General features: G+C 44.0%; 52 protein-coding genes (1 of these 52 only partly in view). 17 read left to right on the forward strand and 35 right to left on the reverse strand.

The genetic code is table 11. The features are described 5' to 3' along the window. Window positions 1-235: 235 nt before the first annotated feature. From pgl to ACFGVS_RS19375, 9 genes are all read right to left on the reverse strand, one after another. The gene (gene pgl, locus ACFGVS_RS19335; RefSeq protein ID WP_090651502.1) at window positions 236-967 is read right to left on the reverse strand and encodes a 6-phosphogluconolactonase; all 732 of its coding nucleotides are present in this window, start codon (window positions 965-967) and stop codon (window positions 236-238) included. Between the two features lie 113 nt (window positions 968-1,080). Further along, window positions 1,081-2,598 (reverse strand): glucose-6-phosphate dehydrogenase, encoded by a 1,518-nt coding sequence (zwf, locus tag ACFGVS_RS19340; protein ID WP_439695211.1) that lies wholly within the window; start codon window positions 2,596-2,598, stop codon window positions 1,081-1,083. Between the two features lie 26 nt (window positions 2,599-2,624). Further along, complete coding sequence (gene gndA, locus ACFGVS_RS19345) at window positions 2,625-4,049, reverse strand: NADP-dependent phosphogluconate dehydrogenase (RefSeq protein ID WP_439695212.1); 1,425 nt, start codon at window positions 4,047-4,049, stop codon at window positions 2,625-2,627. Window position 4,050: 1 nt separating this feature from the next. After that, the gene (locus tag ACFGVS_RS19350; RefSeq protein WP_274210721.1) at window positions 4,051-4,674 is read right to left on the reverse strand and encodes an HAD family hydrolase; all 624 of its coding nucleotides are present in this window, start codon (window positions 4,672-4,674) and stop codon (window positions 4,051-4,053) included. A gap of 8 nt (window positions 4,675-4,682) precedes the next feature. Then, window positions 4,683-5,780 (reverse strand): transaldolase, encoded by a 1,098-nt coding sequence (gene tal, locus ACFGVS_RS19355; protein WP_439695213.1) that lies wholly within the window; start codon window positions 5,778-5,780, stop codon window positions 4,683-4,685. 179 nt (window positions 5,781-5,959) lie between these two features. Beyond that, window positions 5,960-6,667 carry a ribose 5-phosphate isomerase A gene (gene rpiA / locus ACFGVS_RS19360; RefSeq protein WP_274210723.1) on the reverse strand — a complete coding sequence of 236 codons (708 nt, stop codon included), beginning with the start codon at window positions 6,665-6,667 and terminating at the stop codon, window positions 5,960-5,962. Between the two features lie 110 nt (window positions 6,668-6,777). After that, window positions 6,778-8,781, reverse strand: coding sequence for a transketolase (gene tkt / locus ACFGVS_RS19365; protein ID WP_274210724.1), 2,004 nt, complete (start codon window positions 8,779-8,781; stop codon window positions 6,778-6,780). A 21-nt stretch (window positions 8,782-8,802) separates the two neighbouring features. Then, a complete protein-coding gene (locus tag ACFGVS_RS19370) occupies window positions 8,803-9,558 on the reverse strand; it encodes an ROK family protein (protein ID WP_439695214.1) in 756 nt (251 codons plus the stop codon). Window positions 9,559-9,990: 432 nt separating this feature from the next. Next, window positions 9,991-12,372, reverse strand: coding sequence for an alpha-L-rhamnosidase-related protein (locus ACFGVS_RS19375; RefSeq protein ID WP_439695215.1), 2,382 nt, complete (start codon window positions 12,370-12,372; stop codon window positions 9,991-9,993). Window positions 12,373-12,499: 127 nt separating this feature from the next. Here ACFGVS_RS19375 and ACFGVS_RS19380 point away from each other — a divergent pair, with 127 nt between their 5' ends. After that, a complete protein-coding gene (locus ACFGVS_RS19380; protein ID WP_439695216.1) occupies window positions 12,500-12,661 on the forward strand; it encodes a hypothetical protein in 162 nt (53 codons plus the stop codon). 86 nt (window positions 12,662-12,747) lie between these two features. Here the strand turns inward: ACFGVS_RS19380 and ACFGVS_RS19385 are convergent, their stop codons facing one another. The 5 genes from ACFGVS_RS19385 to mfd form a co-directional block, all read right to left on the reverse strand. Beyond that, window positions 12,748-14,754, reverse strand: coding sequence for an alpha-L-arabinofuranosidase C-terminal domain-containing protein (locus tag ACFGVS_RS19385; RefSeq protein ID WP_439695217.1), 2,007 nt, complete (start codon window positions 14,752-14,754; stop codon window positions 12,748-12,750). A 229-nt stretch (window positions 14,755-14,983) separates the two neighbouring features. Beyond that, on the reverse strand, window positions 14,984-15,439 hold the full coding sequence (locus ACFGVS_RS19390) for a GNAT family N-acetyltransferase (RefSeq protein ID WP_090651492.1): 456 nt from the start codon (window positions 15,437-15,439) through the stop codon (window positions 14,984-14,986). 313 nt (window positions 15,440-15,752) lie between these two features. Beyond that, window positions 15,753-16,325, reverse strand: a complete 573-nt coding sequence (locus ACFGVS_RS19395) for a cupin domain-containing protein (RefSeq protein ID WP_439695218.1) — start codon at window positions 16,323-16,325, stop codon at window positions 15,753-15,755. 98 nt (window positions 16,326-16,423) lie between these two features. Further along, on the reverse strand, window positions 16,424-17,398 hold the full coding sequence (locus ACFGVS_RS19400; protein WP_439695219.1) for a YeiH family protein: 975 nt from the start codon (window positions 17,396-17,398) through the stop codon (window positions 16,424-16,426). A 192-nt stretch (window positions 17,399-17,590) separates the two neighbouring features. Then, window positions 17,591-20,944 (reverse strand): transcription-repair coupling factor, encoded by a 3,354-nt coding sequence (gene mfd, locus ACFGVS_RS19405; protein ID WP_439695220.1) that lies wholly within the window; start codon window positions 20,942-20,944, stop codon window positions 17,591-17,593. A 161-nt stretch (window positions 20,945-21,105) separates the two neighbouring features. Between mfd and ACFGVS_RS19410 the strand changes: the two genes are divergently transcribed. From ACFGVS_RS19410 to ACFGVS_RS19420, 3 genes are all read left to right on the forward strand, one after another. Beyond that, window positions 21,106-21,519, forward strand: a complete 414-nt coding sequence (locus ACFGVS_RS19410; protein ID WP_090651488.1) for a DUF4199 domain-containing protein — start codon at window positions 21,106-21,108, stop codon at window positions 21,517-21,519. Continuing rightward, on the forward strand, window positions 21,512-21,814 hold the full coding sequence (locus tag ACFGVS_RS19415; RefSeq protein WP_439695221.1) for a DUF2752 domain-containing protein: 303 nt from the start codon (window positions 21,512-21,514) through the stop codon (window positions 21,812-21,814). Before ACFGVS_RS19410 ends, ACFGVS_RS19415 begins: the two co-directional genes overlap by 8 nt. 193 nt (window positions 21,815-22,007) lie before the next feature. Continuing rightward, complete coding sequence (locus ACFGVS_RS19420; RefSeq protein WP_274210733.1) at window positions 22,008-22,370, forward strand: TM2 domain-containing protein; 363 nt, start codon at window positions 22,008-22,010, stop codon at window positions 22,368-22,370. Window positions 22,371-22,561: 191 nt separating this feature from the next. Here the strand turns inward: ACFGVS_RS19420 and rmuC are convergent, their stop codons facing one another. The 7 genes from rmuC to ACFGVS_RS19455 all read right to left on the reverse strand — a co-directional run bounded on the left by rmuC (window position 22,562) and on the right by ACFGVS_RS19455 (window position 27,460). Beyond that, on the reverse strand, window positions 22,562-23,935 hold the full coding sequence (gene rmuC / locus ACFGVS_RS19425; protein WP_090651487.1) for a DNA recombination protein RmuC: 1,374 nt from the start codon (window positions 23,933-23,935) through the stop codon (window positions 22,562-22,564). Window positions 23,936-24,164: 229 nt separating this feature from the next. Beyond that, window positions 24,165-24,794, reverse strand: a complete 630-nt coding sequence (locus ACFGVS_RS19430) for a DNA-3-methyladenine glycosylase family protein (RefSeq protein WP_274210735.1) — start codon at window positions 24,792-24,794, stop codon at window positions 24,165-24,167. A 4-nt stretch (window positions 24,795-24,798) separates the two neighbouring features. Next, the gene (locus ACFGVS_RS19435) at window positions 24,799-25,308 is read right to left on the reverse strand and encodes a molybdopterin-binding protein (RefSeq protein WP_439695222.1); all 510 of its coding nucleotides are present in this window, start codon (window positions 25,306-25,308) and stop codon (window positions 24,799-24,801) included. Between the two features lie 293 nt (window positions 25,309-25,601). Beyond that, entirely contained in the window at window positions 25,602-26,183 is a 582-nt protein-coding gene (locus tag ACFGVS_RS19440; protein ID WP_439695223.1) for a peroxiredoxin-like family protein, read from the reverse strand. 85 nt (window positions 26,184-26,268) lie between these two features. After that, the gene (locus tag ACFGVS_RS19445) at window positions 26,269-26,514 is read right to left on the reverse strand and encodes a hypothetical protein (protein WP_143065338.1); all 246 of its coding nucleotides are present in this window, start codon (window positions 26,512-26,514) and stop codon (window positions 26,269-26,271) included. 82 nt (window positions 26,515-26,596) lie between these two features. Beyond that, entirely contained in the window at window positions 26,597-26,875 is a 279-nt protein-coding gene (locus tag ACFGVS_RS19450) for a hypothetical protein (RefSeq protein WP_439695224.1), read from the reverse strand. Window positions 26,876-26,887: 12 nt separating this feature from the next. Next, window positions 26,888-27,460 carry a sigma-70 family RNA polymerase sigma factor gene (locus tag ACFGVS_RS19455; RefSeq protein ID WP_439695225.1) on the reverse strand — a complete coding sequence of 191 codons (573 nt, stop codon included), beginning with the start codon at window positions 27,458-27,460 and terminating at the stop codon, window positions 26,888-26,890. A gap of 255 nt (window positions 27,461-27,715) precedes the next feature. Here ACFGVS_RS19455 and ACFGVS_RS19460 point away from each other — a divergent pair, with 255 nt between their 5' ends. The 4 genes from ACFGVS_RS19460 (at window position 27,716) to ACFGVS_RS19475 (ending at window position 31,661) form a co-directional block, all read left to right on the forward strand. Continuing rightward, window positions 27,716-28,510, forward strand: coding sequence for a DUF1223 domain-containing protein (locus ACFGVS_RS19460; protein WP_439695226.1), 795 nt, complete (start codon window positions 27,716-27,718; stop codon window positions 28,508-28,510). An 82-nt stretch (window positions 28,511-28,592) separates the two neighbouring features. Then, window positions 28,593-29,306, forward strand: coding sequence for a cytochrome b/b6 domain-containing protein (locus ACFGVS_RS19465; protein WP_439695227.1), 714 nt, complete (start codon window positions 28,593-28,595; stop codon window positions 29,304-29,306). Next, the gene (locus ACFGVS_RS19470; protein ID WP_439695228.1) at window positions 29,287-30,081 is read left to right on the forward strand and encodes a molybdopterin-dependent oxidoreductase; all 795 of its coding nucleotides are present in this window, start codon (window positions 29,287-29,289) and stop codon (window positions 30,079-30,081) included. Before ACFGVS_RS19465 ends, ACFGVS_RS19470 begins: the two co-directional genes overlap by 20 nt. Before the next feature lie 233 nt (window positions 30,082-30,314). Then, window positions 30,315-31,661, forward strand: a complete 1,347-nt coding sequence (locus ACFGVS_RS19475) for an MFS transporter (RefSeq protein WP_439695229.1) — start codon at window positions 30,315-30,317, stop codon at window positions 31,659-31,661. A 168-nt stretch (window positions 31,662-31,829) separates the two neighbouring features. Here the strand turns inward: ACFGVS_RS19475 and ACFGVS_RS19480 are convergent, their stop codons facing one another. The 6 genes from ACFGVS_RS19480 to ACFGVS_RS19505 form a co-directional block, all read right to left on the reverse strand. Then, window positions 31,830-33,068 carry a class I SAM-dependent methyltransferase gene (locus ACFGVS_RS19480; protein ID WP_439695230.1) on the reverse strand — a complete coding sequence of 413 codons (1,239 nt, stop codon included), beginning with the start codon at window positions 33,066-33,068 and terminating at the stop codon, window positions 31,830-31,832. A gap of 210 nt (window positions 33,069-33,278) precedes the next feature. Then, complete coding sequence (locus tag ACFGVS_RS19485) at window positions 33,279-34,139, reverse strand: DUF1365 domain-containing protein (RefSeq protein WP_439695231.1); 861 nt, start codon at window positions 34,137-34,139, stop codon at window positions 33,279-33,281. Window positions 34,140-34,186: 47 nt separating this feature from the next. Continuing rightward, entirely contained in the window at window positions 34,187-34,843 is a 657-nt protein-coding gene (locus tag ACFGVS_RS19490) for a hypothetical protein (protein WP_439695232.1), read from the reverse strand. Between the two features lie 70 nt (window positions 34,844-34,913). Then, window positions 34,914-36,206, reverse strand: coding sequence for an NAD(P)/FAD-dependent oxidoreductase (locus ACFGVS_RS19495; protein ID WP_439695233.1), 1,293 nt, complete (start codon window positions 36,204-36,206; stop codon window positions 34,914-34,916). 1 nt (window position 36,207) lies between these two features. After that, the gene (locus ACFGVS_RS19500; protein WP_439695234.1) at window positions 36,208-37,341 is read right to left on the reverse strand and encodes an alpha/beta hydrolase fold domain-containing protein; all 1,134 of its coding nucleotides are present in this window, start codon (window positions 37,339-37,341) and stop codon (window positions 36,208-36,210) included. Further along, window positions 37,338-38,372, reverse strand: coding sequence for an SAM-dependent methyltransferase (locus tag ACFGVS_RS19505; RefSeq protein ID WP_439695235.1), 1,035 nt, complete (start codon window positions 38,370-38,372; stop codon window positions 37,338-37,340). The genes ACFGVS_RS19500 and ACFGVS_RS19505 overlap by 4 nt, the downstream gene beginning before the upstream one ends. 564 nt (window positions 38,373-38,936) lie before the next feature. Between ACFGVS_RS19505 and ACFGVS_RS19510 the strand changes: the two genes are divergently transcribed. From ACFGVS_RS19510 to ACFGVS_RS19520, 3 genes are all read left to right on the forward strand, one after another. After that, complete coding sequence (locus ACFGVS_RS19510; protein ID WP_439695236.1) at window positions 38,937-39,614, forward strand: hypothetical protein; 678 nt, start codon at window positions 38,937-38,939, stop codon at window positions 39,612-39,614. A gap of 339 nt (window positions 39,615-39,953) precedes the next feature. After that, the gene (locus ACFGVS_RS19515) at window positions 39,954-41,162 is read left to right on the forward strand and encodes a BamA/TamA family outer membrane protein (protein WP_439695237.1); all 1,209 of its coding nucleotides are present in this window, start codon (window positions 39,954-39,956) and stop codon (window positions 41,160-41,162) included. Between the two features lie 95 nt (window positions 41,163-41,257). Then, on the forward strand, window positions 41,258-41,947 hold the full coding sequence (locus ACFGVS_RS19520) for a PAS domain-containing protein (protein WP_439695238.1): 690 nt from the start codon (window positions 41,258-41,260) through the stop codon (window positions 41,945-41,947). 56 nt (window positions 41,948-42,003) lie between these two features. Here the strand turns inward: ACFGVS_RS19520 and ACFGVS_RS19525 are convergent, their stop codons facing one another. Next, window positions 42,004-42,411 carry an SPW repeat domain-containing protein gene (locus tag ACFGVS_RS19525; RefSeq protein ID WP_090638272.1) on the reverse strand — a complete coding sequence of 136 codons (408 nt, stop codon included), beginning with the start codon at window positions 42,409-42,411 and terminating at the stop codon, window positions 42,004-42,006. Between the two features lie 313 nt (window positions 42,412-42,724). Between ACFGVS_RS19525 and ACFGVS_RS19530 the strand changes: the two genes are divergently transcribed. Continuing rightward, window positions 42,725-42,856: a hypothetical protein gene (locus ACFGVS_RS19530; RefSeq protein ID WP_439695239.1), complete on the forward strand. Its 132-nt coding sequence runs from the start codon at window positions 42,725-42,727 to the stop codon at window positions 42,854-42,856. Between the two features lie 192 nt (window positions 42,857-43,048). Here ACFGVS_RS19530 and ACFGVS_RS19535 read toward each other — a convergent pair whose 3' ends face one another. Together ACFGVS_RS19535 and amaB are read right to left on the reverse strand one after the other, a co-directional pair. Next, a complete protein-coding gene (locus ACFGVS_RS19535) occupies window positions 43,049-44,695 on the reverse strand; it encodes a S8 family serine peptidase (RefSeq protein ID WP_439695240.1) in 1,647 nt (548 codons plus the stop codon). A 26-nt stretch (window positions 44,696-44,721) separates the two neighbouring features. Next, window positions 44,722-46,263, reverse strand: a complete 1,542-nt coding sequence (gene amaB, locus ACFGVS_RS19540; protein ID WP_439699253.1) for an L-piperidine-6-carboxylate dehydrogenase — start codon at window positions 46,261-46,263, stop codon at window positions 44,722-44,724. Window positions 46,264-46,496: 233 nt separating this feature from the next. Here amaB and ACFGVS_RS19545 point away from each other — a divergent pair, with 233 nt between their 5' ends. From ACFGVS_RS19545 to ACFGVS_RS19565, 5 genes are all read left to right on the forward strand, one after another. Next, window positions 46,497-47,900: a tetratricopeptide repeat protein gene (locus ACFGVS_RS19545; protein WP_090638257.1), complete on the forward strand. Its 1,404-nt coding sequence runs from the start codon at window positions 46,497-46,499 to the stop codon at window positions 47,898-47,900. A 234-nt stretch (window positions 47,901-48,134) separates the two neighbouring features. Beyond that, a complete protein-coding gene (gene bshA / locus ACFGVS_RS19550; protein ID WP_274210749.1) occupies window positions 48,135-49,277 on the forward strand; it encodes an N-acetyl-alpha-D-glucosaminyl L-malate synthase BshA in 1,143 nt (380 codons plus the stop codon). 266 nt (window positions 49,278-49,543) lie between these two features. After that, on the forward strand, window positions 49,544-49,978 hold the full coding sequence (gene rpiB / locus ACFGVS_RS19555; protein WP_439695241.1) for a ribose 5-phosphate isomerase B: 435 nt from the start codon (window positions 49,544-49,546) through the stop codon (window positions 49,976-49,978). 208 nt (window positions 49,979-50,186) lie between these two features. Beyond that, the gene (locus ACFGVS_RS19560) at window positions 50,187-51,734 is read left to right on the forward strand and encodes a M28 family peptidase (protein ID WP_439695242.1); all 1,548 of its coding nucleotides are present in this window, start codon (window positions 50,187-50,189) and stop codon (window positions 51,732-51,734) included. Window positions 51,735-51,917: 183 nt separating this feature from the next. After that, window positions 51,918-53,303, forward strand: a complete 1,386-nt coding sequence (locus ACFGVS_RS19565; protein WP_439695243.1) for a LutB/LldF family L-lactate oxidation iron-sulfur protein — start codon at window positions 51,918-51,920, stop codon at window positions 53,301-53,303. 26 nt (window positions 53,304-53,329) lie between these two features. On the opposite strand, the gene ACFGVS_RS19570 is transcribed toward ACFGVS_RS19565, so the two are convergent. From ACFGVS_RS19570 to thrA, 5 genes are all read right to left on the reverse strand, one after another. Then, on the reverse strand, window positions 53,330-53,935 hold the full coding sequence (locus ACFGVS_RS19570) for an HAD family hydrolase (RefSeq protein WP_439695244.1): 606 nt from the start codon (window positions 53,933-53,935) through the stop codon (window positions 53,330-53,332). After that, window positions 53,932-54,288 carry a hypothetical protein gene (locus tag ACFGVS_RS19575; protein ID WP_090638224.1) on the reverse strand — a complete coding sequence of 119 codons (357 nt, stop codon included), beginning with the start codon at window positions 54,286-54,288 and terminating at the stop codon, window positions 53,932-53,934. Before ACFGVS_RS19575 ends, ACFGVS_RS19570 begins: the two co-directional genes overlap by 4 nt. 100 nt (window positions 54,289-54,388) lie before the next feature. Next, on the reverse strand, window positions 54,389-55,699 hold the full coding sequence (gene thrC, locus ACFGVS_RS19580) for a threonine synthase (protein ID WP_439695245.1): 1,311 nt from the start codon (window positions 55,697-55,699) through the stop codon (window positions 54,389-54,391). A gap of 132 nt (window positions 55,700-55,831) precedes the next feature. Beyond that, on the reverse strand, window positions 55,832-56,785 hold the full coding sequence (locus ACFGVS_RS19585; RefSeq protein ID WP_439699254.1) for a homoserine kinase: 954 nt from the start codon (window positions 56,783-56,785) through the stop codon (window positions 55,832-55,834). A 125-nt stretch (window positions 56,786-56,910) separates the two neighbouring features. Then, a protein-coding gene (gene thrA / locus ACFGVS_RS19590) for a bifunctional aspartate kinase/homoserine dehydrogenase I (RefSeq protein ID WP_439695246.1) crosses the window boundary here: on the reverse strand, window positions 56,911-57,671 show its 3' end. 1,690 nt of this gene lie beyond the right edge of the window; only the last 761 of its 2,451 coding nucleotides appear in the window; its start codon lies off the right edge, out of view; it ends in the stop codon at window positions 56,911-56,913.

A 57,671-nucleotide genomic window follows, 5' to 3' on the forward strand; every position in this document is an offset into this window, starting at 1 on the left:
TTCTTAATTATTAAGGCATTTTATTCGTAATTTTTAATAAAACAATAAATAAAAACGAATTTCAGGCTCTTATTTATTTGATTTGTGTTTTTATTTGACACTTTGCGTATACACTAAGATCGCACACCATTCCCCGGCCTAAAACATTCGTTTCGCCGCAAATATCAAAGCAAAAATAAAGGCCGGTAGATGGTTAATCTATCGGCCTTTTTAATTCTGATCGAAAAAATTCTATTTACTCCAGTTCCTGCAGGTTTGCGGCGGCGGGTTCATCTAAGAACCACTCCGTTTCGCCAACTATCGAATCTATCAGCTGGGCCGGGTATTCTTCAATATCTTCGTCATCTTCCAATACATGGTGTACGGCAATTGCTTTGCCCTCGCCATAAACCAGGAACGCTATGTAACGCGCATCATTAATCAACGGAGCATTCAGCGTGATGCGCCAAACCTGCTGGTCTTCCAGCCATACTTCTTTTACACCAGGTGTAGTATCGTGCAATACCGGGGTATGCGGAAATAGCGATGCAGTATGCGAGTTATCGCCTAAGCCTAAAAGCACCAGGTCGAAGCTCAGCTCGTCTTCATCAAAAAATGTTGCTATCATGTCCCAATACCTTGCAGCGGCGTCGGCGGGTTCAAATGTGGTATCAACCGCAAATATGTTGGCCGGGCTTATCAGCAAAGGATCAAACAGGGCAGTTTTGGCCATCAGGTAGTTACTATCCTTATGGGTTTGGGGCACATTGCGCTCATCACCAAAAAAGAAATAAACTTTTGCCCAGTCAACCTGGTCGGCATAACTGGTTGAAGCAAGCAGCTCATATAATTTTTTAGGCGAGCTGCCTCCCGAAAGCGCTACGGTAAATTTACCCCTCGCGGAGATGGATGCATCGGCTATTTTAACAAAATAATCTGCCAGCGCCATCAGCACTTCATCAGCTGTATTAAAGATATTTAAATTCATATGCTAAGTCTTTAGCCGGAAGTCTAAAGTCCGAAGTCCGAAGTCGCAAGCCCGAGATAAAAGATCTACTTGACTTATGACTTTAGACTTCCGGCTAAAGACTTCAGACTTAATTAATTTTTCTTCCCATTTACCGGTAAAGTGAACCAATTAAAGCCATCGCGTGCAATTAATGCTTCGGCGGCTTCGGGCCCCCATGAGTCGGCAGAATAGTTAGGGAAGTTCAGGCTCTTTTTATGTTGCCAGGTGCTTAGTATCGGCATAACCAGTGCCCATGCCTCTTCTACCTGGTCGCCACGCATAAACAGGGTTTGATCGCCCATCATGGTATCCAGTATCAGGGTTTCATAAGCTTCGGGTGCCTGGTTGGTATAGGTGCCTTTATAATCAAACACCATATCAACCACATTCAACACCATGTCAATTCCCGGGCGCTTGGCCTGTACCTGCAACCGGATACTCATCTCGGGCTGAATGCTGATGATGAGTCTGTTTTGCTGCCAGCTTTCGGCTGCTTCGGTAGGGAATATTAAATGCGGAACATCTTTAAACTGGATAGTAATAACCGATGATGACTGGTGCATTCTTTTACCTGTACGCAAATAGAATGGAACCCCCTGCCAGCGCCAGTTGTCTATAAAGAATTTGATAGCTGCAAAAGTTTCTGTGTTTGATTCGGGGTTAACCTTAGGTTCCTCGCGGTAGCCGGCTACTTCTTTACCTTTCATCCATCCGCTGCCGTATTGGCCCCTAACGGCCGAATTACGTACATCCTCGGGCGTAAACTTACGCATGGCCTTTAATACATCAACCTTGCGGTCGCGTACCTCATCGGCGCTAAAGCTTACAGGGGGTTCCATGGCTATGTGGCAAAGCAATTGCAGCAGGTGGTTTTGAATCATGTCTCTCATGGCACCAGAACCATCGTAGTAATCGCCGCGCTCTTCAACACCCAGTTGCTCGGTAACCGAAATCTGTACGTGCTCAATATAATTACGGTTCCACAGCGGTTCCATAATGGAGTTGGCAAAGCGGAACGCCATGATATTCTGAACGGTTTCTTTACCCAGGTAGTGGTCAATACGATAGATCTGGCACTCGTCAAAAATGCTCTTCAATAACGCATTCAGCTCTTTGGCTGTTTCCAAATCGTGGCCAAATGGTTTCTCGATAATGATACGCACCCGTTTTTTATCTTCGGCCAATTTGGCTTTTGATATGTTGGATGCAATGATTGGGAAAAAGTTTGGCGCTACTGCCAGGTAAAACAATACGTTAGCTTTTGCTTTCCATTCGGCATTGTGTTTTTCAATGCGTTTGCCAAATTCTTTATAGGTTTCAAAGTCGGTTGCATCAGATACCTGGTAATAAATGTTTTTTACAAACTCGGCCCATTTTGCTTCGTCGGCTTTGCCGCTGCGCGAAAACTGGTTGATATCGTTATGCAGGTTTTCCCTGAACTGTTCGTCGGTTAATTTTGTACGACCGGTACCAATAATTGAAAATTGCTTCGGCATCCACCCATCTAAAAACAGGTTATAGAGTGCCGGGGCAATTTTGCGGGAATTTAAATCGCCCGTGCCACCAAAAATGATGAATATGGTAGGGTCTGATTTTACGCTTGCGCTCATTGTGATCAGCTTTTAATAGTTTATGTTTAGTCTTCGGCTTTAGTCCACTGTGTATGGAAGGTTCCTTCTTTGCCTATCAACTCGTAGGTATGCGCTCCAAAATAATCGCGCTGTGCCTGGGTAAGGTTCGATGGCATTTTTTCGCTGCGGAAAGCATCAAAATAGCTTAAAGCTGATGCATATCCCGGTGCGGCAACTCCAGCGGCAATAGTACCGGCAAGAATTTTACGGATGCCTGGCAGTGTTGCAGTAACCAGTTTTTGAATATCGCTATCCAATAACAGGTGTGGCAATTGTGCATCTTTACTGTAAGCGTTAAAAATATCATTTAAAAATTCTGAACGGATAATACAACCGCCTCTCCAAATCTTGGCAATCTCGCCAAGGTGAAGATCGTACTTATACTCTTCAGATGCTTTTGATAACAGGTGCATGCCCTGCGCGTAAGTAATGATAGATGTGAAGTAAAAAGCCTGCTCCAATGCAACCAGCAGCTCGCCTTTATCTCCTGCCAATTCAACTTCAGATCCGTAAAGGGTTGAGGCTTTTTCGCGCAGTTGTTTGTATTTAGATAAATCGCGCATAGATACCGAAGTATCGATGGTTGGGATAGGGGTAACCAAATCCATAGCCACTTGCGATGTCCATTTACCGGTCCCTTTGGCTTTTGCCTCATCTTTAATATCATCCAGTAACAGGTGATCTGTTCCCGGAACTTTATAGGCAAAAATATCCTTGGTAATATCTAACAGGAATGATTGTAAGCGGCCGGCATTCCATTCGGCAAATATTTTTTGGATCGAATCATTATCCAGCTTTAAGCCTTTTCTTAATATCTCATATGTTTCGGCAATTACCTGCATAATACCGTACTCGATACCATTATGCACCATTTTAACAAAGTGGCCGGATGCACCGGGACCAATGTAGGTTACGCATGGTGCGCCATCAACCTTAGCGGCAATGGCTTCAAATATCGGTTTCATTACCGCGTATGCATCTTTATCGCCACCCGGCATCATGCTTGGGCCACGGCGGGCGCCTTCTTCGCCGCCAGATACACCCATACCAAAAAAGTGCAGGCCAATAGCTTCCAGTTGCTCAACACGGCGGTTGGTATCGGTAAAGTGCGAGTTACCGCCATCAATTAAAATATCGCCTTTCTCCAATAGCGGAGTAAGTTCCTCAATTACGGCGTCTACAATTTTGCCGGCGGGTACCAGCATCATAATGGCACGTGGTGTGGTAAGGCTTTGAATAAATTCTTTTACATCGCCAAAGCCTTTTGCGGCCCTATCGCCGGCCTCATCATTTAATGATGATACCTTTGCGGCGTCCTTATCATGCCCGGCTACTGCAAAGCCATGATCGGCCATGTTAAGTAGTAAGCTGCGGCCCATAACGCCTAAGCCTATCATGCCAAAAGCATATTTATCTGTTGTTGCGCTCATGTTATTTGAGGTTTTCTTTTTTAAGGTCTTCTAATATTTTTTTGGTGGTCTCGAAACTGGTATGCTGAAACGAGCGGATGCCCAATTTTTGGGCTGTGGTAACAAACATCATCCTGTCGTCAAAGTATACACATTGCTGCGGCGATGCCTGGGCAATACCCATGGCCAGCTGCCATATGCCCGGATCGGGCTTGCGCATTTTTACCTCGCACGATGATACAAACGCATCGAATGCATCATGTAGTTTAAACTTACGCACGCGGTAATCATTTAACTCTTTACCCTCGTTATTAAGGGATATAATACGGAAACCGCAATCTTTTTTCCACTCTTTAAGCCAGGCCAGCATACCCGGCAGCTCATAGGAGGTAGAATAAATAAAATCCTTAAAATCTTCCCTTACGAAATCGCGGGGATGGTTAAATATTACCGTATCCAGGTACTCATCTAAAGTGATGCTGCCAATTTCATATACATTGAATATAAAATTGTGCAGGGCGTTTACTTCGGCATAATCAAGGTTAAACCTTTTAGCGGCTTCCTCGCGTGCCTCATGCCCCCATCCGTTCGACAATAAAATACCTCCTACGTCGAAAAAAAGGATCTTTACGTTTGCGGTTTCCATAAAGCCGTTTAGGCTACTTTACTTTTTTGATCTTCGATAGCTTTTAACAGTTTCTCGAATGGTTTATTGAATTTTTCGATGCCTTCGTCTTCCAATTGCTGGGTGATGGCGTCAAGATCGATACCTAAATCTTTCAATTTGGCCAAAGTGGCGGTTGCCTCATCTAAACCAGCTTCAAGCGTGTTGGCGGCAATACCATGATCGCGGAAAGCTTCAACAGTTTCTAAAGGAACAGTATCGACAGTATCAGGGCCAATTAAAGCCTCAACGTATTTGGTATCTTTAAAAGCAGGGTTTTTGCTGCCTGTGCTTGCCCAAAGTAAACGCTGTGGCTGTGCGCCTTGTGCGGCCAGTTTTTGCCATCTTTCGGTGCTGAACACCCTTTTGTAAATTTCGTATGCTTTTTTAGCCGATGCGATAGCAACTTCACCTTGCAGGTCTTTAGCGCCTTTTGCTTCCAACAGCGGATCAACAATAACATCAATGCGGCTTAAAAAGAAGCTGGCAACTGATGATATGTGCGCAATTTTATGGCCGGCAGCTAAATGCTCCTCTAAACCAGAAATATAAGCCTCGGTTACTTCTTCGTAACGCTCCAAGCCAAAAAGCAGGGTAACGTTAATGTTGATACCTTTTGCAATAGATTGCTGAATAGCCGCCAAACCCGGTTTAGTACCAGGGATTTTGATCATTACGTTTTCGCGGTCAACTTTATTCCAAAGTTCTTCGGCCTGTTTTGCTGTACCTTCGGTATCTAAAGCTAAAAACGGAGAAACTTCCAGGCTAACATATCCGTCAACTTTGTTCGATTCGTCATACACGCCTTTAAACAGGGCAGTAGCTTGCTGAATATCGCTTATGGCCAAACCAAAAAATATCTCTTCGTTATCTTCGGTGTTTGCCGAAAGCTCCCTGATATCATTATCATAATCAGAACTGCCGGTTATTGCTTTTTCAAAAATAGCCGGGTTTGAGGTAACGCCTCTTACGCCATCTTCGTCAATTAATTTTTGCAGTTTTCCGGATGCGATGATTTCGCGATCGATGAAATCAAGCCAGATACTCTGTCCGAAATCATGTATCTGTTTTACATTGTTGGTTGCCATATTGGTCGGTTTTTAATATTATATTTTTATTGGATTGAATTTTGAATTTGCGAATGCCTATGAACTTAATAGATATTTCCTGCAAATGTATTCGTTTGATCCGTTTTGTAAAGTTCTTTGTTAATATTCTATTTATTGTAAGCTAAATATCATCATTCGGTTACACCAGCGTAACAATGTTAATTATTGGATGCTACCAAAATTTCCAGGTTGTACCCCATAAATAATCCGCTCTCGATAACGCCGGTAATCCCTTTTATATCCTTTTCGAGGCTTAACGGTACTTCATCAAAGCGGCAATCCAAAACCATGTTATTGTTTTCGGATATAATTGGACCATCCTTACCTTTAGCCGGCCTGATCACTATGCTGTTGGCTCCCAGTTTTTCCAGTTCCGCTTCCACATGCAGCAAAGCCTGCGGAAATACCTCGATAGGGATAGGGAAGTTGGTACCAATCTTATCCACTATTTTGGAGTCATCTACAATAATATAGTTAACGGCACTGGATGCTATCAGCAGTTTCTCTTTAAACATCGCCCCGCCGCGGCCTTTAATCAGGCTGTTGTTCGGGTCAACCTCATCAGCGCCGTCAAACAGCCAGTCGGGTTTGTGCTCAAACAAAGTAGTAAGCGGGATACCCAATTTGGTACAAAACATCGAGATCTCCAGCGATGTAGGGATAGCTAAAACGTTTAACTTCTCGGCCTTGATCCTATCTGCAATAGCCAACAAAGCCATGTACACCGTAGAACCCGAACCAACGCCCAGTACATCGCCATCCTTTACCTTAGCGGCAATTTGTTGCGCTACCTTTTGCTTGCCCGCGGCATTAATGATCTCTGACGACCACGCAAGGTTTTTAATTAAACTACTATCCCAATTCATTTTTGAGTATCAAGTATTTAGTATCAAGTATCAAGACCGCTTCAGGTAGAAACGACAGTTAGTATCAAGCGGCAAAAAAAATCTTGATACTTGATACTAACTACTTGCTACTATAACAAAGCTTTCGCTCTCTTAATCACGTTATCAACTGTAAAGCCAAAATGCTTGTACAGGTCATCGGCCGGGGCCGATTCGCCAAAGGTGGTCATGCCCAGCATATCGCCTTCGTCGGTGGTATATTTGTGCCAGCCCATTGGCGATGCCATTTCAACAGCCAAACGTTTGCGGTACGCTTTAGGGAATACCAACTCTTTGTAAGCTGCATCCTGTTTTTCAAATAATTCCCATGATGGCATACTTACCACGCGGGTTGATATGCCTTCTGCTTCCAGTTTTACCTGCGCATCCATAATCAAGGCAACTTCCGATCCTGTTGCAATTAATATCAGGTCGGGATTTTTGCTGGCTTCGGATAGGATGTAAGCGCCTTTTTCCAGGTTTTCTGCCTTACCGTATTTATCCTGATCGAGGATAGGTAAGCCCTGGCGGGTAAATACCAATATAGTAGGGCCATCTTTTTTCTGGATAGCTACACGCCATGCATGCGCGCTTTCGTTGGCATCGGCCGGGCGGATGGTGGTTACGTTGGGAATAGAGCGCAGGGAGGCCAATTGTTCAACCGGCTGGTGGGTTGTGCCATCCTCGCCTAAGCCTATACTATCGTGGGTGTAAACAAATATCGGGCTCACTTTCATAATGGCAGCCAAACGGATTGGCGGGCGCATATATTCAGAGAACATCAAAAAGGTTGCGCCAAAAGGCAGTACACCTTTGGTTAAAGCCATACCATTTAATGCCGAACCCATGGCATGCTCGCGAATACCAAAGTGGAAGTTACGGCCGCTCCTGTTTTCGGATGTGAACGAATCAAAACCCTTCAGGTTGGTTTCTGTTGATGGGGCCAAATCTGCCGCGCCGCCTATTAAGTTAGGCAGGCTTGCCGCAATGGCGTTTAATACTTTACCAGATGCCTGGCGGGTAGCCATTTTAGGATCAGATCCTTTAAATACCGGCAGTTTATCAAGCCAGCCTTCGGGCAAATCACCCTTAAACGCGGTTTCATATTCGGCGGCTAATTCTGGATATTCTTTTTTATAATCGGCAAATAGCTTGTTCCATTTTTCTTCGGATGCACCACCGCGTGCTCCTTTATCATGGTAATATTTCAACACATCATCGGGCACGTTAAATGATTTATCCGGATCGAAGCCAAAAAACTCCTTAACCAGTTTAATTTCATCGGCACCAAGCGGTGCACCGTGCGAACCTGCAGTACCCGATTTATTAGGGCTGCCATAAGCGATTAATGAACGCACACGGATCAAGGATGGTTTTTGCGCTTCGGCTTTAGCATTAACTAAAGCAAGCTCTAATGCGTGGGTATCGTTAACGTCCGGCAAATCCTGTACATGCCAGCCGTATGAACGGAAACGTGCACTTACATCTTCGTTAAAAGTAATATCGGTAGCACCCTCTATCGAAATGTGGTTATCATCATATAAATAAATAATGTTGCCTAACTCCAGGTGGCCGGCCAATGAAGCGGCTTCAGAAGTTACGCCTTCCATCATATCGCCATCGCTTACTATAGCGTAAACGTGGTAGTTAAAAAGGTCGTAACCTGGTTTGTTGTAGCGTGCTGCCAGGTGTTTTTGCGCAATGGCAAAGCCAACACCGTTTGCAAAACCCTGGCCAAGCGGGCCGGTAGTAACATCAATACCAGGAGCCAGTCCGTACTCCGGGTGACCGGCAGTTTTGCTATTCAGCTGGCGAAAGTTTTTGATATCATCTAGACTTAAATCATACCCTGTTAAGTACAAAAAGCTGTACTGCAACATACATGCATGACCGCATGACAGGATAAACCTATCGCGGTTTGCCCAATCCGGGTTTTTAGGGTTGTAGTTTAAAAATTGCGACCATAAAACGTGGCCCATAGGTGCAAGTGCCATGGCTGTGCCCGGGTGGCCCGAGTTTGCTTTTTGCACTGCATCTGCCGATAAGATCCGTACGGTATCTATTGCTAATTTTTCTATGTCCTGTGTGTTTTCCATTATCTTTTTGGGTATTGTATGTTATGTTGTTGGGGTTGCTATAGCGCGTTTGGTTTTACTGTCGTCGTCATTTAACCATAACCGCGCCCCGCCTTTAATGCCATCGGCATTGGTTACAATTTTCATGTTTTTATCCAGTTTAAACGTTAACTCGTCCGAGTTGCCGCCACCTATATATAAAGTATCGTAATTGAATACGGTTTTTAAAATCTCAAAAACCTTTTGTATGCGCTTGTTCCATCTTTCTTTGCCAAATTTTTCAAGCGCTTTTTCGCCAATATATTGGTCATAAGTTTTGCCGGTTTTAATGGGCAGGTGTGCCAGTTCAAAATGGGGCAGCAGGTGACCATCCATTAGCAAAGCGGTCCCAAAACCTGTGCCCAGGGTAATTACCATTTCAAGGCCTTTGCCTTTAACCACGCCCAAACCCTGCATGTCGGCATCATTTACTACCTGCGTAGGTTTGCCTAATACATCGGTTAGCTTTTTGGCCAGGTCAAAATCTGCCCAGAGTTTAGTGCTTAAATTAGGCGCTGTTTTAACAACACCGTTTTTTACATAACCAGGAAAGCCCACCGAAATTCTATCATAACCAGGGAATTTTTTTACCAGTGTCTGGACAGCCTTAATCACGTTTTCGGGGCTGGCCGGCGCCGGCGTAGCTATCTTATCGTAATCCATTTTAAGTTCGCCCTTGATGTTTAAAATTGTGGCTTTAATATGTGAGCCCCCAATATCGATTGAAAGAATTTTTAACTGGGATGGAGTGTTTTTCATCGGTGTTGTTTGTTTTTAAGTTTTGATGATGCCATCATTGGCTGTAAAATTAATATCGCATTTAATGATGGCCCATCTTTATTGAATTTAGCTACCAAGCGTTAAGCCGGAAGTATTTAGCGGAATGCCCAACTCAAAGTTTGCTTGTTTCTTTACTTACAAATTTCGACTCAAGGCTAACCGTCAATTTAACAACTTAGCGCGTAAATATCACATTTTTAATAATAATTGATTGTTAAATGTGTAATTAACGCAAGTGTAACTAATACAATAACTAATAAACATTATAAAAGTAAAGTTAGTATTGCTTTTTACTTTTCAAACAGAAACCTAACGTTTTTTACTCCAAAGCAGCAAAAACGATGCAAAAGTGCTATATTTATTACTATTTTCCTAAGAAAATATGATATTAATCATGTTTTTCGATCAATTTTATACAATTATCTTGTTTTTTCCTGAATTAATAAGGTGATTTTGCCCTTTCCAGACAAAAACGCCCGTTGTGTTTGGCGGCAATACGACCTCTATATCCCATTTTCCTTTTTTTAGCTCATATTTTACCGCGATTTTGCCGTTAGGGTGAGGGATTTCTCCGCCTATTATTTTTAGATCGCCTAAGTGCGGTTCAATTTTTATTTTGCTAAAACCGGGCGCATAACTATCAATGCCTAAAACGGTACGGTAAAATTCAATATTGGGGCTGGCGCCCCAGGCGTGGCAGTCGGACCGGTTATGTCGCAGGTCCGATATTTCCGCCCAGGTGGTAAGTCCCATTGCGATGTTCTTTCGCCATATATCAAGCCATTTTAAATAATCATTGCCATAGCCGCTTTTAATTAGCGCCTGGTGCAGGTAATATTTAAAGTAGATGGTGCATTGGGTAAGCGTAGTATCGGTCATTAGCTTTTTGCCAAGGGCAGATGCTTCATTGCCGGTTACCATACCTGTTAAAATTGCAAGTGAATTGGTATGCTGGGAAAACAATTGCTGATCTTCCACATCGGAGTATAATTGCCTGCTGGCTACCCAATATTTTTGTTGGATGGTGGCTTTTAATAAATTGGCCATATCATGATAATATTGCGAAATGATGGGTATGCCAAATTTGGCCTCCATTTGCGAGGCTTGCTGGTAAGCCCACATCAATTGCAGATCTAACAAAGCCGAGGAGCCGTTTACGCTTTTGGGGGCGGCGCCAAAGTCCCAGCCTTTATCGGCAACCCAATCGGCAAAGTTCCAGTACGGGGTGTTTTTTAACGAGCCGCCAGGCTGCTGATATTTCCTAAAAAATGCTAATATATCCTCTACGCCCTGTAATTTGCTTTGCACAAAAGCGCTATCGGGCCGGTACATCCAATAATCATGCAGCATACCGATGTACCATAAAGAAAATGTGGAGATAATTTGTGGCGAAAATGAAGGGTGCCGGCTTAAGGTAACCCCTTCGGCAATGCGCGAGTGGTCCATCAGGTTAATGGCATTACGCACCAGGCGGTCATCGCCGCTGTTGTAGTACGATACCAGGGCCTGGATGCGGCTATCGCCCACATATTGCAGCTGCTCGTAATACGGGCAGTCGTAATAAGTTTCACCTGCGCAAAGCCGCGCCGTGCGCCAGCCAATGTCCAGCATTTTTTTCATTTCGCCAGTACCTTCAAGCTTTGCGTTTAGTTTAAAAGGATAGCCGGTAAAGGTGCCGTAGATGTCGTCAACCTGTAAAGGCTGTGCGGCGGTTGTTATCTTTAATTCGATATACCTGAACGTGCGAAAACTAAGCGTATTAAACGACTGACCCGCGCTGCCATCAGACACGATGCTATCCCGGCGGCCCGAAAATATTTTACCCTCCACATCATCGCGGTTGCCTTTTTCAAGCCCCCCGGGTCCGTGCAGTTTGGTAAATAATGTTTCGGCATAACTTAGGCTGATACCGGCATTTTTACCAAGGCTAAAATTGAGCGATACAAAAGCATTGGTTAAAAAAGTTTGATCGAGCAAAAAGGTAACGGTGGTATTTGCAGGAATGGTTATAGCTGTTTTAGTTGCCGGGAAGCTTTTAGGTACGGTTATCCCTTCGGCCTTGCGTAATACCGGGATGCGTTGGTAAGTTAACTCCACCGGCGGAATAGACGAAGGTACCAGCATCCAGCCAAAAGCATTCGGGGTACCTTTGGGTTTACCACCTTCTATCTTAACGGCATTTTTCCAGCCGCTCACATCCGTCTTTTCGGCATTCCAGTTGGCGATACCGGCGTTCATATCTACCCGCTCGCCCGGGCCTGCTACGTAATAAGTACCATATCCAACACCAACAATGGGTTTGTATCCTTTATCGCTGATGCCTTTCCAGCTTTTATCAGTATTAATTATCGCTTCCGCCTCGGCATCGCCCTGCATGATAAATCCCGCCTGGATAGAGATCTGCGCTTCGGGGCGATAGTCACCGTCGTTCCAAACCACGGCAGCAATAACATTATCGCCCGCTTTAAGATATGGCGCCAGGTCTACAGTTTCATAATTCCAGTAATACGTGTCGCCGCGGGCCGGGCCTAATGATACCAGTGTTTGGTTTATGTACAGTTTATAACGGTTATCGGCAGATACATGCACATTAAATGTGGCCGGTTTATCTTTGATGTTGATATTTTTGCGGAAATAGTAAACCCCATAATCCCGCAGCGATTCGCCGGGCACAGTGATCCAGGCCGCTTTCCATTGACTTTTTAACAGTGCCGGGTTAATGGCCTGCGCATGGCCGGCAAGAACAGTGAAAATAAAAAACAGCGATAACGCGGCTTTATATACAACTTTCATAGAAGATGGGTTATAATGTGGTTAGCAAGTGCTTAAGTGCTAAATTACAATTAAAAATGATTAGAGATCTGTTGAGAATTATCATTTTGTTACCTCACCGGATACGGTGATTTTTAAATAAAATAAAGTGCCTGTCTTTATTTTAGTCGCGATATTTGCATCTGTCGCGGACCAATCACACCTTAATCTGGCGAAAGGTTTCCAAAACTTTAAAACCGGCATAGCCGTAAACGAAGCCATTGAAAATAAAATTGCGGCTGTGCAGGGCAAAAAATGGGCGCTTGCTTAACCCGCAGGCACACAAGCCCGGAGGCTTGCGGCCGCGAAAAAGAACTTATTGGTGCAGGGGGCTGCCCTGAAGGTAAAAGCATTATATTAATTCCCTTTTAAACTGATGCGTATAACACTTAATGAATAAGGCGGCACTACGTAACCGCTCAGTTGTGCTACGCTGATTTCGGCGTGGGAGGGAATGATGTTTTTTTGCTGATCGATGGTGTTTTTATCAGAAGGCTGGCCTTGCAGTACATCAATTTTGGCGTTAGCAGCCATCATACCCAGGCCCGAAAGCTTTGCCATGGCAGTTGCAGCCTGTGGACCGGCGTTCACGATTTTTAAAATAACATCGCCGGTTTCGCTGTTTTGCACGCATGATGCAGCCAGGGTCGAGTCGGCACGGGCGCCGGGCCGGTTAAGTGATATAATACCGGGAATGTATACATCGCCCTGGTTAACCGCAAATAATTGCTGGACATAGTAATTTACCGTAGGCACCAGGGTTTTGTTATCAAAGTAGATGAGGTTGGGATTCCACGAGGTATGCTTAAGATTGGCCAGCAGCGGCGCGTAAGACGCCATTTGCACAATATCGCCGTTACGCTCAAGGCTGGTCATAAAAGCGGCTTCCGAAAGCGCGTTAATGAGGGTGTTGCCCCATGATGCATATTCACCAATGTACACCTTTGATTTTGGACGGCGGTAGCTGTCATACCGGCTATTGTTTTTCAGGAACCATTCGGGCTTTTCGTAAAAATGTTCGTCAACAACAGGTACCGATAGCTGATCGGCAAACTTCCAGCCAAGGTCATAATCTTCACCCGATGGCGCGGGGCCTACTGTGCCTACGATAGTAATTTCGGGATGTTTTGCGCGTACGGCATCATATATCATTTTAAAGCGATCCCTGAAATCATTGGTTTGCTTGTCCTCATTACCAATACCCACATATTGCAGGCCAAAAGGTTTTGGATGGCCTGCTGCAGCCCGTTTAGCGCCCCAAACCGATGTAACTGGCCCGTTGGCGTATTCTATCAAGTCCAACACATCCTGAATATAGCCTTTCATTGCGGCCAGGGAGAGTCCTTTTTGGCCGGTTCCGCCAATCTTCCAGGTTCCGCCAGAATTTTGGCAGCTTACCCCGGCCGCCAGTACCGGCAGCGGTTTGGCGCCAATATCCTCGCAAAATCTAAAATACTCATAAAAGCCCAGGCCGGTACTTTGATGGTAATTCCAGATGTTGCGCTGTTGAACCCGTTGCTCAACAGGGCCGATGGTGTTTTTCCAGCGGTATATGTTATTAATGCCATCGCCGTGTACCAGGCAGCCACCTGGAAAACGGAGAAACTTGGGCTGAAGATTGGCTATGGACTGAGCAAGATCGGCCCGCAGCCCGTTGGCTTCATTTTTAAAAGTATTATGCGGAAAAAGAGAAACTTCATCGATAGCTAAAACCGAACGTTGCCTGGCAAGTATCGTAAGCCTCGCCGTATCGGAGCTTGCTGTGGCAGTAATGGTTCCCGTGTATTTTCTCCATGCCCCAGCCTGGGTCTGGAATGAAAATGTACCGCACACAGCGCCCTTATCTCCGCGCAGATCCACCTGCATGGCCACAGGTTTGGCCGAAACTTGCCTTACGTATACAGAGAAGTCATATTTTTGGCCAGCTTTGATACAGATACCATCATACCCGGCATTGGTAATGCCAACGCCTTGCTGGCCGGCGTCATCGATATTTAGCAACACATAGTGCGGATTATTGAAGTGCAGGGGTTTAGCTGTTTCTACAGATATTGTGCCGTAACCAAATCCTTCGGTGGTGTACTCCCAGGCTGTTAGGGGGTTCCATGTTTTCCTGTCGCTGGCGCTGTACTCGAATGATCTGTTCTGTATCAATTCGGCGTAAAGTCCGCCATCGGCCGCGTAGCTCAGGTCTTCAAAAAAAACGCCAAAAAGATCTTTGCTGATTGGCTTACCAAGCTTCGCATTTGCAGCTAAGGTTTGGGCTTTTTTTACGCTCAATGCGGGGGCTCCCTGGCCGTGGGCCATATGGGCAACAAACAACAGTGCCATGCATATTGCAGGCAAAACACGCTTAAAAAACATCAGGTTTAATTTTTGAGGTTGATAATTAATAATTGTTTTTTTAACAATTATTAACAAATATATATCTTTTTAGGAGAAATAAAAATTTGCTGCTTTTTTACCATATAACACAACAATAACAGCAACGCTTCCCCGCTCTTTTATGATTGTTGTTTAAACAATTATAAAAATGTTATTTCATTCGCCGTGTTGAACAGCTAACTATACCTGCCAAATGCCGGGGTTAAAGTTATTTGGATAAACTCCGCACCATTTCAATATGCTCAATACCATCTTCGTCATACACCTCGCCTTCCGAAACAAAGCCGAGCGACTGGTAGAACGAAAGGGCGTAAGTTTGCGCGCCAATACGGATAGCTGCCGGGCCAAATACATCATAGCAGCTTTGAATAGCAAGTTCCATAATTTTTCTGCCAAGACCGGTTCCCCTGAAAGCCGGCGAAGTAACAACCCGCCCTATAGAAACTTCAGGGTATGATATGCCAGCAGGAACCAGCCGGCTGTAAGCTGCCAGCTTGCCATCGGCGTACAATAAAAGATGATAGCATTGCTGGTCTTTATTATCCTGGTCCAAAAACACGCAGTTTTGTTCTACCACAAACACTTCGCTGCGCAGGCGGAGTAGTTGGTATAGTTCATTAACATTAAGGTGGCTGAAAAGCCTTATTTGATAAGTTAAGTTCATGGGCCAGATATGGATAAGGCAAAGTTAATTGTTTGGGTGAACGGCCTAACTAACTTTATGAGAAAATTTCTTTTAACTATGAAAGAACATTGCCAACAATTCAATAGCTGAACCAATAGTTATAAGCGATTTAAAATGGCAAACAACAGGGTTTTAACGATTTTGGTTTCCGTTTTCTGGAAAACAAAACATTTTTGGGCCTTGTTTCCCGATAAGTTCAATTACTTTTCAACTTGTTGAGTATATCCCGGGGCTGGCTTTTGAGCTTATTTTGCACTAATAGCTGCAGATATTACCGCTTTTGAATGCTAACCTATTCAACCTTAAGCGGAGGGCCGAGCAACTGCATTTCGTGATCGGAAAAAATTTTTGCAAGCTCGGTGTCCGATGGTTCATGATCAAGCGATTGCATGGCCACAAAAAATTCTTCAAGCTTACCGGCTGGTTGCAAAGTTACCGTCATCTTTCCTTTGGCGCTTACCTGGGTCCAGGCATGCGGCACATTCTTTGGCAAAAAGATGCTTTCACCTGTAGTTAAATGAAATTTATCCTCGCCTACCTTAAAAAAATACGATCCTTCCAATACATAAAATATTTCATCCTGTGTAGGGTGGATATGCAATGGCGTTCCTCTGCCCTGCGACAAGCTGGTTTGCTCAAAAATAGCCAATTCGCCATCGGTATCTTTCCCGGATATCTTCACATCCAAAATATTTGAGTTTACCCCTTTTAATTTAATATGCCCATGTATCCGGCCTTCGCCGGCCTGTATTTTAAAGCCCTTGTTAACGCGGATTAAGCTTTTCTTTGAAATAATGGCCGCAAACGGTGCAAACGGAACCGCGGCAAATGTCAAAACAGCGGCAATGAATTTATTCCTTTTCATAAGTAGATTTTAAATTTACATGCTGATATAAAGTTAGTTATAAAAACAAGCAGAACATCATCAACCCCAATAATTAAATCTACAGGCGCTTCACCAAATTAAGCCAGGTTCATAACCGCATACAATGCAGTAACAGAAATGATAATCCATAGGGCAATACCCTGAAGCAACGGTCTGAAGCCAACAGAAGCAAGTACCTTTCCGGATAATCCGGCACCGATAAGGAATAACGTGAGTGTTAAGCCGGCTTTGGCAATGGTAATTATATACGGACGAACCTGCTTTATAACCGGAATATAAGTATTAGCGACCATTGCCAGTACAAATAAGGCAATGAAATAAGGAATGCTAACTTTTTTTGACTTGTTTTTAAAAATAAAGGCCGACAGAAAAGCAACCGGTATAATCCATAAAGCCCTTGTAAGTTTTACCGTGGTGGCCACTTCCAGCGCATGGCTACCATATTTACCCGCAGCGCCAACCACCGAGCTGGTGTCATGTATCGCAATAGCGCACCATAAGCCAAATTGCGTTTGAGTAAGGTTAAAGTGATGCCCTATTGCCGGAAAAACAAACAGGGCTACCGAATTGAGGATAAATACACAGCCAAGGGCAACGGATATTTGCTTCTCCCCAGCCTTAATCACGGGCGATATAGCTGCAATAGCGCTTCCGCCGCATATGGCGGTACCTGAAGATATAAGATAAGATGTTTTCTTTTCAATGTTTAACCATTTTCCTATAAAATGGCCAAATATAAATGTACATGTGATAGAAGCTATAGAGAATAATATGCCCTCCTTCCCAGCCTGTAAGGCGCTATGTACATTCATGCCAAAACCTAAACCCACAACAGAAATTTGCAAGAGCAGGTGAGTGGCCTTATGATTTATGTGTAAATAAGGGTGACCGGTGAACTGGGCAACAGCCAGGCCCATAACCAACGCTACGGCCGGGCTAATATAGGGTGTAATACAAAAGAGGATGCAGGTTATAAAAATGACTCTCCGGATATTTTCACTGGTGTTCAAAATGAACCCTGTTGGCGAGATTAATGGCGGTTGTGTGTTCATGTTTCTTCTTTTTGACACGGCAAAACTCCGTAATCAAATGCCCGAATTTTCATCACATTATGCAATGTCCGATAACTAAAAGTTATTTAACCGATGGATTGTACGTGCCAAATGAAAAGCTGCAAACAGGAAAAGCAGCAACGGCGGTGAAGCCAGATTTCCAGCAAATTCTATATAGACAAGACTTGTTGGTTACACCCCAACCAACCCCGCCATCTCATTCAAAAATACCAGCGCCTGATCAATACTATGCACACCTTCAACACTTAACCTTAGTGTGTTTTTAACTTCTTTTAAATTAGTACGCCTTGGGTTGGCCTGTACAAAAGCCAGCACATTGTGGAATGCTTCGGTTTCAAAGTAGGATGATTGCTGATTGGTGATGAAGTACCCGCGCAGCACATTCTTTTTTAACGAAATTTTTTCAAAACCGATAGCCTTGCCCATCCATTGCAGGCGCATGGTATTCAGCAGGTCATGTACCTGTGGCGGTATAGGCCCAAAACGGTCATGCAATTGCTGCTGAAAGGCCGATAGTTCAACTTCCCGCTCCAGTTTGGATAGCTCTGTGTATAAATTATAACGCTCGGACAAATTGGTTACATATTCATCCGGGATCAGGATCTCCTGGTCGGTATCTATCTGGGTGAAGGAAATATATGGGCGTGGCTTATCATCCGGGAATACACCTTTAAATTCATCGTCCTTTAACTCCTGGATGGCTTCGTCCAAAATTTTATGGTACATCTCGAAGCCTATTTCGGCAATAAAGCCGCTTTGCTCTGCCCCTAAAAGATTTCCGCTGCCGCGGATGTCCAAATCGCGCATGGCTACGTTAAAGCCGCTGCCCAGGTCGCTAAACTCTTCAATGGCGCTAAGGCGCTTGCGGGCCTCGCTGGTGAGGGTTGACAGCGGCGGGCTCAACAGGTAGCAATAAGCTTTTTTGTTGCTCCTGCCTACGCGGCCGCGCATCTGGTGCAAATCGCTCAGGCCAAACATATGGGCGTAGTTGATGATGATAGTGTTGGCGTTCGGGATATCCAGGCCGGCTTCAATAATGGTAGTAGCCACCAGCACGTCGTACTCGTGATTTACAAATTTCAGCATTACATCCTCAAGCGCATCGCCCTCCAACTGGCCGTGGGCAATACCAATACGGGCTTTAGGTACCAGTTTGTGAATCATGCCGCCTAACTGCGGCAAATCGGCTACACGGTTATGGATAAAAAAAACCTGTCCGTCGCGCTCAATTTCAAACTCAACAGCTTCTTTTATCAGTTTATCGTTAAATACATGCAACTCGGTAACTACCGGCTGCCTGTTGGGTGGTGGTGTTGATATGATGGATAAATCCCTTGCGCCCATTAGCGAAAAATGCAGGGTGCGTGGTATCGGTGTAGCCGTAAGCGTAAGTGTATCTACATTGGCTCGCATTTGCTTCAGCTTCTCTTTGGTGCTTACACCAAACTTTTGCTCCTCGTCAATAATCATCAGCCCCAAGTCTTTAAACTTTACATCCTTGCTTACCAGGCGGTGGGTACCTATAATGATATCTACCTTACCTTCCTTCAGCTTCTCTAAAGTATCCTTTATCTGCTTGCTGGTTTTAAAGCGGTTAATGTAATCTATATTAGCCGGGAACCCCTTGAGCCTATCGGTAAATGTTTTGTAGTGCTGGGCCGCTAAAATAGTGGTTGGTACCAATATGGCCACCTGCTTGCTATCGGCAACGGCTTTAAAAGCAGCGCGAACGGCTACTTCGGTTTTGCCAAAGCCCACATCACCGCAAATCAGCCTGTCCATAGGGTGCGGCGATTCCATATCTTTTTTAAAGTCGGCAGTGGCTTTTTCCTGGTCGGGAGTATCCTCGTACAAGAAAGAGGCCTCCAGTTCAGTTTGCAGGTAGCTATCGGGCGAAAAAGCATTGCCATGTTGGGCTTTGCGCAGGGCGTAAAGCTTAATCAGGTCGCGGGCTATGTCTTTAACTTTTTTTTTTGTTGTTTTCTTCAGGCGTTCCCAGGTATCGGTTCCCAGCTTGTTCATGCGTGGAACGGTGCCCTCCTTGCCGCTGTATTTGCTAATTCGGTTTAGCGAATTGATGTTTACATATAACAGATCGTTATCGGCATAAATCAGGCGGATCATTTCCTGTTGCTTGCCGTTTACCTCCACTTTTTCCAGCCCGGCATATTTGCCTATGCCGTGATCAATATGGGTAACGTAATCGCCGGGCTTCAGGTCGCGCAGTTCCTTTAGGGTGATGGCCTGCGAGCGCTGATAGCCTTTTTTGAGCTTGTATTTATAATAACGATCAAAAATCTGGTGATCTGTGTAGCATGCCAGCTTTTGCTCGTGGTCAACAAAACCTTCGCGGATTGAGATACTTATTGGCGTAAATTTTACCGTTTTATCCAAATCATCCAATATGGCGTACAAACGCTCAACCTGGCGCGATGAATCGGTGAGGATAAAATTTTCAATCTTTTCCGCTTCGTTATTTTTAAAGTTATGGATCAGCAGCGTAAAATCTTTATTGAATGACGGCTGCGGGCGCATGTCAAAATTGATTGATGCGCTTGGCTGATAAAAAAACTGTTTGCCAAACTCCACCACGGGAAAATCAAACAGCTGGTCGGCAATAAGTTTTTCGTCGGTGAAGCCAAATTTAGGATCAATCCAGTCCGGGTTTTGGGTTTTTTCGTCTGCAGATAATGCTTTCCACAAGTTGGTGGCCTTTTTAAAGCCGCTTTGGATGATATCCAATGTAAACTGTACGTCCTTAATCCAAACCTGGGTACCAGGCTCTACATATTCCAACAGCGAGATATTGCTTTCTGTTAAAAATTTAGATTGTACATTGGGCACAATGGTAATGGTTTTTACCTGCTCAACAGACAGCTGGCTTTCAATCTCGAACGTGCGGATAGATTCAATAAAATCGCCAAAAAACTCCACCCGGTAAGGCAGGTTGTGCGAGAATGAAAAGATATCTACAATGCCGCCACGCACAGAAAACTGCCCCGGCTCGTACACAAACTCAACGCGCTCAAAATCGTACTCAATTAAAAACTCGTTGATGAACTCGATGCTGAGTTTATTGCTTACCGCAATTTCGAGTGTGTTTTTTTCAAGTGATGCCCGGTCAATCACCTTTTCGGCCAGGGCCTCTGGGTAGGTAACTATCAGCTGGCCAAATTCCGAAGCATGGTTAAGTTCGTTGAGTACTTCGGCACGTGCCAGTACATTGCTGCTGTCGGGCTGGGTAAATTCAAATGGTTTGCGGTATGATGAGGGGAAAAGCAATACTTCTTTCCCTGTAAGGTTTTCCAGGTCGGCCTGAAAATACCCGGCTTCCTCGCGCTCGGGCAACACAAACACCATGTGCTTGTGCTGCAAAAAATATAATGCTACCGCCATGGCCGCATCACTCGATCCGACTAAACCACGCAGCTGTACCCTTGGATTTTTTGACGCATTAAGCGCAAGCGCTAATGCTTTAATCCGGTCATCAGCTTTATACCTATCTAATATATCACGGATGTTCAAACTGCTGCAAATGTAAGCAAAAAAGCCTTTTTAAATAAACAGCTATAAATAGTATAAAACAATGCAAACAATATGATGGCTTATTTACTTTTTAATGATAAATTAGGGTATTATTTCTCCCGTAGCTCAACCTAAATTTTTTAAACCAAAATTTATATATCATGAAGAATGCAATTATTTGGGGCGTTATTATTGGCATATTAAGCGGAATCTGGATGTATGTTATGCACGCCTCGGGAATTACACCAACCGGCGACAAAGTAGCCACGCTTGAATACTTTTCGTTTATTATCCCGGCCATTGGCTTATTAATTGGCATTTATAGTTATCGCCAAAATGATTGTAACGGCCAGATGGGATTTTTTGAAGCGCTGATACAAAGCTTTAAAATATTGATTGCCGGCGGTATTGTAACCGTTTTTGCCACGATTTTATATGTTAGCTACAGTGGTGTATCCATGAATGATATCCTTAAGGAATCATCCGGCCGCATCTTTGGTGCTTTGTTAGTTGGCGTTTTATTGGCGTTTGCGGTATCTTTACTGTTTACCAATAAATCAAACAAAGTTGATTAAACAGCTTTTTCGCGACTATTTTGAACTCATTTTCTGGATTACCGCAATGCTGTGCCTGGCGTTTACCTCGCCACAGGCCACATCGCATTTTACATTATGCCCTTTAAAATTGATGGGGATAACCTGGTGCCCCGGCTGCGGTTTGGGGCACTCCATTATCTACCTGTTTCACGGGCAAATTTCCAATTCATTTCATGCGCATTGGTTGGGCATACCGGCCGTGCTGGTGATATTTCATAGGATATATGTTTTGGCAAGGCCTCACCCAACCCTCCCCAAAGGAGAGGGCTTTTGACTTGCAAAGGAAACCAATCTGCTTTTTAAAGTCCTCTCCTTTGGAGAGGATTTAGGTGAGGCTCTTTTTCACCGCCAAAACCTACGGTTTCACCGACTTGTTAGCCCTGCTAACCTATATCCCGTAGGTGTTTTCCGTGTGCCGATGTACCTTTATATCATCAAAACAAACACAAACTTTAATCATTACTAAAATGAGCACTTACCCAAATTCATATATGATGTTCGACGGAATGACTCCTGAAGAATTTTCTTTTGTACAACAGGCCACCGCCGCTTTAACCGAAAACCAGCAACGTTATTTTATGGGTGTTTACGCCAGCAAACGCCGCAACCCACAGGATATTTTGTTAGCTACACTTGCGGGTTTCCTTGGTGTATCAGGTATTCAACGTTTTATGACCGACCAGATTGGAATGGGTATTGTATACTTTTTTACCGCAGGTTTTTGCTTTATCGGTACCATCGTCGACCTGATTAATTATAAGGGCATTGCCAACGAGTACAATCAAAAAATGGCCTTCGAGAGCTTCAATATCGCTAAAATGACCAACTAAGTTTCCCGGTTACGGGCAAAGTTTCAACATATATATATCAAAAAAATCCACCTTCTGTTACGGGGTGGATTTTTTCGTAAGCTGAAAGCGCAAAGCCGAAGGCCTAAAGCCGGAGCGCCCAAGCGGAATTTGCTTATTTTTTTCTGCCTTTCGCTTTCTGCCTTCGGCTTTGCGCTTTTAGCCTTCGGATTTCAGCTCTCCTCCCCCAAATACTTGTTGTCAATTTGTTTATCGGCTTTTGCGCCCAGCTTTTTGATTTTTTCGGCTGTGGTGGTCAGGTTTCCGCGGCCGTCTGATAGTTTATTTACGGCGCTGTTATAAGCATTTTGGGTATAGGTAATGTTTTTGCCAATATTATCCATATCGCCTAAAAAGCCCACAAATTTATCGTACATATCGCCGCTAAGGCGGGCTATCTCCAATACGTTACGGTTTTGGCGCTCCTGTTTCCACATGCTGGCAATAGTGCGCAGAGTAGCCAGCAGGGTAGATGGGCTTACTATCACCACCTTTTTATCCCAGGCATAGTTAAACAGCTCGCCATCCAGTTGTACGGCTATACTGAACGACGATTCTATCGGTACAAAAAGCAGTACAAAATCGGGCGAGTTTATTTTATACAGGTCGTGATATTTTTTGGCCGATAAACCACCGATATGGTTTTTAATTGATTCTACGTGCGCTTTGGCAAATAGCTTACGGTCTTCTTCGGTTTCGGCGCTTATCAGCCTTTCGTAAGCTATCAGCGAAACCTTAGAGTCGATAACCAGGTGTTTTTCATCCGGCAGGTCGATAATTACATCCGGCTGATAGCGGGTGCCGTCATTGGCCTGCATGGCAGCCTGTATGCGGTACTCCTGGTCTTTCACCAGGCCCGACCTCTCCAGCACCCGCTCCAGGATCACTTCGCCCCAGTTGCCCTGCTTTTTGTTGTCGCCTTTAAGCGCCCTGGTTAAATTCTGCGCCTCGTCGCTTATCTGTTTGTTCAGGTCCATTAATTGGGTTATCACACCTTTCAGGGTGTTGCGCTCGGCGGCTTCCATATTATAAACTTTCTCTACTTTGTCTTCAAAAGCTTTCAGGTTTTCTTTAAGCGGATTCAAAATCTGGTCGAGATTGTTGCGGTTTACATCAATAAACTCTTTTGATTTTTCTTTCAGCAGTTTTTCGGCCACATTTTCAAACTCCCGCTGGAACTGCGTGCGGATTTGTTCTATCTCCACTTTTTGCTCCTGCATTTTTTCCTGCTGCGAGGTATAGTACGCGCGGGCGTTCTCCAACGATTTATTGGCAGTGGCTAACTGGGTACGTTCATATAGCAACTCATCCAAGAGCCGGTTTTTCTCGTCTTTTAAAAATTGGGTAATGTTTTCTTTTTCGCTGGCCAGGCCGCTGGCTTTTTCTTCGGCTTTGGCCAAAGCAATTTTAAGCTGGTCGCTCTCTGAGCGCAGCCGGTTCAAATCGTCTGCCGAGATCAACTCAATGGCTTTGGGTTTTTTAATAAACAGCAAAACGGCTATCAGCAGTATAACAACCGAGGCAATAATCAGTATCTCTGAATTCATTTTGATAAAAATATTAGCAAATTTAGGTTAATATTTTTAGTAATGCCATAGATAATAGCGATCTGCTTGAACTGGACGGACTTCGGCCAACAAAGCGTGGGAAGTTCATCTTGTTACTCCTAAAGTGTTTTGAAAACGATCTTTTTGTCATCCTGAGTTACGAATTTTTCAAAATTCTGAAGGGGGAATGACGTTTATTGCATGGTGGCGAGCCGACTGTACAATGTGTTTATTTCCCCTTCGACGCCGATAGATAATAATGCCATAACAACATGCTTGCCACGGTTTTATATGGCGCCCATCGTTCGGCCACGGCAAGCACTTCTTCCCTGGTCGCATCTTTTGGCAGTTTTTTTACCCGCTTTAAGGCATTCACCGCGGCAAGGTCGCCAATGGGGAATACATTGGCGTGCTGCAGCACAAACATCAGGTATACATCGGCTGTCCAGTTACCGATGCCTTTCAGGGCGGTTAGTTTAGCGCGGATAACGTCGTCAGGTAATTGTTCAAGGGCTACTAAATCCATCTGGCCACTGATGATAGCTTCGGCCAGGTATTTGGTATAGCTGGTTTTTTGCCGGCTAAAGTAACATGCTTTAAATTCCTCGTCGGTAAGTAATAGCACCCTCGCCGGGGTAATCTTCTGTACCCGCTCTCGCATTTTGTTTAATGCGGATAGCGCCGAGGCCAGCGAAACCTGTTGCTCCAGGATAATATGCACCAGGGTTTCGAACGTGTTGGGCCGCGACCAAAGCGGCGGATAGCCGTATGCGCTAATGACATCAGCCAGATCAGGATCGGCTAAAGCAAGCTCATCACAAATTTGGTGATAGTTGGTATGGTTAATCCGGTCGAACATGGGTTTATTCGGCTTGCTTTACAATGATCTTATCCAGGTTATGTAAATACCTCCGGCCGGTTTTAAAATCGGCAGCCGAGCTCATTTGCAGGCTTTCGGGCATTTTATCGGCTTTTATACCATTCTTTTCTGTCAGTATAAAAACATAATTGCCTACTTCGGTATTGTATAGCTCGTTCCATGAGTAAACCACTTTGTAGCCATCGATACCCTGGCAAACAAAATAAAAAGTACTCAGCAGCTTGTGGCTGGTGGTTTTAAATGCAGTGTGGCTTAAAATATCTTTCAGTAAAACGCCTTTCAACCGGCCGTCTTTATGTTTAAATTCACCTAAATGGTTGGTCACGTTCATTTCACCAATATCCTGCACTTTGTACTGCATAATGGAATCAATAGTGATGACCGATTGTTTTACAACCAGCCCGGTAATGCTAAACTTTTGTGTTGGGTTAAGTTTTTCCTGGGCAAAGACTGTCGTACTATATAGTAATGCAATTAGCAGTAGCTTTTTCATGGTTTGGTAAATATAGGGAGCCTTATCGAAAATTTAAACAAGACTCCCCGATTACACCCGGGTCAACGCTTATAATTGGGTTAACATAACTTAACACATTTCAGATAAAATATTATAAATATTTTATAATCAATATTTTATATTTTATCATGGTTAACACTAAACTGAGCGCGCAATTTAGGCGCATCCAAATATTTGTGCCTGTTGTTGGCCAAGAAAAGGCCCTTTGGTACCTGGATCATTTAACCAGGATCAGCCGACGTTCATCTATGACCTGCCAATCAGCGTTGCCATTATAAAGCCCGCATAATATCGCTTATTGATGCCCGCCTGGTATAATCCTTATTAAAATGTACAAAAGCAATTTTTCCCGATTGATTAATTACATAGGTAGCAGGCACCGGCAGTACATGGTCGGTATTGCCGTTACTTACATTTAAATCAAGGCCAAAGCCTTTGTATTTAGCTACGGTGGCATCATCAAGTACATAATTAACCTTATAATCTTTCATAATGGTGTACCCTTTATCCTGCACTATCGAAAATGACGCATGTGTTTTTTTGACGGTTTTGCCAATCCCTTCCTTAGTTTCGGAAGTTACCGCAATTACGTAGGCTCCCCTTGCACTCAGCAGTTGTAACGAATCCTGCAACTGGGCAATGTGTTTATTGCAATAAGGGCACCATTCGCCACGATAAAAAAACAACACTACCGATTTATGCGCCTTTAATAAAGTTTTCAAATCAACGGCTTTGCCGGCATTATCGGTAGTACTAAAAACAGGTGCGCTGTCCCCTTTGTTAAGCCCTGTTTGCGCGCGAAGGTGTAAGCCTGTAAAAGCAAGCATTACAATTAAAACGTATTTTTTCATCATTCAATTAATTAAGAATTATAAAATAGGATTAAAAAACAAGAGGGAGCATCACCTCCCTCTAAACGATCAACAAACCAAAACCAGGTTACATTTTACCTGCTGTGTCTTTTTTCATTTTATCCATCTTCATCTTGCTTTTTTCCATTTTGGCCATTTTTTTCTTTTCCATTTTAGCCATTTTCATTTTGCCTTTGGCCATTTTGCCGGTATCGCTTACTGCGGTAACCGGTGCTTTTAAATTTGCCGGAGTTAATGATTTAGCCTGCACGTTAAGGGTTAAACATAGTGCAACTACTGTTGCTGCCAATGCGCCTGAAATAATTGTTTTCATACTTTGATTTTTAGTTTCCATGTTGTTTTATACTAACATTTCAACCTTAGTCGGGCGGCTTAATGATACCTTACAAAATATTTTAATTTTTATTTAATTCCTCGTCAATGCGGTGTTGCAGCTCTTTTTTAAAACCCTCGTCAAGATGTGCCCCTTCGTTTTTCATCGAGTCATGAAAAAGCTGCTGCACCATTTGGTTAATAACGCGACTTTGCTTGTTATACAATGTACAAACCGAGCATCCCGCCAGGTGGATGCGCAGTTCGATAAATTCGCGGAAGCTCAATTTTTTGTATTGTTTTTTTTCAATCAAAAATGTAGCCTGCCTGCAATTGTATATGATATGTTTTAGTGGACTCATGTTGCTAAATTTTTAGGCCCAGTTTTTTTGGAGGCAAGCCCTGAGGTTAAGCTTGGCCCGGTGAATAATTACCCAAAAGTTGGCCTGTGTAACTTTAAGCTCGCTGCAAATAATATCTGTAGTGGCATCATCAATATGTTTCATGGTGAAAACAGCCATCCAAAGGGAGGGTAGTTTTTGCATACACTTTTGTAATATGCTGTTAAACTCCTTGCCTGCCAACGGGTCATGGTCTTCAATACCAAAAGGCTTTGGCTGGTAGGCCTTATTCCAATGCCCGTTGTCTTCGTCAAAAAAATCCTGCAGCTCCTCTTCGGCCTGTTTAACATCGGTATTTTTTAAGCCCGATGATTTTTTCCGGTAAATATCAATTATCTTGTTTTTAAGGATAGCTGTTAACCAGGTACGTTCGGAGCTTTTGCCCTCAAACTTATCGGCCCTTTGTAAAGCCGCCAAAAAAGTTTCCTGCACCAGGTCTTTAGCCAGTTCTTCGTCGTTCAATCGCGACAGCGTATAGCCATACAGATAATCGGCATGGGTTTCAACCCAAAGCCTGGGGTTTAAAAGTTGGTTATCAGCAGCCATTAAATAAGTATTTTCATAAAACCTTTATTCTATTAGTCGTTTATGCCGTCCAATCCTTACAATAAAATATTGCTTTTTTTACTTGCCCGAAACCGGTTTATAATTGCTTAAATTTACATATATCCTGTTGATTATATTTTAATTACGCATTTATTTGCCTGCTACCGGGCCTGTCAAATAAAAAATAATTTTTTGTAAGGATATCCAAAACAAGCCGACTAAGCCATAAAAACGTATATCAAACTGATAAAAATTATGAAACGATTTAAAATATTGGCCATTGCAGCCGGCCTTACAGTAGCGGCTTTGGCAACAACAGCATTTACTATCCCTGGTAACGCGGCAAAAAAAAATTACCCCAAAATTACAGGCAACGGATTTGCGGTAATTGAGCTTTTTACATCCGAGGGTTGCTCCAGTTGCCCGCCGGCCGATGAGCTGGTTGCCCGGATACAGAAGGAAGATGGCGATAAACCGGTTTACATTTTGGCTTTCCACGTTGACTATTGGAACCGCCTGGGCTGGAAAGATCCTTTTAGCAGTGCCGATTACTCGAAACGCCAAAACCAATATGCTAACTGGCTAAACCTGCAATCGGTTTATACGCCACAGATAGTGGTTAACGGGCATAAGGAATTTGTAGGATCGGAAGAAGGTACTTTGCGTAACGCCATAACCGCCGGCTTACGCGCTGCCCCGGCGGGCGGCCTAACGCTTAACGCGCAAAATAGCGCTGGCCACATTGCCGTGCAATACAAGGCCGAAGGTGCAGGCAAGAACACCACATTACTATTGGCCCTGGTACAAAAAAACGGGCAAACCAAAGTGCAGCGTGGCGAAAACGGCGGCCGCACACTATCGCATGTGCAAATAGTACGTAACCTACAAAGCGTACCATTAAACACAGCTGGCGTCGGCACAGCAAATATTGCTTTGCCAAATGGTTTTAGCGCTGCCGGTTATGAGGTTATTGGCTTTGTACAAAACACCGGCAATGGTGCTATATTGGCCGCGGCAAAATCGGGCTTTGATACCGGCGTAAGTAAATAGCCAACAGCAGTTTTCTGTTGATAGCCTGTAAGTGGTTTATTGGCCGCTTGCAGGCATTTTTAAAAAACCAAACCAACACTAAATGAAAATAATAAAAGAAAAACACCCACTGGCCATGCGTTGGACGCATTGGGTAAATTTCCCTATCCTCACCATTATGATATGGAGCGGGATGCTTATTTACTGGGCCAATGACGAGTACAGCATCACCCTGTTTGGGCATACTTTTTTCAGTTTTTTCCCTGAGGGGTTTTACCATGCCTTTAACATAACCCACCGGCTATCTGAGGGGATGGCGTTCCATTTTCTGTTTATGTGGGCTTTTGCGCTTAACGGCCTGGTTTATGTATTGTACACCATCATATCGGGCGAGTGGCGGGAACTGGTGCCGCAAAAAAAATCGTTTAAAGAGGCCTGGCTGGTGTTGCTGCATGACCTGCACATCCGCAAAATGGCACCGCCTCAAAATAAATACAACGCGGCCCAGCGCATTGCCTATACCGCAATTATTGTAATGGGTTTTGGCTCGCTGATAACCGGGCTGGCTATTTACAAACCGGTGCAATTTTATTATTTAACCTGGCTATGCGGCGGTTACCATTTTGCACGCATAATTCACTTTGCATTAACCATTGGCTATGTGTTTTTCTTCCTGATCCATATTATCCAGGTGATACTTGCCGGCTGGAATAATTTCCGTTCGGTGATATCCGGATTTGAAGTTATCACTGTAAAAGATCCTGAACCTATTACCGAAACCCCAACCCCCACTACAGATGAAAACCCCGTTCAATAAAAAAAATAAAGGCCCTAAAAAATCCCTTACGGTTGAGCAAAAGATAAGCCGACGTAATTTTATATCCTTTGGTACCTTTTTTATAGCTGCCGGGGCTGCCTATGGCGGATGGAAATGGCTTTATAATTCGCCCGAGGAAACTGCAACCGTAACAGCAGGGGCACGGGCTCCTTTGCGCCGGGCTTTAAACAAAACCGAGCTTGCCTTCCGCAGGATATTCAGCAATAATAACCTGGTAAAGACTTACCCCAAAGAAATGGCAGCAAAAAATGTACGCCATAATGAAGATATTGGCAGCGAAGGAAGAATAGATGTAGCCGCCTGGCGGTTGCAGGTAAAAAAACACTCGGGCGAGGTGCTGAGCATCTCCATTGATGATATTAAAGCCCTGCCAAAAACGGATATTGTTTATGATTTTAAATGCGTTGAGGGCTGGGACCAGATATCGCATTGGGGTGGCGTAAAATTCAGCGATTTTATAAGCCATTTTAAATTAGACGACCAGGCAAAATTACAATATGTAGGCCTGGCAACCCCCGATAAAGGATACTATGTGGGTATTGATATGCCAAGCGCCATGCACCCGCAAACCCTGCTGGCTTACGAGGTAAATGAACAGCCGCTGCCGCCAAAACACGGCGCGCCATTAAGGCTCATTATCCCCGTAAAATATGGAATCAAAAACCTCAAACGCATAGGCACCATGACTTTTAGCGATAACCGCCCCCCCGATTACTGGGCCGAGCAAGGCTACGATTATTATTCGGGACTGTAAGGAGGGTAAAGGCGAAAGGTAAAAGGCGAAAGGCGAAAGGTAAAAGGCGAAAGGTGAGCCTTTATTTAAGCACTACCCTCCGGTAGCTTATCTCCTTCACCCGAAGCTACCTTTTCGGCTTTCACCTTTTATCTGCCCCCTCTCTGCCGCCGAAGCTACCTTTTGCCTTTGACCTTTCGCCTTTTCCCTCCCACCCTTTGCGGCATTGAGTTAATATTTGCATATTGCATACCATGCCGGCAGCTAAACTTCCTATTTCAAAACAACTTGCTTATGCCTGCGGGATGATAGGCTGGAGCGTAATGACTAATATCATTATCGTGATGCTGCCTTATTTTTACCTGCCGCCATCCAACTCGGGTTTAATTCCGCTGGTGCCGCAATTGCTGGTATTTGGGGTGCTCAATATCATGTCAATCATCGTGGCTTCGGGCAGGTTTGTAGATGCTGTTTTTGACCCATTTATAGGTTCGCTCAGCGATAAAAGTAAAAGCCCGGGTGGCCGCCGTATCCCCTTCATGAAATGGGCTATTTTACCCGCAGTTGTTTTTTGCGCGCTTACTTTTCACCCGGTAACCCGAATGGAAAGCATGAAAAATGCGGCCTGGATCACATTTACCCTTGTTTGCTTTTTTATGGCTGCCACCAGCTATATTATTCCGTATAACGCACTATTGCCAGAGATGGCCGATACCGCCGCCGAAAAAGTAAAGCTATCTTCGTTTCAACAAGTGGGTTTTGTTATCGGTATCATCATATCGGCCATGGTAAATAATTTTGCCGACCTGGTGCAGCATAGCTTCCACATATTTGACCGCAATTCGGCAGTACAGTATACCATATGGGGCTTGTGCGGCTTTGCAGGGCTAATAATGCTGGTGCCCGTTTTAAGTATTGATGAAAAAAAATATTCCAGTAGCAAGCCAACGCATTTACGCCTGATTCCGGCCATCAGGAAAACGTTTGAAAACCGTAATTTCAAGTATTACCTCATATCCGATTTTTCATACTACATGTCGCTCAGTATCATATCAAGCGGCTTATTATATTTTTTAACCGTACTGCTTAACCTCCCCGAATCAATGGGAGGCATATTGATGGGATCGATGGTTCTGTTTTCGCTGGTATTTTATCCTCTTGTTAATTTCCTATCTAAAAAAATCGGGAAAAAGACGATTGTACTTTTTTCATTTGGCTTGTTGAGCCTCATTTTTGTAGCGATATTTTTCCTGGGTAAATTTCCATTTGCGCCGGAGGTACAAATTTATATCCTGGTTTTAAGCGCCTCTTTTCCACTGGCTTCATTAGGGATCCTCCCGAACGCTATACTTGCCGAGATAGCTCAAAGCGAGGCCCTGCGTACGGGTGAAAACCGCGAAGGGATGTTTTTTGCCGTTAAATACCTTTTTGTGAAGTTAGGCCAAACATTGGGTATAGCCCTGTTTGCTTTTTTAACCGTATATGGTAAAGATCCGGGCCACGATTATGGCCTGCGCCTTAACGGCATTTGCGGTGCTGTGCTTTGCCTGCTGGCTATTGTGTTTTTTAGCAGGTTCAGGGAGCAGAGGGTGAATGGATGAGTGAATTTGAAAATTTGAGGATTTGAAAATGTTAGCAAGAGGTGGGTATCGATCAATTGTCGACGGTGTAACACACTCCGGCCAATTCGCAGTGGCGGCGTGAGCCCCATCGATAGAAGATTTGAAAAACCACTCAGCCAATCAACTCAATCAACCATTCACCAAACACTATCTCCCAATATTATTAGGCCGTGTATATACCAGGTGCATTACGTTAATGTTGCGCATTTCAAAGGCGGCTTCACAATAGCACAGGTAATAGTTCCATTTGCGGATAAATTTATCATCAAAGCCCAGCGATTTTACTTTAGGCAGGTTGGCGTTAAAGGCTTCGTGCCATAATTTTAATGTCCTGGCATAATCCAGCCCGATATCTTTCAAATCAACCATCGTCATATCGCCGGTGCGGTTAATAGATTGGTTGATGGCGCCTACCGATGGCAGCAGCGAACCCGGGAAAATATGTTTCTGGATCCAATCAACCCCCTTACGCAGGGCTTTATAGCGTGAATCGGGCGAGGTGATTACCTGGATGGCCAAGATACCGTCTTTCTTTAACAACCCGTGACATTTTTGGAAGTATACGTCCATATAGTTAAAGCCTACGGCTTCCAGCATTTCAACAGATACTATCTTGTCAAAAGTGCCGTGCATCTGGCGGTAATCTTTTACCAGGATGCTTACCCTATCGCTTAAACCGGCAGCCTTAACACGCTCAACGGCCAGTTTGTGCTGCTCTTCGGATATGGTTAATGAGGTTACTTTACAGCCATATTTTTGGGCCATGTAAATGGCATTGCCGCCCCAGCCGCTGCCAATTTCAAGCACATGATCGGTTGGTTTTAAATGCAGCTGGCGGCACAGCCTGTCATATTTGGCTATCTGCGCTTCTTCCAGGCTTAAGCCATCTTTATAAAAGTAAGCGGCCGAGTAAGTCATGGTAGGATCAAGAAAACTGGCAAAAAAATCGTTGTTCAGGTCATAGTGTTCCGAGATATTCCTGCGCGAGCCTTCAACGGTATTGGCCCTTTTAAAATGATATATTTTATTAAACCACTTCATGATGTTAAGCGACAGCGTTTGAACTTTGCTGCCCGAAAGACCCGGTGTATTTTCAATGTTGAGCAGGAACCATTTAATTACGTTAGTGATATTATCGGTATCCCAAAGCCCATCAACATAAGCCTCGCCAAAGCCTATATCGCCAAATAAAATAAGGCGTTTATAAAATTCGCTGTGGTTTATGGTTACGCTTGCAGTAACATTACCTGTGCCGTTGCCCAAAACCATTTGCCCGCCATCGGGTAAAGTAAGGTAAAGGGTTCCCTTATCCATTTTGGATAGGATATTCAAAACGATATCCTGGTAAAAGCTATTGGTTTTTGTGATTGTAAGCGTGCTGGCCATGGTTCAGAAAACTATAATGCTGGTATGGTTATTTGTAATAGTTACGTAATTTAATTGGTGCAAGGTTTTATACAATTTACAAAAAATTGCAACAAGGCAAATGAAGGAGTCAAGAAATTAGGTTCAAGAATCAAGAAAGACAAAAACAATGATCAATTGTGATACTTGGTTTCAATCAGGAAAAGACATGTAAGCCGATAGCCCGTATGTTTAGGGCCCTTCTACTGTCTTTGTCTTAACTCTTGATTCTTGACTCTTGATTCTCTTCCAAGGTCTGAATACTTCTTTTTGTAGCTCTTTTTGATCTTCTTTTTTATGAAAGGGTATTTTTTTAAGCCAAAGCTTCAAAGCCTGCCAATGTATAAGCGTAATTACTTTTAGGGTGATGAGCGGGAAGCTGATAAAATAAAGCAACAGGTTGACATCGGTAAGGGGTTTTCTTATTCCTTTTAACGTACTTATAAAAAAACGGTTGCCTTGTTTATCATAATCATCAATTTTTACCTGCAGTTTTTCGCCGGGGATGTGCAGGTCGAAATCAAAATTGGTATCCATATCTATGAACGGCGACACATAAAAATACTTTTCGGTGTTCAGTTTAAACTGATCGCCATGCATGGTACCTGCGCTTAAAAAGTATGGCTTCATCTCCAAAAAGGTATTGCACACCTCCACTATTGAACAGGCTATTTTGCCGTTTTCGTGATAACAAAAATAAAACGATACAGGGTTAAACTGGTAGCCCATAGTGCAAAGGTTAGTAAGCGCCATGATACGGCCTGCACCAATATCCACGCCATTTTGTTGCAGATAAGCGGTAATATGCTGGCGGATATTTTTGGAAGTATCCGGGTTGTCGCGCGGCAACTGCAAATGATCTTTATCCCTGAAATTGAAAAGATTGAACCGGTTACGGCTCATGAGCTTCAGGCTTTTGCTTAGGCTATCAATCTCATCCAGGTCCAGGTAAAACATAAACACCTCGTAGTGAAAGCTATGCTCCTTTGGCGCGAGCCTGTGGTGCATCACTTTTGCCTTGTATAAGCAGGAATTGATAGCGGTGTTTCCCATATATGAATATACGGAATAAATGGGAGGTCGGTTGATGGACATTCCACCTAATAATCAACTTTCGAAAAACTGTCCCGGTAGCCATGTGTAGTAAATACGACCGATTTTAATTTACAGTTCTTGAAAGTATATGTGTGTGTTATTCCGTCAACACATGAGCTAAACTGTATGACCTTGTAGTGATTCTTTAATTCGCCTGGGAAGTAGTCAAAAAACACTCTATAAAACCCTTCAAAATCAATTCCTATTTTTATGTTATTAGAAAAACTGACATCCGCATCATATATCTCTCCTTTGAAAATATCTGTGTGGGTTTCTCCATCAGAATTGTCAAAAAAGAAAATCAGTTTACTTGATGCATGTTTTAATACCCGAAACACAGCCGGGCCGCCGGGCATTTTATAAGTTTTATTAACAATCTTAAAGTTATTCAGAAGACTCGAACTAAATTTTATTTGATCTTTTATTTTTCCAAAAGGCCAGTAAACGTAATCTGCGCAAACAACCAGGTGAATTGTATCGCTTCCGGCTTCCAGTAACGAATTAAACTTAAGCTCTTTTTTAGGAGTGACCCACAGATTGGCTATCTTAAATGAATTTGTAGTATCTACAGGAACAGATTTAGTATTAACAGCCTTATGCGTCGAGTCGCTACATCCCGATAATAATTTAGAAATGGTAATAATGTAAAATATCGACTTCATTATTGATAAGGCATTAAGCAGTTCCTAAAATAGCTATTCAAAACCTTATAAAGTTTATTGAAAATGAAATTTATACCGCCGGCTGTATCACCACACCTCCATCATAAACCGGCCTGCCCAGCAAGTGCGAGCAAAGTTTAACGGCGCTGGTAAAGGCATCCTCGTGGAAGCCGTATTTAAAATAACTGCCGCAAAAATAAACCGGCCCGTCAAGGTTTAGCTTGTACAACTGCTCCTGCGCGTTTATGGCGGGCACGTCAAACAAAGGGTGGTGGTAATCAATTTCGCGGATGATCTTTTTAGGGTCGATGTTATCGTGCGGGTTGATGGACACAAAATAGTTCTTTTTATCAGATACGCCCTGCAGCATGTTCATCCAGTAAATAGTACTGGGATTAAGTTTGCCGTCCTGATTTTGGATGCGGTAATTCCAGCTGGCCCAGGCCAGTTTGGTTTTGGGCATAATGCTTTCGTCGGTATGCAGGGTGGCTTTGTTGTACTGGTATTTAAAGCATGATAGCAGGCTGTGCTCGCGCGGCGTAGGCGTATCCAACAAGGCAAGGGCCTGGTCGCCGTGGGTAGCTATAATCACCCTGTCGAATGTTTCCTGCGAGCCATCGGCTGCATGCACCGTTACCTTTCCATCAGGGGTACGCACAATATTTATGGCTTTGCGGTTTGTATGAATACGATCTTTAAACGGCCTAATCAGGATCTCCCGGTATGATTGACTGCCTTTCTCCAACGTATACCACTGGTGCTGTGTATCCAGCCCTAAAAAGCCATGGTTCTGAAAAAAGCGGATAAGTGTTACCGCCGGAAAATCCAGCATCTGCTCCATCGGGGTGGACCATACCGCCGAGCTCATGGGCACCAAATATTTCCACAACATTTCTTCGCCAAAACCAAACTCTTTTACATACTGGCCTATTGAATAATTGGCATACTTCGGGTCATCAACAATTTTTACGCTTTCTTTATTAAATCTGCCAATCTGCATCAGCATCTTAATGTATTTAATATTGAAGATATTTTTGCGCTGTGCAAACAAGTGGTTAACACTCGACCCCGAATACTCCAGCCCGGTAGGCACATGCTGCACACTGAAGGACATATCCGTTTTTTTAACCGGTGCGCTAATCTCGGCAAACAGGCGGCAAAGGTTGGGGTAAGTATGGTAGTTAAAAACCATAAACCCGGTATCAATATATACGGGCTTACCATCTTCATCTACTGTTACCGTATTGGTATGGCCACCAACATAGTTGTTTTGCTCGTAAAAAGTAAGGTCGCTTTGGGGGTGCAGGAAATGGCCGCAGCCCATGCCGGCAATACCGGTGCCTATAATAGCCGTTTTTAACATGTTATTTTGTTACCGTATTTAAAAAGCGTTCAACTGTATAAGTAGCCAGCTGCCCGCCAGGCCCGTTTAAATTAAAATCGAACCCGTGGGTGGCCCAGGGCAGTTTTAAATAAAAATGCTTGATGCCGTTTTGTTCCAACTTCAGGTTTAACCTGCGGCTATGCTCGGGCGATACCAATACATCGTTTTCGCCGTGGATGATAAGGGTAGGCAAGGCTTGCTTACCCACAAACTCCAGCGGCGAGCAAGCCGCAAATTTTTGCGGTACCTGCTGATAGGTGCCCCCGATGTAATCGCGCATCACTTTACGCGAATCCATGATAAGCCGGCTTGATGGGATGGAATACCCCCAAACCATATCTGCCGGACCATAATAATCAACTACAGCTTTTAAACCGGGTTCATGCAAGGTATAAGCAGCCAGCAAAGCTATCTGCGCCCCGGCCGACCGGCCCAGCAAAATAAAATTATTGGTGTCGACATTCAACTCGTCCGCATGTTCACGCAGGTAAGCAAAAGCGGCATGCACATCCTCTACCGGCGCAGGCGTTTGATATTTGGGAGCCAGGCGATAGTTTATGGCAGCAACATTATAACCGATGGTTGCCAGGTAGCTGTTTAATTCGGGCAGTTGTTTATTATCGCCCTTATTCCATGAACCACCATGTACAACAACTACGCAGGGCCGGTTACCCATTTTTTGCGATGGGAAATAATCCATAGTTAGGTTTAAATCCGGGGAATTTTTGTAGATATAGGTTTTAAAGGCAACCTGCTTGTTTCCCCTGAACATATTAAAAAAACTATAGGGTGGTTGTGTGTTGGCACCATCAATAATAGTGCTACCCGGCCCAAACTCAGCGGTAAAATTCTGCTTAAGATTTGCGGCTACATTATAGGCCCTGATTATTGGTATGGTAAATAAAACAAGTGCCAAAACACCCGTAATTGTTCCGGCCAGCTGGTACTTTGCCGAAAAAAACCCGGACAAAAGCGCGGCTAAACTAAACAGGATAAACATCCAGCAAAACTCTGTGGCGATGATGGATACCATCCAAATCGTATATTCAAAGGCTTTAAAAATAGTGAGTAGGGATATCAGCAATAATATAATGCAAATTACAAAACGGATCATGCTGTTTTTTTATGAAATAAATAGTGACTTACAATCCATTCGTTCCCGTTATTATAGTTCCACAGCTCGGCGCAGGCCATGTAAAATATACGCCAGTACACCCACCATTTCACGGCCTGGTTTTTCCCATAGGTTTGCTCAAACAATGGCATAATTTCGGCTTTGTGTTTATCCATATTGCTTAACCATGCCTCGGCTGTTTTGCCGTAATGGCAGCCGCTTACGTGCCAGTGTTTTTCAACCAGCAGGTGGTCGTTAAAATAAAACATCAGGTCGTCGCTGGGCATAATGCCGCCGGTAAAAAAGTATTTGCTCATCCAGTCGGTTTCGTCAATTACCTCAAACAGGTAAGCATATTCTTTATGGGTAAATATATGAATGAACAGCTTGCCATTAGTGTTTAAAAACGACGCTACTTTGGCCATCAGCAACTGGTAATTACGCATGTGCTCAAACATCTCAACAGATACCACTCTGTCGAATTTATCGGCTATCGTAAAGGTGTTCATATCGGCGGTAAGCACGGTAAGGTTGCTTATTCCTCGCCTATCGGCCTGTTCATCAATATATTTTTTTTGCGTACGGGAATTGGACACCACCGTAAAATTGCTTTGCGGAAATTTAGCTGCCATGTACAAGGATAATGAACCCCAGCCACAACCCAGTTCCAAAACATTCATCCCATTGGCTAACTCAGCCCGCTGGCAGGTTATTTCCAGCATATCATCTTCAGATGTATCAATATCGGTAACGCCGGGTTTCCAGTAACCGCTTGAATATTTTAAGTTTTTGCCCAGACAGTACTGGTAAAATTGGGTTGGCACTTCGTAATGCTGTTCGTTGGCATCGGCCGTATTAACCGCTATAGGCGATGCCTTTAACTGGGCAATTAATGCCATTAAATGCTCCTGCTGAGCCTCTACATCACCTTTATTTTCATCATCAAGGCGCTGCTTTAATAGCTTCCGTATCCCCTGCCTTAAAAGCAGGTCCGGGACTTTGTCTTGTTCAATTAGCTTATCGTACCACATATTTTAGGTTGTACGTTTAACGTGTTAAGTTATACGTTTTTTTGTTGAGTTGATTTTTAGAGGTATACGTTGTACGGTATAACTTGGATTTCGCCCCAGCTATTTTTATTCCGGCAGAATAAAAACCCGACTTTTTTTTCTGATCTTAACATTAATATTTTGCTAAATATTAACCCATTTTGTCCCCACACCCAACTTTGGAGATTCTTGATTCATGTATTTAGCAATGTCGCAATGGTAAAGTAAACTGGCTGAATACTCCTTTATGTCAGAAAAACTCAATCAAAACTTATTTTTTTCGATTAAATAACCTGCTTAAACACCATTGCTTTAAAATACTATTAATCAATTAATTATAAAACACCAAAGGCAATTTCATAACGATTAAATTGTGTTGCTAAGTTTCATTACGCAAAAAATATTTATGCTCCATTGTAACGTAACGGATATTTTACACGTCAATGGCATCACATACGGCAAACGGAGGCGCCCCAGCTGCCGGTTTAACAAATAAATATTTACCATAAAAACGACCGAAAAACGGTCACGAATTAATTTACGAAAATGAAAAGGACACTTTTAACCTTAACCACCCTGCTAATTTTATTTTTTGGTGCCTGCAAAAAAGACAACAGCAATACTCCCGGCGGTAACACCGGTAACGATACATATCAACCGCTAAGTGCCGGCTCAACCTGGAAATACCGCACCACAACCGTATCTCCAATACCCGGCGATAATACCGAAACACTTGATACTACCGAAAATACGATGACCGCCGAAATCAAAAAAATAGGCACAAAAAATTATCATGTATTAAAATCGGTTGATAACGATGGTACTACCAAAACTTATCTCAATTTTGAAGATCATGTATACAGCACCATCCAGCTCGACGATGAAAGCGACAAACAGTTTGACCTTCCTTACCTTAACGACAATGTTGCCGCCGGCACAAGCTGGACAACCGCCCTTGATTTAAGCGACGCCGAAAATCAAATTGACGCCCGTTTAAAAACCACCATCGCCGAAAAAGGCATCTCGCGCGTTATCCTGGGAAAAAGCTATACAAACCTAATTCACAGCAACGTGGAGTTGCAGGTTAAAATTAACGGCACATACACAACACAGTTTACCCAGGAGTTTTACGTAGCTAAAGGCATTGGCGTAGTTGCAATTTATGCCAATACCGGCGGCAAGGTGATTTTAAAATCAGAGATTTTTAGCTACAAAATAAAATAGTTAAACCACTGTGCCTTGTTAAGGTACGTTTGCAGATTTCCATTTTACCTGTGAAAATCATTTCTTAACGTTAAACTTGACATCTGAGGGTGGCCGGCATAAAGCAACGCCACCCTCTTTTATTCGACATCCGAGTTTCGTTTTAAAGCGCCATTTATATACCTGCCCGTTTATCTAAAAACCAAACAAAATCGCGCTTAACATGCGCATTTTCAAAATGATAAGTTTATATTAGCAATCACTAATTAATGCCCTAAATTGATTTCACTTATTTGCAGGTTTGCGCTTGCGCTACTTTTTGTTATCCTAACCACAACTGCCATTCGTGCACAAACCAGGATGAGTTTAGAGGATTCGTTAAAAACCCAAAGTGACGCCAATGGTCTTTTAAACTCCTTTTTCAGCAGTAAAAAACCGGCTACCGCAGATACCAGCCTCCAGGAAAAAAACTTTTTTTGGGCGGTATTACCCTCCGCAGCCTACAACCCAAGTGTGGGCTTTGCCATAGGCGCAACATCGGCCGCCGGCAAATATTTTGGCGATAGGCGTAATACCATATTATCAGTCATGAATGCAGGGGCTTATATATCCACAAACGGCCTCTCCACACTTGAATTTAAACACAACGCCTTTACTTCAAAAAATATCTGGAACCTGCAGGGCACCCTTCAGGTAGGCAAAACCATAGCTAAAGATAATGGCCTGGGCACCGGGCGGCGTAGTGTTGGCGACGGCCCTTTTCATATGGGCGATCAGCACTTTGGCGATAACCCTAACGAGTTTCCTATCAGGTATACTTACTTAAAAATAAACGAACGTATTTACCGGAAAATAACCGACCATATTTATGTGGGCGCCGGCCTTAGCTTTAACTTTTATAACAACATCGACGACAACCGCAAAAACATCCCCGTTGAAGAAACGCACAACTACAGGTATAGTATCCGCAAAGGGTATTACCCGTTTAAATACAATGCCAATGGTGTACTGTTAAATTTTCAGTATAACAGCCGCGATCAGCCCAACCGGGCGTTTAAAGGTGTTTATGCCGATATAATTTTGCGTACCAACCAGGGCTGGCTGGGCAGCAACCATAATGCCGTGCAACTAAAAACCGAGTTCAGGAAATACTGGAGCCTGAGCGATACCGACCCGGAAAACGTGCTGGCCTTTTGGCACTGGGCCAACTACCTTCTAAGCGGATCGTTACCTTACCTTGAATTGCCCGGCACCGCAAGCGATGCCTACGGCCGCATTGGCAGGGCATTTATAATAGGCCGGTTTAAAGGTCCATCTTTTGTTTACAACGAGGCCGAATATCGTTTTCCGCTAACTAAAAACAAACTGCTAAGCGGCGTTACTTTTGTAAATATCGAATCGGCCAATAATCAGCGGGATATTAAATTATTCAGGTATTGGGAACCCGGCGCGGGTTTTGGGTTAAGGTTGCTGTTTAACAAATACACCCGATCAAACATGTGTTTTGATTATGCCCGCGGCAGCTATGGCTCCAATGGCTTTTTTTTAGGGCTTAACGAAGTATTTTAGATACTTTATCTACACATAAGCCAGCCCTGGTAACTATAAATAACAAATGGTTTCATTTTTGCGAGGGTAACGCGAACAGTTTTAACCTTAATAAAATGCGCGTTCCATTTACACCCGAGCTGCTTGGTAACCTGATAGAAAAAGGATACGGTTATCTTTTAGTAAATATTAACAGTCAGCTTACCGATGAAGCTGTTACCATTACCATGATGCCGGTAAAACAAAAACCGGCGTTAAACAACCTGCCCGATGGTTACGAAACCTTTTATAAAATTACCCGCGAACCAATGCAATTGGCCTGTGGCGTAGATAGCAGCAACATTTTTATTGAATATCATACTATTGATAATACAATTACCCAGGACGAATTATTTGACGACCGTTATTTTAGGATGAGTGAAGATTTTTTCAGGCAGGTATTGGAAAGCCTGGAAGATTACGCGGTAATTACTACCGATACCAATGGCGACATTAACAGCTGGAATACTGGCGCCGAAAAGGTTTTAGGCTATAAAGAACAGGAGATTTTAGGCAAATGCGCCGATGTGTTTTTTACCCCCGAAGACGTGGCAGCCGGCGTACCGGAACAGGAATTAAAAACAGCACTGAAAGATGGCCGCGCCATTGACGAACGCTATCATATGCGTAAAAATGGCACCCGTTTTTGGGGCAGCGGACTGGTATTTCCGTTATATGATGATCAGCATAAGCATCGCGGATATACGAAAATCATGCGCAACCTGCGTGAACGGGAACAAGCACAGGAACAAAAAGTTCCCGAATAAAAAAGGGGCACAAATTGCGCCCCTTTTTTAATATCTTATGATCTATCTAACCGGGATTACAATGAATCTGTTGAAGTGAGACCGCCTTGTTGTAGGGTGTGCTCTTTATTAAGTAGCGGAGAACCCTTGGTAAAGATACCCATGATGAACAACGCGCCACCAAAAAGTACCTGCGGAATCCAGATTGTTGAATGAAAATCATACACCCATGGCGAGCACATTAAAAACGAACCCATAATTACGTCGTTTACATTATGCATGCTCATCGGGAATACTTTTAAAAAGCCCAGTTTGTTATTAGCAAAAATAGCCATGATCAATTGCAACCATCCTATAATTAATGGTAAAAATAAAGCCGCGCCACCAATGTGCAAGGTATCAAATGTCCACAGTGTCGAAATTAGTAAAAGGGCAATTACATAATTTAAAACTGCATAAGTAGTTGTAGGAATGAAGCTTTTCATTGTTGTAGCTATTGTTGTGTTGTAATTATATTAATGTACGTATGTTAAAAACCGTTTCAAAGTTAAACATTTATGCAGTTTTTTGATATTTAAAATCTGCTGTAACGTTTTATATTACTTAAAACAAGTACCTTTAATTAATTGCTTTAGTAATTCGATTCAAAGATAAGCGTTTTAAAAAATAAAGCAATTCCTTTTCTTCCTTTAATGGCGGGCAAAAGAAACTCCCGGCTAAATACCATTTCCAATACAAATTAAACCAGGCTGCCAAATTTGCTGGCCTATTATTAACATCTATAAAAACAGAATCATCATGAGCAAGGACAGACAAGCCGTAAAAGAAAAAAAGAAACCTGCCGCCGAAGGCAGTAAAAAAGCACGATCTGATTATCAATCGGGCAAAGCCAATGTGGTAAAACCCATTAATGCCGATAAGAAAAAGTAGTTTTTCGGGTGAGAGGGTTTTCGCACGATAGATTTCCTTCGTCCCTCGCATCCGTTAACAAATTGAAAATTCTAAACTTACGAAGTTTTAAAAACTTCGTAAGTTTCACCCACATGCTATGCCTTCTTCATAGTCCCGGGGTTTTATGAATCAGTAATCTCATCAACACCAGTTCGATCCCCGCGCTAATTTTTACTTCCGCTCCCCCTGCAATGTTGCCGCCATTTGCAATGCTTTATAGGCGTTTACAATGCCGCCGGTTTTGCTTAGGGTTGTAAAATCAACCTTATCTGTTTTGCTGCCGGGTTTGTAAACCATAGTGCCGGTAAGCGGGGTGGCTGATGCCAGGATCACCTGTTTTAGTTGTTTGGCACTCAAATTAGGATAATACTCCAGCAAAAGAGCTGCGATGCCTGATGTTATAGGTGCCGAAAAACTGGTGCCGTCCTCGGTGTTAAACTCCGCATCGGTATCAACAGTGGTAACCTTTACACCGGGGGCAAAAACATCTACCATTTTTTTGCCGTAGTTGCTAAAGTCGCCGGCCAGGTGATCGCCCAATTTTGCTGATGAAGCGCCTACGTTGATCAGGTTATCTGCATCTGTGGATGAACCATCGGCAAATAAATCATTCGGATAATCGGGGTTCTTATCCATATCGTCGTTATCATTCCCGGCAGCCAGTACCAGCAGGACATCTTTTGAGGCGGCGTATTTAAACGCATCATCAACCCATTGCTTATGCGGCGATAGTTTTTTGCCAAAGCTCATGTTAATGATTTTGGCCCCATTATCAACCGCGTAGCGGATGGCGTTGGCAACATCTTTATCGTATTCATCGCCATTGGGCACCGTTTTAACGGCCATAATGCGCACATTATCGGCTACCCCGTTTATTCCATAACCATTATTGCGTACCGCGCCAATAAGCCCGGCCACGCCTGTACCGTGCGATGCATCGGCAAATTTTAACAGGTTATTACCGTAAGGCTTATGGTCCATGCTATCCACATTGTCGCCAACAATTCGTTTACGGGCTTCCAGGTCGGGTGCAAGGTCATTGTTCAGTTTGGCCAGGTATTCGCTCAAATCTTTAATAATTTCGGCATTGGTTTTATTACCGCCTTCCTGTGAAAATATGGTTGTCCAAACATATTTACTTTGGCTCAAAGTATCGTTGGCGGTTTTCATGTTCACCAAATCCGCTTCCCTAAAAGTGCCGCTTGCCCCTATTTTAAGCGCCTGTTTAATATATCCGCTGGTTGCCATCAGCGCGTTCATAATAGGCTGCAGCTGCGCGGTTTCGGTAGTGGCTTTGTTTAGGGTTGTATCATAAACAGTTTTAACGCGCTGCCAATAAGCAAATTCCTTTTTGTTGGTAGCGGTGCTATCGGCAACATTTGCGTACTTGCCTTTAAGCTTATTGTACTCGCGCACCTCCTCGGTAGTTTCGTTAAAGTCTGCTTTTCCCCCGGCGCCGCCCAAAAAATTCCAGCCATGTATATCATCCACATAGCCGTTATGGTCATCATCAATGCCATTGCCCGGAATTTCTTTTTTATTTACCCATAAAATACTTTTAAGGTCTTTTTGCAGGGTGTCAATACCGCTATCTAATGTAGCCACCACCACTGTTTTACTTTGCTTGCCTTTTACAAAAAGATAAGCTTGTTTTAAGCTGACGCCAAAGTAGCCATCCGTTTTAAGATCCATCAGGTGCCAGAACTTTGGCGGTTCGGGATCGGACTTTTTCACGGCCTCCTGGGCCGATACCGATACGGTTATTGTTAGTGACGAAAATAAAAGACCGCTTAAAATAAATGAACGAAAGTTGAACATGTACAAGTATTAGAAAATAATAAAAATTAGAGGTCGAATTTGATCCCCTGGGCTAAAGGCAACGTTTTTGAATAATTAATAGTATTGGTTTGCCTCCTCATGTAAACTTTCCATGCATCAGATCCCGATTCGCGGCCGCCGCCGGTTTCTTTTTCGCCGCCAAAGGCGCCGCCAATTTCGGCACCCGATGTACCAATGTTTACGTTGGCAATTCCACAATCAGAACCAGCATAGGATAAAAATTGTTCTGCCTCGCGTAAATTATTGGTCATAATGGCCGATGATAAGCCTTGCGGCACCCCATTTTGCAATTCAACAGCCTCCCCGATGGTTGAATATTTAATCAGGTATAATATTGGGGCAAAGGTTTCGTGCTGTACAATTTTGTAGTGGTTTTCTACCTCGGCAATACAAGGTTTTACGTAGCAGCCCGAAGCATAGGCATCGCCCTCCAGCCTGCCGCCTTCTACCACAAAATTACCGCCTTCGGCTTTACATTTCTCAATCGAATCAAGGTAAAGCGCAACAGCATCGGTATCAATAAGTGGCCCCATGTGGTTATGCTCATCCAGCGGGTTGCCAATACGTATCTGGCCATAAGCGCTTACCAGTTTTTGTTTAAAGGCATCGTAAACACTTTCGTGGATGATGAGCCTTCGGGTACTGGTACAACGCTGCCCGGCGGTGCCAACCGCGCCAAAAACTGCACCAATTAATGACATATCCAGGTCGGCATTTTCGGTAATGATGATAGAGTTATTGCCACCAAGTTCCAGCAGGCTTTTGCCCAGCCGCGCGCCAACTGCCGCGCCAACAGCTTTACCCATGCGGGTTGATCCGGTGGCCGATACCAGCGGGATGCGGGTGTCATTGGCCATCAATTCTCCAATGTTGCGGTCGCCGTTAATTAAATTCAAAACGCCATCGGCTATGTTGTTTCTTTTTAAAACCTCCTGCGCTATGTGCTGGCAGGCAATAGCGGTTAAAGGTGTTTTTTCAGATGGCTTCCATATACTTACATCGCCGCAAACCATAGCCAGCAGCGAGTTCCAGCTCCAAACGGCTACCGGGAAGTTAAAGGCCGATATAATGCCTACAATACCCAGCGGGTGGTACTGCTCATACATGCGGTGTTCAGGCCTTTCGCTGTGCATGGTTAAGCCGTACAACTGACGGCTCAGGCCTACGGCAAAATCGGCAATATCAATCATTTCCTGCACTTCGCCCAGGCCCTCCTGCAGGCTTTTACCCATCTCGTAAGATACCAGGGTACCCAGGTCCTGTTTATTAGCGCGCAGGGCCTCGCCTATCTGGCGCACAATCTCGCCGCGTTTGGGCGCCGGCGTTGTACGCCATGTTTTAAACGCTGCGGCAGCTTGCTCAACTACCTGGTTATAATCGGCTTCGGTAGCAAATTTAACCGAAGCTATTTTTTGGCCGTCAACCGGCGATGTAATATTTTTTATTGCTGCACCGGTGCTGCTGCCCCAGTTGCTGCCTGTACTAAAAGCATCATTTACATCGTTTATATGTAAACGTTTTAGAATGTCTGTTATATCAAGGCCCATAATTGTTACTTTTGCCAAAGGTAGAAATCTTTGAAGCAATTTTTTGAATTGCGGGTTTATAATGATTACTGTTAATTATCAATGCTTTGTAATTAACGGTTGTTAACAATGTTTGAATGTTGAAAACTTATTTGCAAATTGGTTGCTTACTTATTTGTATTTTGACTTCAATAAGTCTTTACAAGACAATTACAATTGTTAACCTAAAGCGGATGTTCTGCAAACAAAATTGAATGGAAGAAGAATTTGAATTTGGTTTTACTGAAGATCCCAAATTTTCGGTAGAACGGTACGAGGAAATGATTCGAAATCAAGACCAGTACTTTTTTGATGCCCAGGCGTTTGAGAACATTATCGACTATTACATCGAAAAGAATGATCCGGCCAGGGCGCTACAGGTAGCAGAGTATGCGCGCAATCAGCACCCTTTTGCAGCAGTATTTTTAATTAAGCAGGCCCAGTTGCTGGTAGTAGGCAATAAGGTGCCCGAAGCTTTTGCCGCGCTTGAAAAAGCAGCCATGCTGGAGGCCTCTGATGCCGATATTTACATTATTCGCGGTAACCTGTACGAGAGTATGGAGCGCTTTAGCGAGGCCCTGGAGAATTACGAAAAAGCCCTTGGCCTGGCCGAAGAAACCGACGAAATACTGCTACACATAGCCTACGTTTACCAAAACATGGGCGATTATGACACCGCCATAAGTTATCTTAAGCTTTGCCTTAAGCAAAATATGGAAAACCAGGATGCCCTTTACGAACTGGCTTTTTGCTACGATGTAATGGACAACCAGCAGGAAAGCGTGCAGTTTTACCAGCAATACATCGATAACGAGCCTTATAGCTATGCCGCCTGGTACAACCTGGGCAACGCTTATACCAAATTAAGTTTGTTTGAAAAAGCTATTGATGCGTATGACTATGCCATCCTGATTAAGGACAGTTTTGCATCGGCCTACTTTAACAAAGGTAATGCCCTGGTTAACCTGGAAAAATATGCCGAAGCTATTGAAGTGTACCGTCACACCTTTGAGTATGAGCAGCCCAATGCCGATACTTATTGCGCCATAGGCGAATGCTACGAAAAGCTGGAGCAGATGGATGATGCACGGGCTTTTTATAAAAAGTCGGTAAAAATGGACCCTAAACTGGCAGATGCCTGGTTTGGTATCGGGGTTACGCTTGACTTTGAAGAACGCTATTTTGAAGCACTGCACTTTTACAAAAAAGCCCTTGATTTGGATATTGCCAATGCCGACTACTGGTTTGCCATTGCCGATGCCGAATACAAACTGGGCCACATGACCGAAGCTGAGCAGGCTTACGAAAAGGTGGTTGAGCTAAACCCGCTGGATATTGATGCCTGGCTGGATTACTCGTCTATATTGTATGAGCAGCAACGATTGGTTGGCGCTATCGAGATTATATCGCAGGCTATAAAAAACAACCCCGAAGCTGCAGAATTATACTACAGGATGGTTGCCTACCTGTTTGCCAAAGGCGAATACAATGAGGCGCTAAACCACCTGGAAATGGCCCTGACCAGCGACCCGGAAAAGCACTATATTTTATTTGATTATCTGCCTCAATTACAAAAAAACAAAGTGATTGTGGATATTATTAACAGGTATACGAAGTAGGTGCGCAGATATCCGGATTAACTTCGTTGAGGGCTTCGCTGTTTCAGATGTGCAGATGATTGATGATGTGCCGGATTCGGAACAAAAATCAGCAACGAAAAAAGCGGCGTTGATTAGGTAGCGCGGTTGCAATAACAGGCCAAATCCAATGTCCGAAATTCAAAATCATTTTACACAGTGTTAACACATTTGCCATAAATTGCTGTTAAACTTGCGGATAATTATCCCACATCAATGAAGATCGGAATTGTTTGTTACCCAACCTTTGGCGGAAGCGGAGTTGTTGCTACAGAACTTGGTAAAGCCCTTGCAGACCGGGGACACCAGGTACATTTTGTTACCTATAACCAGCCCGCAAGGTTAGACCTTTTTTCCGAAAACCTGTTTTACCACGAGGTATCGGTAAGCAATTATCCGCTGTTTGATTTTCCGCCGTATGAGCTGGCGCTGGCCAGTCGTTTGGTTGATGTGGTACGCCACGAGCAACTCGATATACTGCATGTGCACTACGCTATTCCGCACGCATCGGCTGCGTTTATGGCCAAACAAATCCTGGCCACTTATGGCATTTACATACCCGTAGTTACAACACTGCACGGTACCGATATTACGCTGGTTGGCAAAGACCGTACTTTTAAACCGGTGGTTACCTTCTCTATCAACAAGTCTGACGGAGTAACAGCCGTATCGCAAAACCTGAGAGAGGACACTTATCAGTTTTTTGAGATAGAGAATGATATTAAAGTGATCCCAAACTTTATCGACCTAAACCGTTTTAGTCTTAAAGCAAAAGACCACTTTAAAAAGGCAATAGCCCCTTCGGGCGAAAAGATACTGGTGCATACCTCCAACTTCCGCAAGGTAAAGCGCACCGAAGATGTGGTGAAAATATTTGCCCAGGTGGTTAAAACCATCCCCTCAAAATTGCTCATGGTGGGCGATGGTCCCGAACGTTCGGGCTGCGAGCAGTTATGCCGCGATCTGGGTGTTACCGATAATGTACGCTTTTTAGGCAAGCAGGATGCCATTGAGGAAATTCTATCTGTAGCTGATTTATTCCTGATGCCGTCACAATCCGAGAGTTTTGGTTTGGCAGCACTGGAGGCCATGGCATGTAAGGTGCCGGTTATCAGCAGTAACGCCGGCGGTTTACCGGAGTTGAATGTTGACGGCGAAACCGGCTTTTTGAACAATGTAGGCGACGTAGACGGTATGGCCGAACGGGCGATATACATCCTGGAAGATGAAACCCGCCTGGAAACCTTTAAAAACAATGCCCTTGCCCGCGCCAAACAATTCGACCTGGCCACCATACTCCCGCTTTATGAAAATTACTACATTGAAGTGGTAGAACGCTGCAAGGATAAGGCGATATAAAGAGCTTCCTCACCCAACCCTCTCCAATGGAGAGGGCTTTGCACCACTATTGCGCAATTATAGCAACTGGGTATACCGATCTACATCCAAAACGGCCCAGCCCCCAATAAAGTTAATATGCACACCTGAAACGGCGAAGCCCTCAACGAAGTTAATCTGCACATTTAACGCAGCTTTGTAACAATCCTCACATCCCCCAATAATCTGTATATCCGCGCATTTGAAATTTGCACATTTATTGCAACTTTGCAAAAACACTATTAACGATGAAAAAAGGACTTAAAATTGCTATTGGTGCCGATCATGCCGGCTTTGATTATAAACAAGCTTTATCCGCCGATATTCCGGCTGATCAGTTAAAAGATTTTGGCACCTATTCCAATACCTCTGTTGATTACCCCGATTTTGCCCATCCCGTAGCGTCGGCAGTTGAAAGTGGCGAATGCGATTTGGGGATCCTGGTTTGCGGCAGCGCCAACGGCGTAGCCATTACAGCCAACAAACACCAGGGCATCCGAGCCGCCATCTGCTGGAACGAAGAACTTGCTGTTTTGGCCCGTAGCCACAATAACGCCAACATTGTATGTATCCCCGCCCGCTTCATCAGCATTGATGAGGCTAAAAAAATTATTGAAGCATTTTTCACCACCGAATTTGAAGGCGGCCGCCACGCTACCAGGGTAGGGAAAATTTCCTGCTAATTTTATGTGAAAGGGGAAATTAGGCGAAAGGGTAAAGGTAAAAGGCGAAAGGCAGAAAACGCCCTGGGCTACAACTCGATACTTTCATTCCTGTGCAGCAATCTTGATACTCGATACTTGCTACTTGATACTAAAAAGCAGCAGCAGTCTTGCTACTTGATACTCGCTACTTGATACTAAAAGAAACTGACTTAATTAATTACTATACATGAAAAAAGTAACATTACTGGCGTTTTCCGCAGCGATTGCGGTAAGCGCCTGTGCGCAGCAAAACCCTACTGCCATGAAGTACGGGAAGCTGATTACGGCCGAGGACGCCAAAAAACACTTAAGTATCCTGGCATCCGACGAATTTGAAGGCCGGGAAACCGGCAAGCCTGGTGCCGAGAAAGCCGCAAACTACATAGCCGGCGAATTTAAAAAATTAGGATTGCAGGCCCCGGTAAACGGATCGTATTTCTTTAACGTACCACTTGTACAAAGCGCGCTAAAAGTATCGGCATTTGCTGTTAATGGCAAACCATTTGTTTTAGGGCAGGATTTTATACCTAACGGCACTGTGCCCGATAAAAATGTAAGCGGCAGCGAAGTAGTATTTGTAGGCTTCGGCACAGAAAGCGAAATTGGATCAACCGATCTTGCAGGCAAAGTTGTGTTGTGGATAAACGAGGACAAACCCGAAGAAGGTAAAACACCAAATGTGGCCGTGCGCATGACTACCGCCCGTTTAAAAGTGTTTGCCAACCTGCAAAGCAAAAAACCCGCGATTATTTTGGCCGCCAACGGCGATTTAACTGCTTTACTTAAACGTTTTGGCAGAAGCATCGCAAGCCCGCGTTTAACTATTAAAGAAGACGCAGCCAAAGCCAACGCCGGTGTACCTGTTTTTCATGTAACTACAGCGATAGCTGATGAATTGGTAAAATCAACAGGAAAAACTTACGGCGATTTAAAAACCGCAGCAGCCACTACACCTGTTGTAACCGCAAAGGCCGATTTTACAGCCAATTTTTCGAATGAGCGCACCGATGTTAAAGCCGTTGACGTTGTAGGGTTTATGCCAGGCACCGATTTAAAAGATGAAGTGCTGGTATTTTCGGCTCATTATGACCACATTGGATTAGAAACTGATCCAAATGCTAAAGACAAGGTAAATAATGGTGCTGATGACGATGGGTCGGGCACTACAGGCATTCTCGAAATTGCAAGGGCGTTTTCGAAAGCTAAAAAGGATGGCCATGGCCCACGCCGCAGTGTTTTATTTTTAGGTAATGTTGGTGAAGAGAAAGGTCTTTTAGGCTCTGAATACTATACCGATCATCCTATTTATCCGTTGACCAATACTATTACCGATTTAAATGTTGATATGATTGGCCGCGTAGGCGAAGAGTACATCGGCAAACCCGATTCTGCAAATTACGTATATTCTATCGGCTCGGCTATGTTGAGCAAGGAGTTGCACGATATTAGCGAAAAGGCAAACAATACTTATACCCATCTGAAGCTGGATTATAAATATGATGATCCTAATGATCCTAACCGTTTTTACTACCGCAGCGATCATTACAACTTTGCAAAACATGGTGTGCCAATCATTTTCTATTTCAACGGCGTACATGCTGATTATCATCAACCAGGCGATGAAGTAAGCAAAATTAACTTCCCGTTACTGGCAAAACGCGCGCAATTGGTATTTTACACAGGTTGGGACTTAGCCAATCGTGATAAAAAACCAGTTGTTGATGGGGCTAAATAGTGAATGGTGAGTGGTTGATTGGGTTGAAAAACCACTATTCAAAACAAAACGAGGCGCAAATTTGTGCCTCGTTTTGTTTTAACGGAAAATTTCCTTTACAAATTCCCGGTTAACCTATTCAACTCAATCAACTTATTCAACCCAATAAACCAACTTCACCCAAAAATCCCTAAATTCGCATATATGGGAAGCACTGCCGAGGAATTTTTGGTTGCATCTGCGGAGAAGGTATTTGATGCAGACCACCGCCGTATTATCAACAACAGCATTGATAAGTACAACGCGGCTGCGGCAAGCGGCATATCGCGCATAGCAAATCTGGATAACGCCAAGAAAAAAGGTCATGTGATCAAGTGGAAGGTGATGGAAAACCTGGACAAGTTTTTGCCCGAGTTTGAAGCCAATTTCCAGCGCAGGGGCGGCAAAGTTATCTGGGCTAATGACGCCGAAGAGGCCAACCGCGAAATCCTGAACATTATTCAAAAGGCAAAAGCCAAAACGGTTGTAAAATCCAAATCGATGGTAACTGAAGAAATTCATCTGAATGAATTTTTGAAAGAAAACCACATCGAATCATTAGAAACCGACCTTGGCGAATACATTGTACAGCTATTAGGGCAAGCGCCTTACCATATTGTTACCCCGGCAATGCACCTGAGCAAGGAGGATATTGCCAAGCTATTCAATCAGCATTTTGGTACTCCTTTAGATGCCACAGCCGAGGAGCTAACCCTCAAAGCACGGGAATTACTGCGGGACAAATACCTGCTGGCCGATGTTGGCATAACCGGCGCCAACTTCCTGCTGGCCGACACCGGCAGTGTAGCCATCAGCGAAAACGAGGGAAATGCCCGTTTATGTACCACATTCCCGAAAATTCATATTGCGGTAGTGGGTATAGAAAAAGTTATCCCCTCGATAACCGATCTTGACTTATTTTGGCCAATGCTGTCAACGCACGGCACCGGGCAAAACCTTACCGTTTACAATACCATATTAAACGGCCCGCGCCAGGCTAATGAAACCGATGGACCCGAAGAAATGTACGTGGTACTGCTTGATAACGGCCGCACCAACCTGCTGGCCCAAAAAGAGCAACGCCAGGGCCTATATTGCATCCGGTGTGGGGCCTGCCTTAATGTATGCCCGGTTTATCAGAATGTTGGTGGCCACACTTACAATACTACTTACAGTGGCCCTATTGGCGCTATTATAACGCCGCATACCGACGGCATGGAGGAGTTTAAACACTTAAGCTACGCATCAAGCCTTTGCGGCCGCTGCACCGAGGTTTGCCCTGTTAAGATAGATATTCACAAAATGCTGCTGCTTAACCGCCGCGACGCGGTTAACGGGGGCCTGGTAACCACCAAAGAACGCTGGGGCTGGGCCATCTGGAAAAAAGGAATGCTAAAACGCAGCCTCACCGATTTTTTTGGCGGTAAAATGAAAAACTTCTTCCTTCGTTTTTTCTTTAAAAGCACCTGGGGGCATTTAAGGGAAATGCCCGAAGTTACCGAAAAATCGTTCACCAGGCAATGGCAGGAAAAACACCAGGGCGAAGAGTAAGTTATTTACTGCCTGTTTTTTTAATGTTATAAAATCGCTATCGCCCTCAGCTCTTCCGACAACTCTTCTGCTGATTTAAAATGAATGGACTTTATGCCCATCTTTTCGGCGGCAACAACGTTGCGGTAGTTGTCGTCGATAAATACAGCTTCGGCGGGGTTAACGTTATATCTATCGAGCAATATCTGGAAAAACTCAGGTGCCGGCTTACGCATTTTTTCGGTACCGGATACCACTACACCGTCAAACCAGTTTAAAAAATCAAACCGGGCCTGCGCAAATGGAAATGTCTCCGCCGACCAATTGGTGAGCGCATAGATCTTATATTTACTACTCTCCTTTAACTGTTTAAAAATCTCGACGGTGCCATGAAAAGGTTCACCCAGCATTTCTATCCACCGGCCATAAAACGCCCTGATATTGGCCTCATGCTCCGGAAACCGGGCTACCAGCAAATCGGTACCCTCTTGTAACGAGCGGCCGGCATCCTGTTCTTCGTTCCAGTCGGAAGTACAAACATTGGCCAGAAAATCGTGCATTTCCTGCTCGTCGTCAAATATGGTTTTGTAAACGTAGTGCGGGTTCCAGTCTATCAAAACTGCGCCAAGGTCGAATATGATGGTGTTGATCATTTCTTATCAGTATGCTCGTAAATTTTTGCATCGGTTACCACTGAATCTTTAAGGGATAGGACAAGCTGTTTAACATAGTGTGGTTTTCCGGGCTTCCTTAGTTCCTCAATTTCGTAAATCATCTGGCTTTTATTGCTTTGCTGCGGGCGGTGCAACAGGTGGATCACCTCCTGGTATTTTAACCCTTTGAGTTTGTAATTTTGCAGTAAATCGTCAACCATACCATCGCGGTAGCTAAATGTAAGGCCATCGCCGTCGTTCCAGTCGTCCCGGTTAAATTTAGAATGACTTTTACAGGCCGCAAACGACAGCGTAATCAAACAAAAAAGAATGATGTTTTTTTTGTTGCGCATTGAAGTAATTTTCACAGATCAAATATAACTACGAATAGTAAAATTGACGAATGAATAACAAGACTTCCGAAGTTTATAGCATCGGAAGTCTAAGCGCTTATTATTTAGCGTTCAGCAAATAGCCTTTAAAATCTTCGAAGTCTTTACTTATCGCTATGGCCAGTTTGGTTTTTGATTCCAATTCTTTTACCTGAGTGGGCACATCAATTTTAGCAGTTATTTCGGCGCTAAAAACATCGGGAAATTTGCATGGGTGAGCGGTTGATAAAAATACGCCTGCGGTATCTGCACTGGCGTGATCATGCTGATAATCTGTCAAGGCCTGCCAGGCAATAGCGGTATGCGGACAAACCACATAATTATAAGTATCAAATACCCAATTGATGGCTTTTATGGTTTCCTCATCGTTGTAAGTGAAGCCAATCACCAATTTCTTCAGCTCATCCATATCTGTTTTAAACAGATCGGCAATGCGCACCCAATTGCTTGGGTTGCCCACGTCCATGGCATTTGACAAGGTTGCCACCGATGGTTTTGGCTGATAAATGCCTGTTTTTAAAAATTCGGGCACGGTATCATTAGCGTTCGTAGCTGCAATAAACTTTTCAACAGGTAAGCCCATTTTCCAGGCTAACAAACCGGCACCGATATTGCCAAAGTTTCCACTGGGTACTGAGAAGATTACTTTTTTAACACCCTGCCTTAGCAACTGCGCGTAAGCGTTAAAGTAGTAAAAGGTTTGCGGTACCAAACGGGCAATGTTAATAGAGTTGGCCGATGTCAGGCGGAATTTTTCGTTCAGTTCGGCATCGGTAAACGCTTGTTTAACCAAAGCCTGGCAATCATCAAACGTACCATCAACCTCAAGGGCGCGAATGTTTTGCCCGTTTGTGGTTAATTGTTGCTCCTGCACACCGCTTACTTTGCCTTTGGGATAGAGGATAGTAACCCTTGTATTTGGAACGCCTAAAAAGCCCAGGGCAACGGCACCGCCGGTATCGCCGCTTGTTGCAACTAATACATCCAGCTGTTTTTCGCCTTCCTCTAAAAAGTAGCTCATTACACGGCTCATGAAGCGGGCGCCAAAATCTTTAAAGGCCAGTGATGGCCCGTGGAAAAGTTCCAGCACGTGTACGTTATCATCCAGCTTTACAACCGGCGCATCAAAGTTTATAGCGTCATCTATCAAAGCTTTCAAATCATCAGCCGGCATCGCATCGCCTAAAAGATTTTTAGCTACTTCAAAAGCAATTTCGGGCAGGGTATACTTATCCAGGTTATTGATAAAATCGTCGCTCAAACGCGGGATGCTAATGGGCATGTATAAACCTTTATCCTGCGGCATACTGTTAAAAACTGCATCTTTAAAAGATACTTCTGATTGAATATTATTGGTACTGTAGAGTTTCATTTTATTATTTCGGATCTCGGATGTTCGATTTCGGATTTACTCGACTTGCCGATTCTGTTAATTTTTGATTTAGCTGTTTCTTAGGATAACGGATTTTAAGCCCTCTCCTTTGGAGAGGGTTGGGTGAGGCTTTTATCCCAGCACCCTCGGCCCGGCATCATTTATAGTTGATACGTAGCCATTAGAGCCTATTTTTAAACCGGTTAAATGATGCTGCAATTTTTGGGTTATCCGATGCGCTGTATCCTCATCTTTTGTGAAGGCAAAAACAGAGGGGCCAGAGCCGGAAATACCGAAGCTAACCGCGCCTAATTCCATCGCCATTTCGCGCATTTTATAAAAATCAGGTATTAGCATGGAACGTACCGGTTCAACCAATACATCCTTCATACTGCGGCCCATCAGGTCAATATCATTCATAAACAAGCCGCTTACCAGCCCTGCAATATTACCCCATTGGGTTACGGCATCCTTCATCTGGATGTTTTTGCGGATTATCTGGCGGGCTTCCCTTGTTGGTACATCTACATCAGGGAATACGATGGCGCACCACAAGCCTGCCGGATGCGGCAATCGCACTACATCCAAAGGTTCGTAACTGCGGATGAGTACAAAACCGCCCAGCAATGCCGGGGCAACATTATCTGCATGGCCATGACCGCAAGCCATCTCTTCGCCCTTCATCGCAAATGGCAGCAATTTAGCCGGATCGCTATCATCGCCTAACAGGGTTTTAATAGCAAACAAACCGGCCACAGTACTGGCCGAGCTTGAACCCAACCCGCTACCTATCGGCATTTTTTTATGCAGTTCGATATCCAATCCAACATCGGTACGGCCAACACTTTGCAAATAATGCTGAACGCTCACACTCACTGTGTTTTTTGCAGGATTCATCGGCAACCTACCGTCATCGCCGGTAATTTTGCTTATAGTGATGCCTGGCTTATTGGTCATCCGCATAATCACTTCGTCACCGGGCTCGTTAACGGCAAAGCCCAGCACATCAAAGCCGCAAACTACGTTGGCAACCGTTGCCGGGGCAAAAACGTGAACGCCCCCCCCGCCCCCTGAAGGGGGTGCCATTTGCAGGGGGCTTTTTAAATCTTGTGTTTTATTATCTTCCATATAAATTTATAAAACTATTCCTCCCCCTTTAGGGGGGCGGGGGGCTCAAACTATAGTTCCCCCTTCAGGGGGCTAAGGGGCTTCTAATTCGCTCCCAAATTTATCAAATCAGCAAATACACCTGCAGCAGTTACTTCCGCACCCGCGCCGGGGCCTTTTACTACCAGCGGGCGTTCTTTGTACCTGTCGGTTGTAAACGATATAATGTTGTCGCTGCCCGATAGCATGTAAAACGGATGGTTTTCATCAACCATTTGCAGGGTGATGGTTACTTTACCATTTTCAAGCTTTCCTATGTAACGTAGTACTTTCCCATCTTTTTCGGCCTGGTCTTTTAGTTTTGCAAAGTGGACGTCTTCTGTTTTAAGCGTGGCGTAAAAATCATCTACCGATTTTGCTTCAAGGCTGGCTTTTGGCAATACGCTTTCAATATCAACGTCGGCTTCTTCCATTGCATAACCGGCATCGCGGGCCAGGATGAGCATTTTGCGCATAAAATCCTTACCGCTCAAATCGTCGCGCGGATCTGGTTCGGTATATCCTTTTTCCTGTGCCTCTTTCACCACATCGTGAAAGTTGGCATCGCCCTTAAAGTTATTAAAGATGAACGATATGGTGCCCGATAAAATAGCTTCTATGCGTTGTACCCTATCGCCGCTGTTCATCAGGTTTTTTAGGGTGTTGATGATAGGCAGGCCGGCACCAACGTTGGTTTCGTAAAAGAAATCGACACCATGGCGGCGGGCGGTATCTTTAAATGTGCGGTATTGCGTGTAGCTGCCCGAGTTACCAATTTTATTACAGGTAATTACCGAGATATTGGCTTTAAAAACATCCTCGTAAA

This window comes from Mucilaginibacter sediminis, from assembly GCF_051903035.1.
In the GTDB taxonomy this organism is placed as follows: Bacteria; Bacteroidota; Bacteroidia; order Sphingobacteriales; family Sphingobacteriaceae; genus Mucilaginibacter.

Coding starts and splice junctions, on each gene's coding strand:
- ACFGVS_RS19500 (WP_439695234.1), bottom strand. CDS start 37,341: ATGATCCGTTTTGTAATTTGCATTATATTATTGCTGATATCCCTACTC.
- ACFGVS_RS19505 (WP_439695235.1), bottom strand. CDS start 38,372: ATGTGGTACGATAAGCTAATTGAACAAGACAAAGTCCCGGACCTGCTT.
- ACFGVS_RS19565 (WP_439695243.1), top strand. CDS start 51,918: ATGGGAAGCACTGCCGAGGAATTTTTGGTTGCATCTGCGGAGAAGGTA.
- pgl (WP_090651502.1), bottom strand. CDS start 967: ATGAATTTAAATATCTTTAATACAGCTGATGAAGTGCTGATGGCGCTG.
- ACFGVS_RS19435 (WP_439695222.1), bottom strand. CDS start 25,308: ATGAAAAAGCTACTGCTAATTGCATTACTATATAGTACGACAGTCTTT.
- ACFGVS_RS19515 (WP_439695237.1), top strand. CDS start 39,954: ATGAGTTTAGAGGATTCGTTAAAAACCCAAAGTGACGCCAATGGTCTT.
- rmuC (WP_090651487.1), bottom strand. CDS start 23,935: ATGAATTCAGAGATACTGATTATTGCCTCGGTTGTTATACTGCTGATA.
- gndA (WP_439695212.1), bottom strand. CDS start 4,049: ATGAGCGCAACAACAGATAAATATGCTTTTGGCATGATAGGCTTAGGC.
- ACFGVS_RS19525 (WP_090638272.1), bottom strand. CDS start 42,411: ATGAAAAGCTTCATTCCTACAACTACTTATGCAGTTTTAAATTATGTA.
- ACFGVS_RS19400 (WP_439695219.1), bottom strand. CDS start 17,398: ATGAACACACAACCGCCATTAATCTCGCCAACAGGGTTCATTTTGAAC.
- ACFGVS_RS19470 (WP_439695228.1), top strand. CDS start 29,287: ATGAAAACCCCGTTCAATAAAAAAAATAAAGGCCCTAAAAAATCCCTT.
- bshA (WP_274210749.1), top strand. CDS start 48,135: ATGAAGATCGGAATTGTTTGTTACCCAACCTTTGGCGGAAGCGGAGTT.
- ACFGVS_RS19370 (WP_439695214.1), bottom strand. CDS start 9,558: ATGAAAAACACTCCATCCCAGTTAAAAATTCTTTCAATCGATATTGGG.
- ACFGVS_RS19390 (WP_090651492.1), bottom strand. CDS start 15,439: ATGAACTTAACTTATCAAATAAGGCTTTTCAGCCACCTTAATGTTAAT.
- amaB (WP_439699253.1), bottom strand. CDS start 46,263: ATGGGCCTTGATATAACAGACATTCTAAAACGTTTACATATAAACGAT.
- tkt (WP_274210724.1), bottom strand. CDS start 8,781: ATGGAAAACACACAGGACATAGAAAAATTAGCAATAGATACCGTACGG.
- ACFGVS_RS19420 (WP_274210733.1), top strand. CDS start 22,008: ATGAGCACTTACCCAAATTCATATATGATGTTCGACGGAATGACTCCT.
- tal (WP_439695213.1), bottom strand. CDS start 5,780: ATGGCAACCAACAATGTAAAACAGATACATGATTTCGGACAGAGTATC.
- ACFGVS_RS19520 (WP_439695238.1), top strand. CDS start 41,258: ATGCGCGTTCCATTTACACCCGAGCTGCTTGGTAACCTGATAGAAAAA.
- ACFGVS_RS19460 (WP_439695226.1), top strand. CDS start 27,716: ATGAAACGATTTAAAATATTGGCCATTGCAGCCGGCCTTACAGTAGCG.
- thrC (WP_439695245.1), bottom strand. CDS start 55,699: ATGAAACTCTACAGTACCAATAATATTCAATCAGAAGTATCTTTTAAA.
- ACFGVS_RS19480 (WP_439695230.1), bottom strand. CDS start 33,068: ATGGCCAGCACGCTTACAATCACAAAAACCAATAGCTTTTACCAGGAT.
- rpiB (WP_439695241.1), top strand. CDS start 49,544: ATGAAAAAAGGACTTAAAATTGCTATTGGTGCCGATCATGCCGGCTTT.
- rpiA (WP_274210723.1), bottom strand. CDS start 6,667: ATGAATTGGGATAGTAGTTTAATTAAAAACCTTGCGTGGTCGTCAGAG.
- ACFGVS_RS19455 (WP_439695225.1), bottom strand. CDS start 27,460: ATGGCTGCTGATAACCAACTTTTAAACCCCAGGCTTTGGGTTGAAACC.
- ACFGVS_RS19510 (WP_439695236.1), top strand. CDS start 38,937: ATGAAAAGGACACTTTTAACCTTAACCACCCTGCTAATTTTATTTTTT.
- ACFGVS_RS19475 (WP_439695229.1), top strand. CDS start 30,315: ATGCCGGCAGCTAAACTTCCTATTTCAAAACAACTTGCTTATGCCTGC.
- ACFGVS_RS19485 (WP_439695231.1), bottom strand. CDS start 34,139: ATGGGAAACACCGCTATCAATTCCTGCTTATACAAGGCAAAAGTGATG.
- ACFGVS_RS19385 (WP_439695217.1), bottom strand. CDS start 14,754: ATGTTTTTTAAGCGTGTTTTGCCTGCAATATGCATGGCACTGTTGTTT.
- ACFGVS_RS19530 (WP_439695239.1), top strand. CDS start 42,725: ATGAGCAAGGACAGACAAGCCGTAAAAGAAAAAAAGAAACCTGCCGCC.
- ACFGVS_RS19495 (WP_439695233.1), bottom strand. CDS start 36,206: ATGTTAAAAACGGCTATTATAGGCACCGGTATTGCCGGCATGGGCTGC.
- ACFGVS_RS19350 (WP_274210721.1), bottom strand. CDS start 4,674: ATGGAAACCGCAAACGTAAAGATCCTTTTTTTCGACGTAGGAGGTATT.
- ACFGVS_RS19560 (WP_439695242.1), top strand. CDS start 50,187: ATGAAAAAAGTAACATTACTGGCGTTTTCCGCAGCGATTGCGGTAAGC.
- ACFGVS_RS19410 (WP_090651488.1), top strand. CDS start 21,106: ATGAAGAATGCAATTATTTGGGGCGTTATTATTGGCATATTAAGCGGA.
- ACFGVS_RS19545 (WP_090638257.1), top strand. CDS start 46,497: ATGGAAGAAGAATTTGAATTTGGTTTTACTGAAGATCCCAAATTTTCG.
- ACFGVS_RS19450 (WP_439695224.1), bottom strand. CDS start 26,875: ATGAGTCCACTAAAACATATCATATACAATTGCAGGCAGGCTACATTT.
- ACFGVS_RS19445 (WP_143065338.1), bottom strand. CDS start 26,514: ATGAAAACAATTATTTCAGGCGCATTGGCAGCAACAGTAGTTGCACTA.
- ACFGVS_RS19490 (WP_439695232.1), bottom strand. CDS start 34,843: ATGAAGTCGATATTTTACATTATTACCATTTCTAAATTATTATCGGGA.
- ACFGVS_RS19465 (WP_439695227.1), top strand. CDS start 28,593: ATGAAAATAATAAAAGAAAAACACCCACTGGCCATGCGTTGGACGCAT.
- ACFGVS_RS19430 (WP_274210735.1), bottom strand. CDS start 24,794: ATGTTCGACCGGATTAACCATACCAACTATCACCAAATTTGTGATGAG.
- ACFGVS_RS19395 (WP_439695218.1), bottom strand. CDS start 16,325: ATGAAAAGGAATAAATTCATTGCCGCTGTTTTGACATTTGCCGCGGTT.
- zwf (WP_439695211.1), bottom strand. CDS start 2,598: ATGAGCGCAAGCGTAAAATCAGACCCTACCATATTCATCATTTTTGGT.
- ACFGVS_RS19570 (WP_439695244.1), bottom strand. CDS start 53,935: ATGATCAACACCATCATATTCGACCTTGGCGCAGTTTTGATAGACTGG.
- ACFGVS_RS19535 (WP_439695240.1), bottom strand. CDS start 44,695: ATGTTCAACTTTCGTTCATTTATTTTAAGCGGTCTTTTATTTTCGTCA.
- ACFGVS_RS19585 (WP_439699254.1), bottom strand. CDS start 56,785: ATGGCACCCCCTTCAGGGGGCGGGGGGGGCGTTCACGTTTTTGCCCCG.
- ACFGVS_RS19375 (WP_439695215.1), bottom strand. CDS start 12,372: ATGAAAGTTGTATATAAAGCCGCGTTATCGCTGTTTTTTATTTTCACT.
- ACFGVS_RS19440 (WP_439695223.1), bottom strand. CDS start 26,183: ATGATGAAAAAATACGTTTTAATTGTAATGCTTGCTTTTACAGGCTTA.
- ACFGVS_RS19575 (WP_090638224.1), bottom strand. CDS start 54,288: ATGCGCAACAAAAAAAACATCATTCTTTTTTGTTTGATTACGCTGTCG.